The 48,210-nt window shown below is 59.2% G+C and carries 29 protein-coding genes; 18 read left to right on the top strand and 11 right to left on the bottom strand.

Features of this window, described 5'->3' with window-relative positions; genetic code table 11:
* Positions 1-103 precede the first annotated feature (103 nt).
* Positions 104-1,972 (bottom strand): pentapeptide repeat-containing protein, encoded by a 1,869-nt coding sequence (locus IRZ31_RS02715; RefSeq protein WP_297149268.1) that lies wholly within the window; start codon positions 1,970-1,972, stop codon positions 104-106.
* A gap of 157 nt (positions 1,973-2,129) precedes the next feature.
* Positions 2,130-3,068 carry an IclR family transcriptional regulator gene (locus IRZ31_RS02710; RefSeq protein WP_297149266.1) on the bottom strand — a complete coding sequence of 313 codons (939 nt, stop codon included), beginning with the start codon at positions 3,066-3,068 and terminating at the stop codon, positions 2,130-2,132.
* Between the two features lie 494 nt (positions 3,069-3,562).
* Here IRZ31_RS02710 and IRZ31_RS02705 point away from each other — a divergent pair, with 494 nt between their 5' ends.
* The 3 genes from IRZ31_RS02705 to IRZ31_RS02695 all read left to right on the top strand — a co-directional run bounded on the left by IRZ31_RS02705 (position 3,563) and on the right by IRZ31_RS02695 (position 6,646).
* Positions 3,563-4,654: an amidohydrolase family protein gene (locus tag IRZ31_RS02705; RefSeq protein ID WP_297149264.1), complete on the top strand. Its 1,092-nt coding sequence runs from the start codon at positions 3,563-3,565 to the stop codon at positions 4,652-4,654.
* 151 nt (positions 4,655-4,805) lie between these two features.
* Complete coding sequence (locus tag IRZ31_RS02700) at positions 4,806-5,615, top strand: iron-sulfur cluster assembly protein (protein ID WP_297149262.1); 810 nt, start codon at positions 4,806-4,808, stop codon at positions 5,613-5,615.
* Positions 5,612-6,646 (top strand): NAD(P)-dependent alcohol dehydrogenase, encoded by a 1,035-nt coding sequence (locus tag IRZ31_RS02695; RefSeq protein WP_297149261.1) that lies wholly within the window; start codon positions 5,612-5,614, stop codon positions 6,644-6,646. Before IRZ31_RS02700 ends, IRZ31_RS02695 begins: the two co-directional genes overlap by 4 nt.
* Before the next feature lie 237 nt (positions 6,647-6,883).
* Here the strand turns inward: IRZ31_RS02695 and IRZ31_RS02690 are convergent, their stop codons facing one another.
* A complete protein-coding gene (locus IRZ31_RS02690) occupies positions 6,884-8,446 on the bottom strand; it encodes an APC family permease (RefSeq protein ID WP_297149259.1) in 1,563 nt (520 codons plus the stop codon).
* Between the two features lie 149 nt (positions 8,447-8,595).
* Positions 8,596-10,104 (bottom strand): APC family permease, encoded by a 1,509-nt coding sequence (locus tag IRZ31_RS02685; RefSeq protein ID WP_297149257.1) that lies wholly within the window; start codon positions 10,102-10,104, stop codon positions 8,596-8,598.
* A gap of 409 nt (positions 10,105-10,513) precedes the next feature.
* Between IRZ31_RS02685 and IRZ31_RS02680 the strand changes: the two genes are divergently transcribed.
* On the top strand, positions 10,514-10,915 hold the full coding sequence (locus IRZ31_RS02680; protein ID WP_297149255.1) for a hypothetical protein: 402 nt from the start codon (positions 10,514-10,516) through the stop codon (positions 10,913-10,915).
* 155 nt (positions 10,916-11,070) lie between these two features.
* On the opposite strand, the gene IRZ31_RS02675 is transcribed toward IRZ31_RS02680, so the two are convergent.
* A complete protein-coding gene (locus IRZ31_RS02675) occupies positions 11,071-13,281 on the bottom strand; it encodes a S9 family peptidase (protein ID WP_297149253.1) in 2,211 nt (736 codons plus the stop codon).
* A gap of 578 nt (positions 13,282-13,859) precedes the next feature.
* Entirely contained in the window at positions 13,860-14,066 is a 207-nt protein-coding gene (locus IRZ31_RS02670; protein WP_112426870.1) for a DUF3311 domain-containing protein, read from the bottom strand.
* A 418-nt stretch (positions 14,067-14,484) separates the two neighbouring features.
* Here IRZ31_RS02670 and IRZ31_RS02665 point away from each other — a divergent pair, with 418 nt between their 5' ends.
* The 3 genes from IRZ31_RS02665 to IRZ31_RS02655 all read left to right on the top strand — a co-directional run bounded on the left by IRZ31_RS02665 (position 14,485) and on the right by IRZ31_RS02655 (position 18,120).
* The gene (locus IRZ31_RS02665; protein ID WP_297149249.1) at positions 14,485-16,080 is read left to right on the top strand and encodes a sodium:solute symporter family protein; all 1,596 of its coding nucleotides are present in this window, start codon (positions 14,485-14,487) and stop codon (positions 16,078-16,080) included.
* 262 nt (positions 16,081-16,342) lie between these two features.
* Positions 16,343-16,975: a hypothetical protein gene (locus tag IRZ31_RS02660; RefSeq protein ID WP_297149248.1), complete on the top strand. Its 633-nt coding sequence runs from the start codon at positions 16,343-16,345 to the stop codon at positions 16,973-16,975.
* A gap of 5 nt (positions 16,976-16,980) precedes the next feature.
* The gene (locus IRZ31_RS02655) at positions 16,981-18,120 is read left to right on the top strand and encodes a pentapeptide repeat-containing protein (protein WP_297149246.1); all 1,140 of its coding nucleotides are present in this window, start codon (positions 16,981-16,983) and stop codon (positions 18,118-18,120) included.
* A 141-nt stretch (positions 18,121-18,261) separates the two neighbouring features.
* Here IRZ31_RS02655 and IRZ31_RS02650 read toward each other — a convergent pair whose 3' ends face one another.
* From IRZ31_RS02650 to IRZ31_RS02635, 4 genes are all read right to left on the bottom strand, one after another.
* Positions 18,262-23,385 (bottom strand): ATP-binding protein, encoded by a 5,124-nt coding sequence (locus IRZ31_RS02650; RefSeq protein ID WP_297149244.1) that lies wholly within the window; start codon positions 23,383-23,385, stop codon positions 18,262-18,264.
* A 25-nt stretch (positions 23,386-23,410) separates the two neighbouring features.
* Entirely contained in the window at positions 23,411-25,114 is a 1,704-nt protein-coding gene (locus tag IRZ31_RS02645) for a hypothetical protein (RefSeq protein ID WP_297149242.1), read from the bottom strand.
* Positions 25,115-25,135: 21 nt separating this feature from the next.
* Positions 25,136-29,110 (bottom strand): serine/threonine protein kinase, encoded by a 3,975-nt coding sequence (locus IRZ31_RS02640; protein ID WP_297149241.1) that lies wholly within the window; start codon positions 29,108-29,110, stop codon positions 25,136-25,138.
* A gap of 249 nt (positions 29,111-29,359) precedes the next feature.
* Entirely contained in the window at positions 29,360-30,220 is an 861-nt protein-coding gene (locus IRZ31_RS02635) for a hypothetical protein (RefSeq protein ID WP_297149239.1), read from the bottom strand.
* Between the two features lie 198 nt (positions 30,221-30,418).
* Here IRZ31_RS02635 and IRZ31_RS02630 point away from each other — a divergent pair, with 198 nt between their 5' ends.
* From IRZ31_RS02630 to IRZ31_RS02600, 7 genes are all read left to right on the top strand, one after another.
* Entirely contained in the window at positions 30,419-31,492 is a 1,074-nt protein-coding gene (locus IRZ31_RS02630; RefSeq protein ID WP_297149237.1) for a LacI family DNA-binding transcriptional regulator, read from the top strand.
* A 363-nt stretch (positions 31,493-31,855) separates the two neighbouring features.
* Positions 31,856-32,902: a 5-dehydro-2-deoxygluconokinase gene (gene iolC, locus IRZ31_RS02625; protein ID WP_297149235.1), complete on the top strand. Its 1,047-nt coding sequence runs from the start codon at positions 31,856-31,858 to the stop codon at positions 32,900-32,902.
* A gap of 181 nt (positions 32,903-33,083) precedes the next feature.
* Positions 33,084-34,970: a 3D-(3,5/4)-trihydroxycyclohexane-1,2-dione acylhydrolase (decyclizing) gene (iolD, locus tag IRZ31_RS02620; RefSeq protein WP_297149233.1), complete on the top strand. Its 1,887-nt coding sequence runs from the start codon at positions 33,084-33,086 to the stop codon at positions 34,968-34,970.
* Positions 34,971-35,124: 154 nt separating this feature from the next.
* Entirely contained in the window at positions 35,125-36,075 is a 951-nt protein-coding gene (locus IRZ31_RS02615) for a TIM barrel protein (RefSeq protein WP_297149231.1), read from the top strand.
* A 119-nt stretch (positions 36,076-36,194) separates the two neighbouring features.
* A complete protein-coding gene (iolG, locus tag IRZ31_RS02610; RefSeq protein WP_297149229.1) occupies positions 36,195-37,214 on the top strand; it encodes an inositol 2-dehydrogenase in 1,020 nt (339 codons plus the stop codon).
* Positions 37,215-37,309: 95 nt separating this feature from the next.
* Positions 37,310-38,326 (top strand): tagatose 1,6-diphosphate aldolase, encoded by a 1,017-nt coding sequence (locus IRZ31_RS02605; protein ID WP_297149227.1) that lies wholly within the window; start codon positions 37,310-37,312, stop codon positions 38,324-38,326.
* A 769-nt stretch (positions 38,327-39,095) separates the two neighbouring features.
* Positions 39,096-39,905 (top strand): DUF929 family protein, encoded by an 810-nt coding sequence (locus IRZ31_RS02600; RefSeq protein WP_297149225.1) that lies wholly within the window; start codon positions 39,096-39,098, stop codon positions 39,903-39,905.
* A 104-nt stretch (positions 39,906-40,009) separates the two neighbouring features.
* Here the strand turns inward: IRZ31_RS02600 and IRZ31_RS02595 are convergent, their stop codons facing one another.
* Positions 40,010-42,355: a xanthine dehydrogenase family protein molybdopterin-binding subunit gene (locus IRZ31_RS02595; RefSeq protein ID WP_297149224.1), complete on the bottom strand. Its 2,346-nt coding sequence runs from the start codon at positions 42,353-42,355 to the stop codon at positions 40,010-40,012.
* A gap of 335 nt (positions 42,356-42,690) precedes the next feature.
* Between IRZ31_RS02595 and IRZ31_RS02590 the strand changes: the two genes are divergently transcribed.
* The 4 genes from IRZ31_RS02590 to IRZ31_RS02575 all read left to right on the top strand — a co-directional run bounded on the left by IRZ31_RS02590 (position 42,691) and on the right by IRZ31_RS02575 (position 48,026).
* Complete coding sequence (locus IRZ31_RS02590; protein ID WP_297149222.1) at positions 42,691-44,421, top strand: cellulose binding domain-containing protein; 1,731 nt, start codon at positions 42,691-42,693, stop codon at positions 44,419-44,421.
* 338 nt (positions 44,422-44,759) lie between these two features.
* Positions 44,760-45,962, top strand: a complete 1,203-nt coding sequence (locus IRZ31_RS02585) for a LacI family DNA-binding transcriptional regulator (protein WP_297149221.1) — start codon at positions 44,760-44,762, stop codon at positions 45,960-45,962.
* 240 nt (positions 45,963-46,202) lie between these two features.
* Positions 46,203-46,382, top strand: a complete 180-nt coding sequence (locus IRZ31_RS02580) for a hypothetical protein (protein WP_297149220.1) — start codon at positions 46,203-46,205, stop codon at positions 46,380-46,382.
* A gap of 30 nt (positions 46,383-46,412) precedes the next feature.
* Positions 46,413-48,026 carry a glycoside hydrolase family 16 protein gene (locus IRZ31_RS02575; protein ID WP_297149218.1) on the top strand — a complete coding sequence of 538 codons (1,614 nt, stop codon included), beginning with the start codon at positions 46,413-46,415 and terminating at the stop codon, positions 48,024-48,026.
* Positions 48,027-48,210 lie beyond the last annotated feature (184 nt).

Here is a 48,210-nt window from a genome sequence, read left to right as displayed (position 1 = left end):
CGGAGGCGCACCGCTCTCCCTGCAGCGCTGCAGGGCGCTGCAGAGCGAAAGGAGCTTGGTTTGTTTGGGGAAGTGCCAGGGAAAGCCCAGGGAAAGCCCTGTTTTACGAAGAGGCCTGCTCTCCAGGGGCTGGTGACTTCTGCTTGATCGCGCGCAGCTCCTGGGTATCGACTATGTGATCAGTCACCTGGGGATCGAGCAGGCTTTCGGTGCTGGTGCGCTCCGACTGAGGCAGAGGATCAACCAGGCGCTCGATGAAAGGTAGAGTATCCAGAGTAGGAACAGAGAAAGGTGTTTCCGGGACCTGCGGGAAGTCCGTGGAGGAGGCAGATGCGGAAGACTCCTCCTGCGCCTCGCTGCCGCCGGTGGACTGGGTCTCGTAGGCGGTATCCGGTACGCGGAAAGTGAACGGGGAGGCGTTGGCCGTCGGTCCCTCGGCTTCTTGATTGTTTTCTCCCTCAGCTGCGCCTCTCTCTTCCTGAGAGAAGGAGCTGAAGCGCTCAACGGCCTCCTTCCAGGCACGTTCCCAGGTAGAAGCTGTCCAGGGGAGAGTAGCAGAAGCGGGAAACTCCTCTTGCTGCTCAAGGCTCTCGGATGCGTAGAACGAGGCTTCTGTGCTCTCTGCTGCCGTCACCCCATGCTCTTCATCAGCGGTGCTTGGCGGGGGGAAGCCCTGGGGTTCAGCCTCAGCACTGCTGGTGAAATTCAGAGATGCGCCGCCAGACGAGGTTTCAAGGGCCTTCAACCAGGCAGGGATCTCAGGCTGCTGGCCGGCTGGTCGCTCTTCCATCATATAGGCCAGGCTCTCAGGAGAAAAATAGTCCTCGCTGCCCTCCATTTGCTGGCCTGTCTCATCGGCTTCGACGTCTGGCACAACAGCCGGGGTCGACGGCTCTTCCTGCTCCTCGTTGCCTGACAAAGAAGCTGCTGCCGAAGCTGATTCAGGCGCTGTGCTGGCTGTGAACAAGGGCGAAGAGGTCGATGAACTCGGCGATTCCTGGTTGGCCGGCAAACCAGTCGTGGGCGGGATGACAGCACTGGCAAAGGAAGAGGCGGCCTCTTCCACACGAGAGGAGGCACCAACGGGGCCGGAGCGCGGGCTACTGGTGCTGGTTGTGTTAGCTGGAAGGGCAGTCTCCGCTGCTGCAGGACCATCGTGGCTCCGCGGGCGTGAGGCACTGCTGCCCGTGCTAGGAGCCGGGCGCTCGGGGATAATACGCGTTGGACGGACCGCTGGCATTCGCGGCGAGGTTTCTTCTACTTCGAGCTCGCTGTGGGGCTGTGAACCACGAATGGCCGAGCGCAGCTGCTCCTCTGTCAAGCTATAGACATTATCCAGACGGGCCCCTGTCAGATTGGTTTGGTGCAGATCTGCGACCAGCAAGGTGGCCTCGCTCAAGTTAGCCTCGCGCAGATCAGCATACGAAAGATTGGCCCCGGTCAAATTAGCTCTCGTGAGATCGGCGCCAGCCAGGCACGCGCGCGAGAGATCGGCCATCGAAAGATTGGCTCCAACCAGACGGGCCCCACGGAGGTCGGCACGTCCCAGATAACGGTGGGAGAGGTCGCGCTGCGAAAGGTCGGCCTTATATAGATTTGCTGGCCGCCAATGGGCGGGCATTGCAGCCCCCTCCTCGGCAGCTTTCGAGAGGATGGGGGTCTCATCTACCCGCGGCAGGCGCGCTAGCTCTAGCTCCACCCCAAACTGGCTGATTGCCTGATTAAGGCGTTCCTCGTATGCCTTGCGCAACTGCTCAACCTGATTGGCCAGGCTCTGTTTCTGGGCGGCCATCTCGCGCTGCTGCTTCTGCTCCCAGACCTGGCGACGAGCCTCCTCTGCCCGCTCCCAAGCGGCTTGCTGCTTGCGGACGCTTTCGATGAACAGGCGCTGAACACGCAAGCCGAGGAAGATCCCCAGGCCCCCTGCCAGCACGAAGATAATAACGCCCCCAATAATCAACGTTTCGACCATAGCACTAGACTCCTGGCTTGATCTCTCTTCTCCGCACTATTGTGAATGGTAGCAGCTCCAGTGTCCCTTATTATAAACAACTACGCACGTCCCGGTCTATTTTTGACTGTCGAACAGGACTTTTGCGAGGGATGGGCGATAGTCAAAGGTCAACCGGTCACGACACTGGTCCTCCCCAGCGTTCAGGATGCCTGCTAGCATCGCTCGCATGCCTGCTGAGGCGTAGCTCGGCGCTGGCCTGGCGAGCGGCGCGCAGGACCTGGGCGGTGAGCCATTCCCCGCGACGGGAGAGTAGATCACTGCGAAACGAAATAGCGATGGCTGCCATCACTCGGCCCTGGGCATCTCTGACAGGCGCTGCCAGGCAGGCAGTGTCAGCGTGTAGCTCCTCGCGATCAATACTGTAACCTTGATGGGCGATGGTGTGAAGCTCCTCGCAGAGAAGAGTGCGCTCCACGATTGTCTGCTGAGTCAGGCGAATCAGAGTATGACGAGCCAGGTAGTCTTCGACGAAGGCTGGCGAGCTATAGGCCAGGAGGACTTTTCCCAGGGCGTGGGCATGAGCGTGGCCGCGATAGCCGATGTAGATACCCGGAATGCGTTCGGCATGAGCTGGCTCGACGATGGCCTGTAGTTCCACCTCACCGTAGCGCCAGCCAGCTAGATAGGCTGGCTCCTGGCTGCGCTCGCTCAGGCTGTGAAGGATGGGGCGCAGCCGCTGCGACAGCGAAGGCTGATGAGCTGAGGCGCGCGCTACGGCTCGCCAGCTCTCCTGCGGGTCCGTGGCTGGCCAGTCGTGGGTGAGGGTGCGCAGGTAGGCGTCATTCAAATACGGGATCTGTGGCCCGAGCACGTAGTGGCCACTGGGGAGGCGCTCGACGTAGCCTGCGGTCAGCAGCGTATTCAGGCTGTGATAGCAGGTGCTGATATTGAGCTGAAGCAGTTTGCTCACTGCCCGGACAGTCAGTCCACCAGGAGTACGGGCGATCAGTTCAAGGATTGCAAGCACGCGCTGCGCCGAGCGTAGGATATCGTGCTTAGACTCGGAAGGTGACGATGCCTGGGTTTGAGGGTGGGCGTGAGAGCGCTTGGCCATGACTCTATTGCTCCTTTGCACGACTGGGCATGCGGGCCACGGTCGGCTTGCTTGCCTGTAGTGGCTACGATCCTTCCTTATAAAGCAGGGCCTTCCTTACCTGGGATTATACTGAGCCGCGTCTTGGTGTCAAGCAGGTTGAGGCAGCATTTCAAATAATGAAATCGCGATCTACACACTGATATCGTTTTATGCTATGCTGGCAATGTAAGCAAGGTGGCTGGAACCGGTTCGACCTCAGCCCTGACCGAAGTCAGTTGCTGGGTCGGATCAGCCTGCGCAGGCATGGCCCCAAGTTGTACCGCCCAGCAAGTAAGCAAAGAGGATTTGCCTGTCCTGAAGGAGCAGGGAGCGTAGTGCGTTTTGGCTCCCGCGCTTGCTCGTAATCTACTGAAGGCCGAGGCTGGCTCTGGAGCTGGCCTTGGCGAAGCGAGCTGCGGAGGAGTCACTACCCGGGTCACTGTTGACCTGCTGGATACAAAGGAGGCCAGCCAATGTTTCGCACCTCAACGGGCGAAGAAATCTTCATCATTGACGCCCATACTCACCTCTGGGATGCCAGTCCCGCCAACCAGCGCAACCAGTACGGGCGCGGCTGGATCGACTGCTTCTATGATTATCACCGCAACCTTTCCCCAGCTGAGTATGTCTGGCCGCTCAGCGACTTCGAGCACTATAGCCCGGAGCGCATGGCCCAGGATGAATTTGTCAAGGGCTATGTTGATATGGCCATTCTCCAGCCCACCTATCTCACCGAGTTCTTCATCCACGGCTTTAATACCATCGAGCAAAACAGCGTCATGAAGCAGCGCTATCCTGAGCGCTTTATCCTCAATGGCGCCTGGGATGCGCGCGATGGTGAAGCTGGCCTGGAGTATCTGCGTCGTCAGAAGGACGAATGGGACATCAAGGGCGTCAAGCTCTACACCGCGGAGTGGCGCGGCGCCTCCAAGGGCTACAAGCTCTCCAGCCCCGAAGCCTATCGTTATCTGGAAGAGTGCGCCAAGCTGGGGATCAGCAATATCCATGTGCATAAAGGCCCGACCATTTACCCACTTAACCGCGATGCCTTCGATGTGGCCGATGTCGACGATGCTGCCTCTCATTTCCCCGAACTGAATTTCATCGTTGAGCACGTTGGCCTGCCACGTCTGGAAGACTTCTGCTGGATCGCCGTCCAGGAGAAAAACGTCTATGCCGGTCTGGCTGTGGCCCTGCCTTTCATTTATCCGCGTCCGCGCTACTTTGCTGAGATCATGGCCAATCTCCTCTTCTGGGTCGGGCCGGACAAGATTCTCTTCGGCAGCGACTACGCCATTTGGGAACCCCGCTGGCTAGTGGAGCGCTTCATGGCCTTCGAGTTGCCCCAGGATCTCAAGGACGAATTCAAGGTTGATTTGACACTCGATGTGAAGCGCAAGATTATGGGCTTAAATGCAGCACGCCTCTATGGTATTGATCCCGAGGAACAACTGCAAAAGCTGCGCAACGATGAGCTAGCTCAACAGGCGGCCAGTGTAGAAGGTATGAGCAGGCCCCAAGCGGGCGAGGCCGGCAGCTCTGCACGGGCTGAGACAGGAGCCTGAGCGATGCTGAGCGGTGGCCGGACAGCTCAGACGGCGGGCAGAGCCCGGCTTGATTGCCAGGAGCTATCGCTACCAGTGCAGCTGCTGTTCTGGCTGCCGCTCTCCGAATGTATGGGCTCTATCGATGGCAAGAACAGGAGGAGAACGAACTATGCCCATCCAAGGAGCCGTGGGCGCTCCCCTCGTAAGGCCAGAGCAGGTCTGGGCGGCCATCGCCGATGTCCTTGATCCCGAGCTAGATACGCCCCTGGTGCGCCTGGGTTTCGTCGACCGTATTGAAATCAGCGGAACGAAGGTTGACATCTTTTTGAAGCTACCGACCTTCTGGTGCGCGCCCAACTTTGCCTATCTGATGGCCTCGGACCTGGCTGAGAGAGCGCGAAGCGTACCAGGGGTGAGCAGCGTTCAGGTGCATCTACTCGACCACTGTGAAGGAGAAGCCATCTCGGCGGCGGTCAATCGTGGCCTCAGCTTTGCTGCAGCTTTTCCCGATGAGGTCACGACGGACAGCGACTTGCAGGAATTGCGTCGCACCTTCCTGCGCAAGGGTTTTCTGATGCGTCAGGATCTCCTACTGCGTCGTTTGCTGCGAGCCGGCCTAAGTGAGGAAGTGCTGAGGACGCGGCGTCTGGAAGATCTCTCTTGGGATGAGGAGGCTGATGTGGCCTGCGTGTGTCTACCCGGGGCCACCTTGCAGTTACCGACGCTGGGCAGGTCTGCCCGAGCCTATGTGGAGCGGGGGCAGACTCTGGGAGTATTGCGGGTGGGCGGCCCCCTCTTTGTCAACGAGCAAGGGGAGCCTATACCTGCCGGTGAGCTTCAGGGCTTTCTGCGTCGCCTGCGCTCTGTGCGTCTGAGCCTGCTCTTCAATACGGCCATGTGCAGCGCTCTCTTTCGCACTCGTTACCAGCACGCTAGCGCAGAGACAGCGCATAACGAAGAAGGAGAGAATCCCCTATGAAAGCCGTTCGTCTCCATGCCTATAATCAATCACCAGTGGTTGAAGAGGTACCTGAGCCAACTATCAGTGGCCCCTTCGACGTCATTGTACGCATTGGGGGGGCCGGCCTCTGTCGCACTGATCTGCACATTATTGAAGGACAATGGGTCGAGAAATCGGGCGTAACGCTGCCTTATACGCTAGGGCACGAAAACGCCGGCTGGGTGCATGCCGTGGGTTCAGCGGTCAGCACCGTCGCCGTTGGCGACACGGTCATTGTGCATCCGCTCATTACCTGTGGCTTCTGCCGGGCTTGCCGTGCCGGGAACGACATGCACTGCGCCAACTCAGCCTTCCCAGGGATTTCAACAGATGGGGGTATGGCCACCTTCCTCAAGACCACGGCGCGCGCAGTGGTCAAGCTTGATCCCTCGCTGGCGCCCAAAGATATTGCCGCCCTGGCTGATGCCGGTCTGACGGCCTACCACGCCGTCAAGAAGGCCGTACCGATCCTTTATCCTGGCACCAAGGCTGTGGTTATCGGAGCTGGAGGGTTGGGCCATATTGGTGTGCAGTGTCTCAGAGCCCTAACCCCTGCCGAGGTGATCGTTGTCGACAAGTCGGCGGAGGCCCTGGAACTGGCGCGCGGCTGGGGAGCGGATCACACGGTGCTGGCCGATGGAGGTGAAGTAACCAGAGTGCGCGAAATCACCGAGGGTCAGGGTGCCGAGGTAATCCTGGATTTCGTGGGCGAGGGTGGTGCTCTGGAGAGCGGAATTGCTATGCTGCGCCGTGCCGGCTACTACTATGTCATCGGCTATGGGGGCCGTCTGGTCGTGCCGACCATTGATATTATCTCGACCGAGATCAACTTTATCGGCAACCTGGTCGGTACCTACAACGATCTGGTCGAGCTAATGGCCCTGACAGCGCAGGGGAAGGTCCGGCTGCATACGGCGGTCTATCCGCTGGAGGCGGCTCTCGACGCCATTCACGATCTGGAGAGTGGGCGCCTGCACGGGCGGGGCATTCTGGTGCCGGAGGGGGCCTGAGAGGGCGCTGACGGCTCTTCTGAGCACAGAATAGAAGATCGGGGACCGGTCACTAGCCCCTACCACACCGCTGGTGGGTCAGCGCTTGACTGGTCCCCTGTCCTCTGCAGTGCCGTCGCCCTCAAAAGAGAGGAGAGCGGCCAGGGAGCCGCCCGCCACTGACATGGCGGCTGCTGGCGACCGCTCCCCTCTTCCTGACAAAGCGAGGTCAGAGCCTGTCCTCTGCCGCGTGAGCTATTAGTTGGTGCTGGAGGCGGCCTCGTCGGTCACTAGTTCGCCGGAGACACTTCCAAGGGTCGAGCGTTGCTGCTCAAAGCGGCCCCACAGATAGAAGACCACAGCCACCAGCAAGACAATCGCGATCGGCAGCAGCTGAGTCAACTCATAGGTCAAGCGACTGATCTGGTAGCCGCTGACCGTTTCGTCCGTAGGGACCAAGGTAAAATAGGCTGTCACCAGCACTGACGCTAGAGCCAGCAAGGTTACGATCCAGGGACCAACCATGCCCCCGGGCACCCGATAAGGGCGCTTCACCTCTGGATACTTGTAACGCAGGACAATGTAGGAGATGAAGATGAACGCATAGGAGAGAGCCGTTGTCGAAATTGTGAAGCCCAGTACCAATGAGAACAGCGTTGACAGCTCGCCGGAACCGAAAGCTGTCACCAGAATCGCTGCCACCATCGCCACTGTTGCCACCGTGCCCGAAAGCAAGTTCGTGGCCAGAGGGGTACCGAAGCGAGCGCTGAAGCGTCCCAGGACCAGCGGAGCGGCCCCGTCGAGAGCCGTCACCGCATAGGTGCGATCGGCTCCCATCAGCCAGGTGCCGCCGGCGCTGGCTAAAGTCAGAATCAGGGCCAGGGCGATCAACCAGCCGAGGGCCGTCGCCACTGGAGCGGGCAAAACGCTCGCCACCACCTGGTAGGCATCGAGGAAGCCCCCAACGTTGGAGAGCTGATTTTTCGGCAGCGCTAACAGGATCACCAGAATCGGGATTGCATAGGCCAATACCCCAATCACGCCGGCGCGAAGCAGTGAGCGAGGGACATCGCGCTGAGGCTCAAACATCTCCTCACCGGCTCCGTTCTGCAGCTCAAAGCCGGCCCAATTGAAGACCAGCACCGGAATAATGCTGCTGAAAATGAGCCCCAGATTCGTCGTCGGCAGCAGGTCTGTCCAGCTCATGTGAGCGCCGCTCGCCTTGCCCCCGAAAAAGAAAGCCAAAGCCAGAATCACAAACAGCCCCAGCAGGGAGAGCTTCAAAATAATCCCGATCGTCGAGAACCACTTCCCGATGCGCAGAGAGACGATTGCACTCCAGGTCGTGAACCAGATAAAGATCAGAGCGATCAATATCTCAACGATTGCATCGCTAACTTTGCTCCCACCGAAGAGCAAATCGCTGTTCCCGAACCAGAACGTCTTCAAAGCAGCGATAGTGGTCACAGCCAGGGTACCGCCGACCCAGAGTGGATTAGAGACCCAGTAGAAGATCGAAGCAATGGCTGCAAAGAAGCGCCCGCCGGCCAGCTTGCACCAGACATAGATGCCACCCTCCTCCGGGAAAGTGCTACCCAGCTCCGCCGTCAGCAGACCATACGGAATCAGAAACGTAAGAGCTGTAATCAGCAACCAGGGGAAAACCTGGCCTCCCTGGGAGGAGACGGCCCCCAGCGTATCGATATTGATCATGGCTGTCAAGGTAAAACAGACCATGAAGAAGAGCGACAGCTCCTTGCGCAGCTTACGCTTCTCTCTCTGGGCTGCCTCGCTCAACATGAGCGGTTGCTGCTCTAACATCGCAAGCCTCCTTAAGATTGATCTTGTTCGGTATCATCAGCCGAACCTGGACAGATAGTCAAAGAAAGCAGGGAGGGCAAGCTGTCCGCTCACTGCGAGATGGGCGCTTGCTTCCCTATGAGCCGCCTGTCTGCCTTCTCTTTCGCGGATTATAAGCCGGCCTGTCCCCGCCAGCGCTCCCAGCTTGCCTCGCCGCGTGCCACCATACTGCCCAGCAATCCCAGGGTAAGACAGGCGAGGGTTGTGCCACCGACTGCCAGCCACCAGGCCGTGGGGGTCAGCAGATCAGGAATCCAGGAATTCAGCAACGTATCCACACTGGCCAGCAGGCAGGAGAGGGTCCCCAACAAGGCGAGTACCCAGAACAGAGGTAAAGGGAGAATACGATACTTGTGGAAGAGCGCTGGCTGACGCCGTGCGACCACGAGCACGTCGATAAAGAGAAAAGGGATCGAGGTGAGCCAGACCAGAGTCAGCGCGGCCAGGGAGACCGTGAAAATGATAGTCGACAGGTCGGCAGGCTGACCAATGGGGAAAAGGTAGGGAAGGGCGAAATAGCTGAGGGCGGTAAAAACCAGAGCCACCGCCGACTGGAAGTAAATGGCGTTGGCTGGAGCGCGTGCGCGATTCAGCTTGGCCAGACTCGTCGGCAGATGCCCATCGATGGCTGCAACCAGTAACAAGCGCGCAAAGGTGTAATTGTAAATCAAAGGGGCGATCACGAAGAAGCAGAGCAGGCAGACTGCCGTCACATTGCCTGCGATTCTTCCCAGAGCCTGATCAACCAGGCTAATGAAGACAACAGGATCAGAGGCTCCCTGCGGGCCGCGAACCACAAGTACTGCAAGAGTGGTCACAAGGTAGCTGGCAACAACAAGCAGGCTGCCCCAACGCAAATGGGAGCGAATCACTTGCCTGCGTTGCTCGGGGCGGATTTCACCGGCCATCGCCAGAGGGACCTCAGTGCCCAGGTAAGATTGGATGAGAAAGCCGAAGAGCACAAAGTTGGCTGGTCCTGGTTGCCAGTCGTCCAGATGATTAAAACTGGTGGCTGGTGCGTGACCTGTGATGAGCCAGGCGAAAGTCGCCACGGTGATCAAGAGCACTGCCAGCAGGAGCAAGCTCACTGTGACATTCAGTACTCCTTGCAACACACGCAGTGGCTGCACGGTCAGGACAGTGCCCAGGAGAATGAGAAAGGCTAGTACCACTCCCTGTTGCCAGGGGGCGGTCAGCCAGCCATCGTGCAAACCTTGGAGATAAGTGATGGCTGTGCCGAAGCCGCTGACGAGGGCTAGAATGCCTGGGAGCCAGGCACAGAAGGCAGCAAAGAAACCCCAGAAAGTTCCCAGGGTGCGATAGGTCCAGTTGTAGAGAGCGCCCTCGTGGGGAAACAACAGGCCCAGCTGCGCCGTACTCAAGACACAGGGAAGAAAGAAGGCTACTCCGCAGATCAGCCAGTAGAGGAAGGAGACTACGCCGGCAGCAGCCGCTGTGGCACTGTTCGTTAAGTAGAAGATAGCTGCAAAGAAGATAGCCGTCATGTCCAACTTGCTGAGGACAGGAGGCATCACCCGTTCCACGTAGTGCTCGGAAGGTAATGCGCTTCCTGATGGTGGGTGTGTTGCTAGCTGGGCAGCAGAACTTTCCACTTCCATAAGGTCCCTTCCTTTCTTTTATCGTTGCCTCCTGGCAGGGAGAGACTAAAGCAGAGCTTTTAATAGAAGTCTACCTTTATATACCAAAATGTCAATGCTTTAGGGTATCTTATCCCATGCGCTCAAGATAGATTGCATAGGGATGGTAAAGTTCAGAACTACAGGAAGCCAGGAGGCTCCTCGTTGCTTGGCCGGCAATTCCGGGACTGTGAGCAGCTCTAGCTCTAGAGATCAGAGCGGCATTGCTGGGCTACCTGCCAGCAAGTATCTAGAGAAAAAGAGGGCCACTAGAAACCCAGAGCGTTGCTCACGCGTCTACTCTAGTGAACTTAGTTTCAGTTTCATAGGGCAAGAAAGCACTTGTAGAGAAGGACACTCCACCAAGGAAGTTTCTGTTCTAACGCGAGGTATGTCTATATTTCTGTTTATCCTGCTCAGCCTGCTCGTGTATATTGCAGCATTGGTGGCCCTTGTCAGGGCCACAGGGCGCTTACGCTACTATCGTTTCGATGAGGCCGGCTTTCTGGGTATGGCGGCCCTCGATATCGTCGCGGGTATTCTCCTTTTCTCGGCGGTCGCCACGCCGCTGGTGTTGCTGACTGGCAGTACTGTTGAGAGTGTCGAGGGCCGTGTGCTGGCCTTTCTTCTCCTGCTAGGCATTATCCTCGTGTCTGGCGCAGCGGCCTGGCGGAGCCTAGGCTGGAGTCCAAGCTCTCAGACTCTCTCGCGCCTGCTGGGGGGAATCTACTGCCTGCTCTTGGCGCTCGCGGCTCTTGTCTGCATGGTCCTCATCTTCTTGCCGGGTCGCTAGGCCTGTGTGACGCCCTTGAACGGCACTCATCCAGGATGCTGCTGGACAAATCTGCAGGTGCGCGAGGGGAAGAGTCTGGCTCCCCCTCGCGCTGCCGCTCCGCCGCCGAGAAGGGCCGGATCTTTGTCTCTCTGCGAGCATTAGCGCTCTGCAATCTATCCTTCCTGCAGCAGAAAACGCTGAAACCACTCCAACGTACGGCGCAATCGATCACAGCGCTGAACCGGTGTGCCAACCGTTGGCCAATCCATTGTATGGCTGGTTCCCGGATAGCGCACCAGCTCGACAATCTGGCGGCGTTTGCGCAAGGCGGTAAACAGCTGCAGCGACTCGCTGAATGGACAGCGCAGGTCATCGCCGGCGTGCAGGAGCAGCAGAGGCGTCGTGATGCGGTCTATGAAAGCCAGTGGTGAGCGTTCAAGGAGGCGCTCCTCGCCAGCGCCGCCCATCGCCAGGTCAAACCAGAGGGCCTGGTCCGAGAGCAAGCGACAGAGCGGTAAGTAGGTCACCGGGTTGCGGCTGACCGCGGCCTTAAAGCGCGTCGTTTGAGTAATGGCCCAGGCAGTCATATAGCCACCGTAGCTCAGGCCAGTGATGCCCAGGCGCTTCTCATCAATAGGAGTGGTGCTGATCACATAATCCAGACCGGCCAGCAGATCGCCCAGATCCTTGCCTCCCCAATCATTGAGAATGCGGCGGCGAAAAGCCTCGCCGTACCCGTCGCTGCCGCGCGGATTGGCGGCCAAAACGGCGAAGCCCTGGCCGGTTAGTACCTGGAACTCGTGGACATAGGCGTCGCCCCAGGCGCAGCTTGGACCACCGTGGACGGCCAGAATCAGCGGAGCCCGCTGGCCAGCAGCCAGCGGTGGCAGATAGAGCCAGCCCTCGATTGTCAGCCCATCAGTGGCCTGCCAGGTCAGGCGTCGCGGGCGAATCAGCTGATGGCTGCGTAGAAAGCGCTCATTGACACCCGTCAGACGCTGCGGCTGCGAACCATCGCCTCCCAAGGACCAGATATCGCCTGGTGTAAACCAGTCAGCCCGCACGACAGCGATTAACGAGCCATCGCCGGCCAGATGAGGACTCAGGTAGCGCCCGGGGCCGCTGGTCAAAGGCGTTATGTGCTGCGTCTCGTGATCGACACGGTAGAGGTGGGCTTGGCCGCGTTCGTGGATTGTCACCAGGAGCTGTCGGCTGTCGGGATACCACTGTGGGCGGATGAGCCACTCGTTGGCGGGACGTAGTTCATCAGTAATGGTGACCTGGCACGTGTAGTCGGCCTGCTCTGGAAAGACAGGGCGTGGCGCCTCGCTACCGTCGGCGGCCACGATCCAGGGGGTGATATTGCAGGTCTCGGTCTGATCGGGGGCATAATAGTAGGCGAGATAGCGACCATCGGGTGACCAAGAAGGCATCTGAGCCAGCCCTTCCTCTGGGGTCAGGCGGCGGAGCTGTCCCGTTGCCAGTGTCAGGACCCAGAGGGCCATGCTGGTACTGAGGTCAGGCTGCGGGCGGCGATTGGCGCAGAAAGCGACTTCGCTACCATCGGGTGACCAGCATGACTGCACCAAATGCACTGGCTCAGCGGTCAGGCGTACCACTTCTCCCTCCAGGGGGACAAGCCAAAGCTGTACCCGGCGCCCATGCCAGTGCCCTATACCGTCCCACTGCTCGTCAAGCCGTGTGTAGACGAGAGCTGGCTCCTCCCCTGGGTCGGTCTGCTGGTCATCAGCTGGTTTCCAGGGGCTATGCACAAGCAGAGCCTGACCATCGGGACGCCAGCTATACTCGCTGACTCCGTTGGGCAGGTGGGTCAACTGCCGTGCCTCCCCTCCATGAAGCGAGAGCAGAAAGAGCTGGGGCTGGCCGCCGTGGCGAGTGCTCAGGAAGGCCAAGTAATCACCTTGTGGCGACCAGCGAGGGGCAAAATCCTGGTAGTCGCCGACAGTGAGCTGGCGCGCCCCACCGGCGGCCTCTTTGCGGCTCGGAACCAGCCAGATGGCACTTTGACTACTCTGAGTACTACGATCGTTTCGCTGGAGGGTGAAAGCAATCAGGGAGCGGTCGGGCGAAAGCTGTGGGTCCGAAGCAATCTGCAGATCCAGCAGATCCTCTACCGTCACAGAGGCCAGTCTCATAGGCGCTGGAACTGCAGCTGAGACTGGTGCTCCAGCGGCAGTAGCTGCCTCGACGGACCCAGCGCCCTGGCCCTGGATGGTTGCCGGGTCTGAGACCTCTGGTTGCATGACCGTGCTACTGGCTTCCTCCTGATCTGGCTCTGCCTGATGGGGAACTTCAGAGGACGCGGTGACCTGTGCTGGCACCGGACGCGGCTCCGTTTTATTTTCATCTTGCTCTTCTAACATTGCTCGCTCCAATACTTGTTCAAGAGAAGCATCATCTTCATACTACTGAACCAGGGAAAAAAGGTGGCCAGCAGCGAGATGGTAGTCCTGCCTGCCATCGAGCTGGTGATAGCAATTACGCCCTCGATAAGCGAGGAGAAAGGGCAATCTTACCTGAAGGGAGAGGCCGCGTATCAAACACTGGCATGCAGAAAAGAAAAAGTAGTGATTGCCTAATCCGACGGTAGTGGGAGAACAAGGCACTCTTGAGCGTCGACGATAATCAAGACTTATTGTTGGCAGACTGTCAGGCCGTGTCATAGGAAAGTGATACCACATCGAGGACTGCCACGCAAGCGTCGCAGTCGGCGCTCAGGAGGGTGCTGGCGGCTGCCAGCAGGATCAACGACTGGCATGCAAACGAGGTCGCCGCTGAGGACAGGAACCCGGCGGGAATAATTGTCGAGGAGGTAGACGAGCAAGCCAGATAGAAAAGATCCCCTAACCAGGAGGCCGTCGAAGGTGCACAGCCCCCCAGCTCCTGCCCGAATCGAAGCGAGCCAGCCCACTGCAAGAAGGAAGACCCTCTCTGCTGGCAGTTACTCGGTCAGCAGCGCCACCAGGCCCACGATGGTAGCCGTGACAATAATCCAGAGCATCTGGAACCAATAGAAGAAAGGCACGCCGAACAGCGTTGGCTCTACCTGGTTATAGAGAGCCGGACAGACGGTAGTGAGGAAAGGAATAAGCAAAAGCGCAAAGGGCCAGAGGCGCCCTCGCCTTGGGAGCGATTCTTCGGGTAGCATCGTCGTCTCACTCTCTCCTGGTCATGATCGTCTTGCCTTGTGGGAACAGGGGCTACCACTTTCCCCGAGGCTAGACCACTCAGATTCAGTATAGGCTCACGGGAGAGGCTCAGGCGGCTTTATCTTGTCAGAATTAGGAAAAAAAGGCTATGATCCCGTGCCGTACTTTGATGTAGTGCTATACTGACACTTATCGAAGAGCATACAACATGATAAAAACGAACCAGGCAGAGAGAGGATGGAACAGACTGAATTACTTGGATGCAGGGCACACAAGAAACAGTTAAGGAAATGAAGCACTGCAGTTGAGTAGCTCTTCGCGCAGGAAAATAGTAGGAGCGGATCAGGCTCATTTGGCATACACAGCGCTGTGGTGTAGCGTTTTCCTGAAAGAGTCGTGCCATAGGAGAAGAGACGTATGATTCAATGGGGAATGCTGGCAGTCTTCATAGGCGTTTTCATTGTAATGACCATCATGGGCTTACTGGCCTCGCGTTGGCGGCCTGGTGATCTGAACAGGCTCCAGGAGTGGGCACTGGCGGGCAGGCGCTTTGGGCCGGTGGTGTCCTGGTTCCTCATTGGAGGTGATCTCTACACTGCCTACACGTTCATGGCGGTGCCGGCCCTGGTTTATGCTCAAGGTGCGCAGGGCTTCTTTGCCTCGCCTTATCTGACCCTGGCCTTTGTCTTTGCGCTGATCATGATACCCCGCTTCTGGGTCATTGCGCGCCATCGTGGCTACGTTACCCAGGCCGACTTTGTACGTGAGCGTTTCGGTAGCAGTGCGCTGGCGCTGGTAGTGGCGGTCACCGGCATCATGGCCACCATGCCCTATATCGCCATTCAGATCTACGGTATCCAGGTCTGCATTGCTCAGATGGGGATCAATGTCGAGCTGGCCCTCTTCATCGCCTTCCTTATTCTGGCTCTCTACACCTATGTCAGTGGTTTGCGGGGACCGGCCCTCATCGCTATCTTTAAAGACCTTTCCATCTGGCTGGTGGCCATCGTGAGCTTTGTAATCATCTCTATCCGCCTGGGAGGCTTGTCTCACATCTTCGCGACTGTCCCTGCTGACAAGCTAACTCTCTCTCCTGCGCAGTACAGCACCTTTTCAACGCTTATTCTTGGCTCGGCGATGGCGCTCTTTCTCTATCCGCACGCCTTTACTGCAATGTTGAGTGCCAATAGCCGTCGGACGTTGAAGCGGACCCTGCCGTTTCTGCTAGCCTACACCTTTCTGCAGTCGCTCATCGGCTTATTTGGCTTTATGGCGATCGCTGCCGGCATCAAGCCCTCTCCTCTCTACAGGACCAATAGTGCCCTGCCTGCGCTTTTCGCCAGCATGTTGCCGCCGTGGCTGGCCGGTTTCGCCTTTGCTGCTATCTCCATTGGGGCCCTGGTTCCCGCTGGGGTCATGTCGATTGCGGCGGCCAATCTCTTTACCCGCAACATTTATCGTGAATATTTCCATCCTAACTGTACAGAGCGTGAGGAATCGGCGGTAGCCAAGACAGCCTCCCTGGTCATTAAGTTTGGAGCTTTGCTGTTCATCCTCTTCTTCCCGACAGATTTCGCCATTAATCTGCAGCTTTTCGCTAACGCCTGGATCATTCAGATCCTGCCTGCGGTGCTGCTGGGCCTCTATACGCGCTGGTTCCATCATCTAGCTCTCATCTGCGGCTGGGCTGGGGGCATGATCCTTAGCACCTGGATGGTCCTCACGCAGAACTTTAGCACAGTCTATCCGCTGACTGTGGGTGGCCTCTCGTTCCATGTCTACGCTGCCTTTGCCGGGCTTGTGCTGAATCTGGTCCTGTGTTGTGCTCTCACGCCCCTCTTTGACCTGCTCGGTTTGCCGCGTGGGCAGGATAAAACTAGTCCGGCTGATTATGCAATCCGCCCAGTGACCGGTTTCTCAGAGGAACGGCTCCTGCAGCAGGCGCGTCAGCTCCATCAAACTACTCCTGCCGGGGCGTTCCCTCTAGAGGATAAGCGTGTAGCCAATCGCTAGGCCCGTTTTACTGGCTGGCTCGCAGGTGAACGGGAATGCAACGTGATGCAACGTAAGGAAAGCAGGCGCCAGGTCAGAAAAGGTGCATCTCGCGTCGGCAGAAGGGAGCCGCTTGTACGCAGGCATCGCTTTCCCTTTCTTCTTCTCTTTCGGATGGTCTGGTTCTGCTATGGGGGCGCCATCCAGGCTCGTGCGTCCTTTGGCAAGGATGTCTTGATCTGGGGTGTGACGGTTATGGCTGGTTTCTCTGGGGAGCAGGCTTATGTCAGAGCAGGAAGGCGTGACGGATCACTTGGTCACTGTTATTCAGCTGATCCAGCTCGCGCGCGGCAGCGGCACACTGACGGCCTGGCGGGGCACTGGCGACCTCTTCGAGGAGGGCGTGATCACCTTTGTGAAGGGGCAGGTCACTCAGGCCAGTGCAGGTCGCCGTAAGGATCACGCCGCACTCAATTGGCTGAGTACCTGGGGCAGGTGTCGCTATAGTTTTATTCCCGCGGGGCTTGATGAGGCAACAAAGGAGTTGCTAGCCTGGCTAGCTGCTGGCATTACGCAGCCACCGCGCCCGGCGGCGCCTGCATCCCCGCAAGGGCCGCCTTCTGCCGCGGCTCGTGGCTCTCAGTCGGGGCTGAGTGCTGGGGGGCATAGGCAAGATGCTCGTTCCTCCGATGCTTCCTACTACGCGGTGCCTTATGCTGTGCTGCCCTTCCAGCAAGCCCTGCTTCTGATCGAGCAGTATCATCTCTCGCGTGCTCATCGCCAGCTCTTTTTGCTCATTGATGGCCGGCGCCGGGTACTCGATCTGGCTCAGCTGATGGGGAAGGAGCCGCAGGTGGTGAGCCAGCTGCTGAGCGATCTGGAGCAACGCGGCATCATTCAGCGGAAAGGATTGTAGGTTATATGCTTGAAATTGAGCCGCAGTTAGGGGGACTCGGACGAGAGGAGGCCCTGCTGGAGATCGTCCAGGCTTACCGGCAGGAGCGCGTTCCTATGCTTGACGGAGCCGATCTGAGTCGGCTTGATTTACAGAAGGTGGACCTCAGTGGAGGCAACCTGCGTGGGGCGAATCTCTCGGAGGCCAATTTAAGCGGGGCCTATCTCTGTGGGGCCTATCTGCGTAAGGCTGATCTCAGTCATGCAAATCTCAGTCGGGCTAACCTGAGTAAGGCCTTTTTGATCGGTGTCAATCTGATCGGGGCCAATCTGCTGGGGGCCTCGCTGCGAGAGGCCGATCTACGCTCAACCGATCTGGGAGGGGTGGATCTGCGCGGTGCCGATCTCCACGGGGCGATGCTGGTGGAGGCTGGCCTTATTGGGGTTGATCTCCGGCGCTGTGATTTAAGTCAGGCTCGCCTGAGTCTGGCCAATCTGAGCCGTGCTAATCTCTCTGGGGCTGATCTGAGCGGAGCCGATCTGAGTGGCGCAGTGCTCGATGAGGCTGATCTGAGCCGCGCTGATCTGAGCGGGGCCAATCTGGTCGGTGCTCATCTGCGCGAGGCCAACCTGAGTGGGGCCAATCTGAGTGGGGCGCGCCTCAATCTGGCCGTCCTAAGCAAGGCCAACCTGAACGGAGTCTATGCCTGTGGGGCCTCGCTCTATGGTGCCAACCTGGTCGATGCCGCTCTCCATGAGGCCAATCTTCGGGGGGCGAGTCTGAACCGTGCCTACCTGTTCCAGGCTGTGCTCAGGAACGCCGATCTGAGCAAGGTTGACTGCGCCAGAGCCAATCTCTCGCGCGCCGATCTGAGTGGCTGCGATCTTAGCCGGGCCTCTCTGGTCGAGGCTCTGCTCAAAGGGGCGGATCTCTCCGAGGCCTATCTTTACGCTACCGATTGTCGCGCTGCTAATTTGCAGCAGGCGCGTCTGACCGGGGCAGTGCTGACTAACAGTCTCTTTATGGGGGCTGATCTGCAGCAGGTCCAGGCGGAGCCTGAACAGTTCAGCGGTCTTGATCGCGGCGCGCTGGAGGAGATTATGATCGATGCCTATACTGGTTGGCGTCTGGGAATCGGCTCCAATGTGGTGCGTCGGCCCTTGTGAGCAACGTCATTGATGGATAGATCTGCTGCATTGCAGCAGGCGGGTTCTGCTGGCAGCTGGGGAGGCAGTTCTTATGAGGCTGCTTCTCTACTGTCAGCGGACCCGCCTGTCTGTTCCTCTCTCGCTTTGTCCTGGATTTTGCTAGGAACCGGCACCCATGCGCACGATCAGCGCCTGACGCATCTCGGGTGTCTGGACATAGGCGGAGCCGACGCTTAGCTGCTCGATGCGTTCTGCCGCCTGGCTGCCCCGACCAGTTTGGATGAAGCCCGCTGCCTTGCGCGACTCGGGGGAGTTCATGCGAAAGAAGATGCGCGTGCCTGCATTATAGAGAACCTCAGAGTGAAAGTCGCTCAGGCTCTGGCTGGCGACAATAACAACGATGCCGAACTTACGCCCTTCTTTCATGAGCTTAGGCAGCGTCCGATCCTTTGCCAGGCGGTGAGCCTCGTCGAGGACGATGGCCAGACGCAGGCGCTCGGTAGGCCCCCACTGGAACATGTCTTTGTAGATTTTGTATAGCACAAAAGACCCGGCGCTCAGTTGCAGCACTTCGGCGTAGAGCGTGTGCAGGTCAATCACAAGTCCATTGCCAATGAGAGAGCGCAAGTTAATGGAAGAACTTCCAGGACGGAAGAGGTCCATGTCGAGCAAGGGCCGACAACGGGCAGTAACATTGCTGATATGGCGCTGCTGCTCTTGCTGTCCGATGCGTCGGAAGACCTCCTGGAGAGAGGGATAGGTCAGCTCGCCTTGTTCCTCTTCGCTCAGGTCGTCTTCGAAGCCGTGGGCGCGGTAAGCATCGCGGATGGCCGTGTAGACGGCATCGCGCTGCATATCTCCCAGGTTAGCAACCTGGGCGAAGATTTCCGAAATGGCCATAGTATTCTTGCGCCAGTCAGAACCCGAGATGCTGCATTCGAAGGGGCTGAATGGCAGGCCCTTGGCCGCGTCGAGGACGTTGGGGTGAACGCGCTGGTAGAAGTTCCCTTGTGGGTCGGCGAACTGACCGTGAAAGTCCAGCACAAGGGCCGGCACTCCCTGCTGGCTTAGCTCGCTCAGTAGATGCTCGATTGTCCAGGATTTCCCTTGCCCAGGGATGCCCAGGATAAAGAGATGTGGGCTGCCCTGAATGGCTGGCTGCCAGTAAACTGGGCCACTGGCGGCCTGTCCTAGCAGAACACGAACAGGCGTGGAGCCTGTGTCTGGAGGCTTCACCTGGCCCTCTTCATGGCCAGCCCGAATGAGCAAAGTGCCCTCGGCCTCTGTCTGCCTAATGCGTTCTAGCTGCTGCTCAAGCCCGGGCCGAATGCCTGTCGTCAAAGGGGTGTGTGGAGTTGACGGCTCTTGTGGAGCGGCGTCGATGGTGGAAGCAGAGGGCATGAACTCTGTCCCTTCCTCGGAGGCAGACAGCTCTTCCTGGCCGTCAAGGGCGGAGACCTGCAAGAGTTCGGGCAGATTGTGGAAGTCGCTGGCGGTCAGCAGGCGAATGCGCGCGCCCTCGACGAGCAGGGGCTTTCGAGGCTCGCTCTTCAGACTGACAATGTAGCCTTCGTAGCTGGGGCGGAAGTCCAGCTCTTCTTTTTCGAAGCGAGCCAGGTTGTCCAAAAAGGTGGCCTCGGCTTCAGGGTCGAACAGCTGGTAACGGCGAGCACGCTCGAAATGGAAGCGCAGTACATTGGCCAGATAGGCACGCTGCAGTGCCCCATCGAGCTGCTGGCGATCAAAGAAACGCTGTTGCATGGTGTTGGCGGTAGCCTGCAGCTGCAAGGCCATATCGGTGGCCAGGCGCTCAAGGGGTACGGTGCCGCGACGCCACTTGACCTCGATAAAGGTGGCTTCCACGATATTGCGCTTGAGAGCAACGAGCACGAGATCGCAGCGGCGCTCGCCCTCTCTCATTTGCCCAGAGCCGCTTGGCGAGAAGATGCGTGGATAGAGATCGACAGGCAGCAAGACCGCCTGCTTGAGGCGGTTCTGGCGTTGGAGCCAGGCCGTGACCACGCCAAGGCCCACAGCGGCGGCGGCGCTGGTTGGGGACTCTAGGGCCTCCAAGGCCAGGCGTCCCGAGATAATTTTCAAGTAATGCAGCAAGTGACTGACACTCTCTTCAATGCGTGAGAAGCCCAGCTCTTCCATAGCCTGAGCAAGCATCGAGCTGATTTCCTCGTGCCAGGAGGTAGTCACCATCATGCGATGGCCCAGTCCCTCGGTGAACTCGGGCGAATAGTCCAGCACATACTTGCGTGCCATCTCTGCCAGCCCGGGCAGGTGAGGCGAGTCGTAGTAGTCCAGGGTGAAGAAGCGGTCCAGCGTAATAACCCAGTTCGTGCGCTGGTGCAGCTTGTCCAGCAGAGCACGGCGGTCGGCGGTGAGGGCGACCTGCAAGGCCAGTTGTGTCTCCTCTTTGCCAGAGAGCAGATAGCCACCCGCTTTCAGGAGGGCTGTATGCAGATTGACCAGAGTCTCGCTGTAGCGCGGCCCCTGGGGATGGGGAAGGGGCTTGCTACCAAAGGTGTTGATCTGATAGCGCCAGAGCAGGCTGTCATTTTCCTGGCTGAACTGAGAGATAAAACGGGCTAGCAGGCCGTAGAGTGAGAAGCTGCTTAGCTCGCTGCTCAAGGAATGGGTCCCCTGTGTTGGAACAGCGATGACGCGCGGGCGCATCAGATCGCTGATGATGGCCAGATGAGCCTCGGGTGGCTCTTGTTCTTCCTCGTACAGCGAGCGGATCGAGCGGGCAGTGGTCGAAAGGGCTGGTAGAAAGTGGTCAATCTGATAGCCCGAGTTCTGGAAGAAACGATTCCCATGCTGCCGCAGAGCCTGGGCCAGGGCCTGCAAGGTACCGCCCTGCCAGCTTTCGCTGTACGAGGTAATCTGGAGCAAGGGCAGCGTGCTATCCGGCAGCTCTGTCTCTCCATTCTCATCTGGCGAAGCAATCAGGCCCTGAAGGGCCTCGCCCAGGAGTGCCCCGCGATCCGGGTTCATCAGCGTCAGGACCAGCGGATTGGCATAGGGATGCAGAGCCTGGAAGAGTTTGAGATGCTCGCTAAGAGGCTCTGGGCGGATATCTCCAGGGCCGACCTGTTCTGGGCTGGCCTTGAGTAGCGTAGCGACGTCGCTGTAACGCCGATGCGGATCAGGTACGTCCGCGGGGAGAGCCACCCCATGGAAAAAGAGCAGATTTTGAAAGAAAACGAAGGTGGTCGCTGTAGCAATGTGATAGGAGAAAGGTGGTACATTAGCCGGAACAAGTAAACGCAGCGCATGCAGATCGATTTTTTGCTTGCGCTGGCTCTTTTGTTGCTCTAGCAGTTGCTCCTCCCAGGAAGCCAGTAGCCGGGTATAGCCGGCTAACCAAGCGACGCGCATAGGATGGGTGGGCAGAATAATCAGCGCCTCTTCGATTTGCTGCTGCTGATTGAAAAAGCGGATGAGCAGGCTGTCAACGGAAAGGGCCTGCTTGAGTTCGCTGGGGTCGGCCCCCCTCTCGCGAAGGTGCTGGAGCAAATCATGATAAGCCTGGGCATAGCGGACAGCGGCATCGGCCAGCTCTGGGCTGCTGCTCCAGTCGGCTACTTCTATGACGTCGCGCGGTTCGGATTGGCGCAGGCGTCGGAAGAACAGATCTCGCTGGCGCCAGAAATGTTGCCAGCGCTCACTTTCACCGGAAGAGAGGGGAAACGGCTGAATGGCAGCCTCATCGACGGGGCGTAGATCATCAACTTCCAGGAGAAAGCAGCCGCCCTGAGTCGGCTCCTTCAGAACACGCCGCTCCAGTTGTAACAGGGTCTCGCTCAGGGTCAGCGTGAGCCGCTGCTTGCCGTTGACCAGGACACTAAAGTAAGCGCACTCGTGGAATTGCCATTGGGGTGAGCTTTCCTCTAAGATCGTTTCGCGGACCTCGCTACCTACGCTGAGACGCCCGAACGGGAGCGTGGGGACCGTCCGGCGCTTTTCGGACTTTGCCGTCTCTGGTGGAAGATTGGCCGAATCAAGAGTCAAGTAGAACGACTCGCTATCTTTGTAGAAGAGTTCCTTCTCTTCTTCATTATTGGAGGACTTCACTAGCTCATTGCCATCAGGTCCCAGCGGAGCAATGCGCACGCGGACCGCGAAGTCGGGCGGCTCCTCGTTATCAAGCCCTAATTTCTCCAGCTTGATAGTGACCTTACGACGCCCGGGCGTGAAGTCCTGCTCCCAAAGGCTTTCGCGGAAACCCGGCTCGCTTTCCTCGGGTACGATGGCTACTCGCCAGCCACCCAGGTTCCGCGGCTTGTCAGGCTTACATTTCCAGCGCACTACTACATCGCCATTGCTACCATAGTAGGCGTAAAGAGCACCACCGGGGCCATCGGGCTGAGCCAGGTGGCAGAAGTGTTCAACTTCGCCGTTGGAGTTAGCGAAAGGTTCGATCTCAAAGTCGCGCAGGTCGCTCTCTTCATAATGGATGAATTCCCAGCGATCAAGCGTCAGGTCCTCCTCCACCAGCGCACGAGACCAGCTTTGGACATCGCTGAGGGCTTTGCTCTTCAAGAAGCGCAGCAGCCTTGTGGCGGTGGCGCTCTCAACTTTCAGCTCCTGCACGCGCTCAACCAGGGTGGAATCGAACTTCTTAGGGCGCGCCAGGAGCGTCGTCAGGCGTCGATTGCTCTCCAGAAAATCGGTAAAATTGGGGCGAGCGTCGCTGATGAGGCCGACGCGCCAGAGTTCCAGGCCGATCTGGTTTGCTGTGCCATCCAGCACCTGGGCGTAGACGGCGGCCACGAAGTCCAGGCGCCGCTCGTAGCTCAAGCCGGGCCAGCGCCGCAGGTGGCTAAAGACTGTCTGAACCTGGGCCGCAGCCTCGGGAGAGCGCTGTTGAAGGCGGTGCTGTAGCTCGCGCAGAGCTGTCTCATAGAGCTGACGCCCATCGATTGGGGAGAAGGCATTGGCCAGCGAGCTGACAGCCGCGTCCACGCTGCCGGCGGGAATAAAGAGGCAGAAACGCCCGCTCTTACGGTTGCGCAGCTCGATAGCACGATCGGGAGTGATGAAAAGCGAGTCATCGGTAGCGTGCTCTCGCTCCGTGGTCAGAATATGAAACAGCGTTCCCTGCTCTGTCTGCTTGCTTTCGCGCAAGCGCTGACAAAGAGGCCGGGCATCGTCCAGCTCCAGAAAATCGATGCGTGCGCAGTGGCCGGCGCCGGTCCCCTTGATTTCTTTCAGCAGTGCCTGAGCAAGTAGCTCGATCTTCAGCTCGCCCTGTGGAGAAGAGAGTACCATGATAGACCCTTTCCAGGCTCAACGCTTAGTAGTGGCTGAGTAGCATAGATGTAGCGGCATACGGTGGGTGCAGGCGTTGCACCGTAAAGTCGTCAGAGAGGTCGCGGAAGATGCCCATCTGGCGCAGGCGGCGCAGCATGGCCCGCAGATTTTCCTGAGCTGCGGCGATGTACTCGGCGCCCACAAAGGGAGCCGGCGGACGGTCAACCAGCAGGCCAAAGCGCTCGTCGAGGAAGCGCAGGAAATCCTGCAGGCGGATAGGCATGAGTCCTTGATCGCTCTGGCCTCCATCTTCACTGCCGCTCAGGCGGGCGGCGGCCAGCTGCACCAGGACCGCTAGCAGATCGTTGGTCGGTGCGTAGTGCCAGGATGAGCGATACTTGAGCTGCCCTCTGAGCAGACCTTCATCGCGTGTTAGCCCTCCTGTGCTCCAGTACCACTTCGCAAACTGTTGAGTAGCATCGCGCTGGCTCTCCTTCAACAAGGTCACCAGACCATCCAGATCGCTTTCGGTGCTGGCAAGCAGCTCATCCAGAGGTTTGGTAGCCAGCGGATTTTCCGGGTCCTCTGGATCGCGATTCGCCTCATAGATCTTATCGATATCGTTACGGGCCTGGGCCTCAATATCGTTCTGTATACCGCCCTGTTCTCGCAACGCCAGGAGCCCTTGCAGGTAGAGCGGGCCGGTGGTCTTGTCTCCAAGTACACGCTCTATAATCACCCGGCGGCGAGGATTCCGTTGGAGCTGCTCGACATAGCTGTGCAGCTGGCGCAGGAGCAGATTAGCCGACAGAAAGCTCTGATAGGCTTCGATATCGCGGCGCACGCAAGCGTGAGCCATCTCTTGACTGGGGCCGCGTTGGCCAGTGAAATCCACATAGAGCGCTGGAGGGGAAGGCTCCAGTGGCTGGCGCATCGCCGGGGGTAAGCTCTCGGGTTGCTCGACCAGGGTATTCACCGCGTAGACGACCTTTAAGGTATAGATAAACAGCTCAAAGTTGATCAGGATCAGAAGATGGTGAATAAAAGCTGGCAGAGGCATGGTCTTCTGGTAGGCCAACATGTACTGCACAAGATCAGCCGCTAGCTGGTGAATGAGTCCAGGGCAGGCTCCCAGATCCGCATTTTTTTCCCGGCTCAAGCCTGGCCGCACGCTCTCAAAGCCGTCGAGAAAGGCCAGCGAGAGACGAGTGAGCGTATCCACCTCAGTGACCCCGTCATATTCCCCACCTAGCTCGCCGGCCTTGCCAAGCTTGACGCCGCGACCGAAAATCTCTTTGAAGAACTCACGCAGCTTCTGATTGCTTCCCATGTAACTGCGTAGGGCCTGGTAGAGAAACAGATCGGCGCTGCGCAGACGACTCGCTTCCTTGGGAAAGCCGGGCTTATGTGAGAGCAGACTGTAGGTCACAATGGAAGTGATCTGCTCGTCTTCATGCTTGCGTCCGATTTGTCCGGTCGTGATTAATGCCGTGCGTACCAGCCGCTCTAGCAAACGTTGCTCCTGGGGGCCAGAGAAACCCTCAACAGCCGGATGCTGGCTCAGCTTATTGATATAGACGTCGATCGCCCGGGGATCGTTGGGAATGCGAGCGCGTCCCCGGCCTTCTGCCAGAATACTGAAGAAGAGGAGGGGCAGAAGCAGATCGATATCGAAGTCATTCATCTCAATGGGCAGGATCTGGGGAAAACGCACCCCGCGCAGTTCCTTCGGCAACTTAACCTTCACGAGTGCCCTCCTTCCAGCGGATCAAGCAATGGCTGTCCTGATCACCTTACCATCGCGCTGAGTCAAACGATGGAGACGCCGACCATTTTCGATCAAGATCAGATCGCGTGTCTCCATCAGCAGCACTGCGTGCTTGAAATGGCGCAGATCCTCCAGCAACGGCTGCAGCTCCGGTCCCTCTGGTTGCAGACCATCTGCCAGGCGCAGCAGCAGCTCAAACAAATCGAGGGAGATCTCCAGGCGAGGTGTTCCCGAGCGATGGCGCAGCACCAGAAACTCAGGCAAGGTCTCGACCACCTCATTATCGCTGGTTCCGACTGGCTCCAGAATGAACTCTTCCAGCGGGAGCTGCTTCAGAATAATCAGCTGCTGCTCCTCAGAAGCGCGAACCACCACGCTCAGATGGCCATCCGGCAAATCGGCGTTGATTCTATCTGAACGCAAGATCCCCCGCGCCAGCTTGCGGCGTGTCTCCTCCAGCTGCTCCTGCTCCCCTTTCAGCAGCTGGAGATACAGCAGTGCATAGCGATAGGGGAGCAGATCGAGCCAACGCACGGCGGGCAGATATGGCTGCCCATCCTCATCCAGGCGTGGGCCATAGAAATAGAGGCGCCGTTTCCAGGCTGCCAGCCAATCACGCTCCTCTCTGAAACGCTGGCGCGGCAAATCTTTCGCATCAGCCATCAACTCGGCGCGCAGCAACGCATCCTGTGGTCCCTGATGGAAATGTAGGAAGCGGTCGAGATGAGGTTGAGGAAAACGTGCGGGATCGAGCACGCGCAGATCGCGCAGCAGCTCATCGTCGATCTCTGCCGGAGCAAAAGCGCTCTGCCAACAGGAACGCTCAATCAAAGACGCCCCGCCATCCTCGTTCTGACGCGCCGCATGCACCTCGTGGCAGCTCAAGTTACCGGTGATCAAGTAGGCCAGGGCGGAGCGCAAATCACGCATGGTGATATGGCGTTGATGGCGTAGATGAGTCAATAGCAACAGGTATTCCAGACGCTGCTGTGTACGGTTCTTACGCAACATCTGAGCATTTTGGTAGATTGGACAGATGGCCTCGGCGCAACAGTTGCGGCAGACAGCCCAATGCTCCTTGGCCACCAGGCTATCCAGTACGCGCCGGAAGAGAGAGCGCTCTTGCTCGCCAGGAAGGCTGACAAAAGCGCGTCGCTTCAAATCAACCAGCCAGACATCCTGCTCGCGCAACGACTGACTGCGGCGCGCCTGCTGCAGCTGCGTTTTCAACCAGGCAAAGCGCTCACCATAGCGCTCGAAGTAGTCGGCCAGGCGCCCGTCATTGATTGCCACCAAGACCGTCAGAGCTGCCTGCGGTCGCTCTGGACCCTCCAGTCCCGCCAGCTTCTGTGTAAGCTGCTCATCGGCACTTAGTCCACGATGGGCCTCAGAAGCATCGTAGCAGCTGCGGAAAACATGGTCATTGTAGATCAGTTCCCAGCCGCTTTGATCGGAGCGCTCCTGAACCAGCCTTGCACCTTGCTTGACAAGCTGCTGACGCACCTGTTCTAGAAAAGCCGTCTTGCCATCGCCAGGGTTGCCCGAAAGGAAAAGCGCCAGCGGACGCTGTTCCAGTACAAGCGGCAGCAACTCACGATCAAGCGCTGTCGGTACATAAGTCCGGCGCACAAAATCGCTATCCAGGCCGCGGTTATCGGCGTTGCCGCTGGCACTTCGGCGATAGAGACCGCGCACTTGCTCCACCCAAGGATTGACCTGCTCCTCTTGCTTCTGGCCGCCTTCCAAGGCTGGTGTTGTCTCTTCCACCGCTACCATTGCAGCCAATCTGGCCTGTTCCAACTCTGCCAAAAACTGGCGAGCGCTGGCCGGGCGCCGTGTCGGATCTGGATCAAGAGCGCGCAGTAAGACACTAGCCAGACGCCGCACCTGCTCATCCGAGATGGGCAGCTCCTCTACGGCACGCAGGATGCGTCGCCCACTCTCATCGTAGGCGAACGGAAGCTGGCCGATCAGGACCTTGAAAAGGACCACCGCCGCTGCGTAGCGGTCACTGTCGGCTGGCGGACTGGCCGCAGTCAGCGCCTCGGGCGGCAGGTAGAGCGGAGTACCGGCCAGGCTACGCTCCTCTCCCTGACGAATCGCAAAGCCGAAATCGATCAGGACCGGATGGTGATCGACCTCGTGCAGAATAATGTTAGCGGGCTTGATATCGCGGTGCAGGATGCCTCGCTCCTCTAAAGTATCTAGCGCCCGTAGCAGGTCCTGAGCAAAGAGCCACCAGCGTTCCAGCGGCCAGGGAAACTCCTCTTCGAGCTGCTGCAGCGTCGGCCCAGGGATATACTCCATAGCGATGTGAGCATCTTCCTCCGGCTTGTAAATCTGCCTGATGGTCGGAAAATACTTGCTCTTTATATTGTCCAAAGCTTTGTACTCTTGAATTGCATGATCATAGACCTCAGCCGGCTGCAGGAACTGCTTCAGCACCAGTGGACCCAGCCCTGGGAAGTCCTGATAGCTCACCAGATAAGTGCGAGCCATCGACCCCTGGCCGAGCAGGCGCTGGACGACAAAGGTACCATTCAAGAGCGTCTGAGGAGACTCATTGACCTGCCTCTGTTGTACCTGGCGCACGATTTCCTCCAGGCAGTGCGCCACCTCCTCAGCGCTGGGAGGCTGCTCCTCCTGAGAGGGTACCAGCACCGAGCGGAAAAGCTCCGTCAGAGCCATCGACTGCTCGGGGGCCAGGAAGGTAGCCCAGCGGGGAGCATCGGGTAGACGCGGCTTTTCGTCGATTGTCGGGCGAATTGATGCGATGGGGGTACCGGAAAGGCGCTCAAGCATCACCAGCGCCAGGCTGAAGGTATCCGTCTGCGGCGTCGCAAACTCGTAGCCGATGAGCACATCCTCGGCAGCGTAAGGATCATCGACCGCAGTCTTATCCAGCTTTGCTGCAATAGACATACCGCCGACACGTGCCGCATAAAAATCGCTGAACAGCACACGAGGAGCTTGACCCTTCGTAAACTGCACGATGAGTGCAGCAGGAGTCAACGCGCGATGGAGAACACCCTGGGCATGAATCTGGGCCAGTCCTCTAAAGGCCTTGGCGGCGATCTGCAGCTCCTGCAAAAATTCCTCGCGCGTCTCTGGCAGGGGAAGGGCGCTTAATGTGCGGCCTTCGGGTGGGACGATTGGCACCACCATAAACCGATCTGCCCAAGGGAAAGGCGTCTCGGCCTGTGAGACCAGGCCCGTGGACTGCAATTTCTCCAACGCCTTATAAGTGCGCGTATAGAATTCCTTGGCCTCCTGTTGCTCCAGTGGATCGTGATCAAGCTCATAGAGCATAACGATACGAGGTCGATTGGTCCCCGAGATCTTTTCCACCGCGCGACAGCGATAGAGCTTCGGGCGTACCTGCTCCGCCTCCTCGATCTGGAGCGTATCGCCGATGTGGCGTGGTATTGGCGGGCGTATGCGCAAGCCTGTCAGCCAGTGTTTCAGCTCCGCATGGAGTTGGCCAACCGAAGGATTACCCTCCTGCTCGTCCCTCTCCAGCAAACGCTCGCACACCTCGTCCAGCCTGAAAAGTCCCTTGGAAGCCCGTGCATCATGGATCATCGCTTGAACGGTGGGAGAAGAGAGCAGCACAATTCCATGAACGAAGTGCTCGCCTCCCTTCAATGCAGCGAACCTCTCCTTCGCAGAGCCGGCTACAATCTTGGCCACGTAATCGACCTTGGCCAGCGGGCTCCGCTCTGACGAGCCGTCGGCCCGAGTCCAGAACTCCTCATTGCCGCGCAAAGGACCCTGCCAGGACTTCTCATCGATCACAAAGATCCAGCGCTGGCCTATTACTAGAAAATCAATTTCGAAGGATTTCCCATTCTTCGCTGGAAAGACCTTATTACAGATCACCAGCCACGAGGCGGGCAACCCCTCGCGCAAGACCGCAGCTGCCCGCTGCTCTCCCTCGCTAGCGAAGGCGGTAGTTGTACTGATCAACTCGGCCACAGAAGCGCCTCCTTACTACCTGATCAAAGAGAGGCAAGAAACAAGACTGTGGAAACACTCCTCACGAACTCAGCCCCTTGTTGCAGTTGAACATCGTTGGTATATTGATGCAAAACGGATGTTGGATTATATCATGCTCTTCTATTGTTGGGCAAGCCTCCATGCTTGGCATCGACCAGCGCAGGCAGCAGCCAGAGAGGATAGAACGATCCTTCTGGCTGCTGCACAGCAGGAGCGAAGTGGGACAAACTAGTGGCGCGGAGCGATGCCGCAGAATCCACTTGCGCCCCAGCCGACCGCCACCCCATGATCCGCTCCATGAGCCTGTAGATACGCATAGAGAATGTGCGCAGGTTGCGTATCCCTCCAGGCCGGTTCCTGGTGCGCAAAAGGGGTGCGAGCTGTGCGCTCACCGCCTGCACCGTCACCCTCAACTGTGTCCACTACCAGACGACGTGCACCACTCTCAAGGAGCTGTCCTCCAAAGGTCTCGACATCAGTAAAACGCAGGCAAGGACTAATTGTAATCTGCGTCTTTACCCCCAGATGACTGGCCTGGCGTACCACCTGCCAGCGGCCTTCCAGCGCGGGCCCGCCCCCAAGGCGACGCAGGTAGGCCATGTCGTTCGTCTCAATAGTCACTGAGAGCCAGGCGTAGGGGATCTGCAGCAGCAGATCGAGGTCACGCCCCACCAATGGCGAGCGCGTCTGCACCACCAGCAGATCAAGGTCGGGATAGCAGGCAAAGACCTCCAGGCAGCGGCGCGTGACCTGAAAGCGCCGTTCCAAGGGCTGATACGGGTCGGTGGTTGTACTCATAAAAACACGCAGGCGGCGACGTCGCTCGGGAGACATGCGCCGCAGCGTCTGCTCCAGCACAGCAGGGGCGTTCTCCTTTACCTGTACCGCCAGGCCCCAGGAAGCGCCCAGGCCGGCGGTCATCCAGTTGGGTAAGAAGCGGGCGTAGCAGTACTGGCCGCAGGCTGTCTGGCCGTAGGCACAGCCCGTATAAGCCGACAGGGCATGGGTGAATGGATAAGGAGGCGCGACCAAAAATCCCCCGCGCTGCGGCGTGAGAATGCTGCTGGCCTCCGTCGAAGAGACATGCATGGCTTCTCCCTCATCTTGAGTCCAAACTCGCTCTTTCAGCATAGCACACTATCGGAGAACAACTTCTGCTGTCAGCGAAGCAAAGCGGTAAATCCCCTTGACACAAACCCGCGCCATCCACTATACTGCTAATGCACACGTGTGCAAGCAGCGGTACCAGAACGGCTGACATCCGAAAGCAGGAGGAACAGAAGCAGGGTGAGTAGCCCATCTCCCACGAGTCGAATTGCTGGCACGAGACGCTCGCATGAGATTTCCATTGCCGATATCGCGCGCGTGGCCGGCGTCTCCCACACCACCGTTTCGCGTGCCTTGCGCGATAGCCCCCTGATCAGCCAAGAAACGCGGAAGCGCATCCAGCAGTTGGCGCTGGAGATGGGCTATACGCCCAATGCTATCGCCCAGAGCCTGCAAACACGGCGCACCAGCACAATTGGTCTGGCGGTAACCTCGATTGCTGATCCCTTCCTAAGCGAGGTCGTGCGTGGAGTCGAGGAGATCGCGCGCTCAGCCGGCCTGAGCGTCTTTTTGAGCGCCACGCATAACGATCCTGAGCAGGAGATTGCGGTGATCGAGACTTTCCATCGTCGGCGTGTTGACGGCATTCTGGTGGCTTCTTCGCGCATCACGGGGGAGTATAAGCAGCGGCTTGACCAGATTCGGGTACCGACGGTCCTCATTAACAGCCAGGCTGAGTCGCAGTACGAGCTGCTCCACTCGGTAGCGGTGGATGACCTGCTCGGGGCACGGCTAGCAGTTGAGCATCTGCTCGCTCTTGGCCATCGCGCGATTGGCTATGTGGGCACGAGTAGCCGCCCACGCTCCTGTCGCCAGCGACTGGAGGGTTATCAGGCCGCTCTGGCTAGCGCCGGCCTGGCCCCCCGCGAGGAATGGGTGACAATCATGGCTGCGGAGGAGGCTTCTCCCCAGGAAGACGTACTTTGTGGGCGCCGCGCTCTCCTGTCTCAGTTGAGTGCTGGGGTAACTGCCATCTTCTGCCAGAATGATATGATGGCCATCGGCATCCTGATGGCCTGCCACCGTCGTGGTATTGCTGTGCCTCATGAGCTAAGCGTGGTAGGCTTTGATGATATTGAGATGGCCAGCTGCATTATTCCTCCACTAACCACGGTACGTCAACCGCGTATCGAGCTTGGACGCCTGGCGATGCAGGTTTTGCTCGATCTGCTACATGAACAGGAAGGGCGCAATCATGTCCTTGCCCCGATGCTGGTGGTGCGCGAAAGCACCGCTCCACCGCCGGCCTTGTAGCCTGCGGTGAGCGAGAGGATGAAAGGCCGGCGGACAGACAGACAAACAAACAGACAAACAGACAAACAGGCAGGACGACCGTCTGGCGGACCCGCATCCATCCCCAGCCAGGGCCAGATCAGATGGACAGAGGGAATGCTGAGAGAATAGTCGATCACCTGGCCTTACAAGCGCTTGTCCGCAGGACAGATCAAGCAAGCGCCTTGTGATCAGAGGTGGTGGCGGTGGGTATGGAGTGGAGGCAAGCCAAAATGCAATCGTGTGCTGTGGGGTTCAGTCAGGCTCTCCTTGTTGGGGATCAATCAATAAGTGTGAGCATGTCTGTTCGGTCAGAGAAGGTCAGATCACACAGGAGGCTCGTCGATGGAGCTAGAACGGCGGCAGAGAGCCTATGACCTCGTTGCCATAGGGCGCTCCTCTCTTGACCTGTACTCCAATGATATCGGAGCGCCGTTTGAGGAAATTAAAAGTTTCGCTGCCTACGTTGGGGGGTGCCCTACTAACATCTGTGTCGGGGCCCGACGGTTGGGGTTGCGCTCGGCACTGCTGACCGCCGTTGGCGATGATCAGGTAGGAAATTTTATTCTCCGTTTCCTGGCTCGCGAGGGGGTAGAGACGCGTTACGTGGCGCGCAAGCCAGGCTATCGGAGCAGCGCCGTGGTGCTGGGAATCCAACCACCAGATCGTTTCCCGCTCACCTACTACCGCGACCACTGTGCTGACATTGAACTGACGATCGACGACGTCCTGGCAACGCCGCTGGGGGAAGGCCGTGTTTTGCTGATCACTGGCACCGGTCTGAGCAGGGAGCCAAGTCGCAGCGCCACCCTCTATGCCGCCGAGCTGGCTCGCGAGCAGGGAACGATGGTGGTCCTGGATATCGATTATCGTCCCGACCAGTGGCATGATCAGCGCGCCTTCGGCGTGGCGCTTCGCTCGGCGCTGCCGCTGGTCGATCTGGTAATCGGAACCGAGGATGAGATCAAAGCAGCGATGCTGCGCGATGCCGGGCAGGTGCAGGTAGCGCACTCTCAGATCTCAGATGCCCGCGTGAGTGGTGACGTCGAAGAGGCGATCCGCGAGATGTTGCGTCGGGGTCCGCGGACCCTGGTGGAAAAGCGGGGCGCCCGTGGCTCGCGAATCCACCAGGTATCATCCGAGAACGCGAACGGTGCTCCATCCTGCCTGGAGGTGCCTGGCTTCCCGGTGACTGTCCACAATATTCTGGGCGCCGGCGACGCCTTTGCCGCTGGTCTGCTCTATGGCTTGTTACAGGGCTGGGATTGGTATCGGGCTGCGCGCCTGGGAAACGCCTGCGGGGCGATCCTGGTGACGCGGCATGGCTGCGCCGATTTTATGCCGACCTACGCTGAGGTGATGGCCTTCATCGAGGAACACGGTGGCCTCTAGGTGAGATAGCTGAACTGTAATGAATTGGAGAGAGGCGGATGGGCAGAGCTGAGAGAGGACGGAAGTGGAACCAGGGGCGGAAAGAGGAGGACGATGGTTCCTGCCTGATCCTGCTGCCCTGTTCGCTCTCCCGTGAGCGCGTTCGTTGACTGTGAGCGAGCCAACTGCCCGGAGGAGAACGATGAGTGAGCATACTGGCCGACGCATGACAATGGCGCAAGCGCTGGTTGCTTTTCTGCGCAATCAGTATGTAGAGCGTGATGGCGTAGAGCAGCCTTTTTTCGCGGGCTGCTTTGGGATCTTTGGTCATGGCAATGTGGCGGGCATTGGCCAGGCCCTCCAGGAGATGCCTGATTTTCGTTATTATCAGGCCCGCAACGAGCAGGCAATGGTCCATACGGCCATCGCCTATGCAAAAGTCAAGAACCGTCTGCAAACCTTTGCCTGCACCTCCTCGATTGGACCGGGAGCTACGAATATGGTCACAGGCGCGGCTACGGCTACCATTAACCGGCTTCCAGTTCTGTTGTTGCCCGGCGATTTCTTTGCTCGGCGCAATGTGGCTCCGGTGCTGCAGCAGTTGGAGTCAGAGCATACTCAGGATATCTCAGTCAATGATTGCTTTAAGCCAGTGAGCCGCTACTGGGACCGTATTACGCGCCCGGAGCAGCTCCTGACGGCTCTGCCAGAGGCGATGCGCGTGCTGACAAGTCCGACGGAGACGGGAGCGGTAACCTTAGCTTTGCCCCAGGATGTGCAGACGGAAGCCTATACTTACCCGGAGGCTTTTTTCCGTAAGCGGATCTGGCATATACCTCGTCCGCGGCCAGACCGGCGGCAGGTGGAGGAGGCCGCTGCCTGGATACGGGCCAGCCAGCGCCCCCTGATTATCGCGGGTGGCGGCGTGATCTACGCTGAAGCCTGGCCCCTGCTAGAGCGTCTGGTAGCTGAGACGGGCATTCCTGTAGCCGAGACGATGGCCGGGAAGGGCAGCCTGCGCTTTGATCATCCTCTCAATCTGGGGGCGATCGGCGCAACAGGTACGTTCGCAGCGAATCGCCTGGCCCGCGAGGCCGACCTGATTATCGGGATTGGGACGCGCTATAGCGACTTTACGACTGCTTCGAAGACTGCCTTCCGTCATCCAGCGGTGCGTTTTGTCAATATCAATGTATCGGAGTTTGATGCGGCGAAGCACTCGGCCCTCTCGCTGGTGGGCGATGCCCGGGCGACGCTGGAGGAGCTGCTGCCGCTGCTGGCAGGCTATCAAGTGGCGCCCGAGTATCGACAGTGTGCCGAAGACCTGCATCGCGAGTGGGAGGCTGAGGTTTCGCGCCTCTATGGCATGCGTCATGGGCCGCTTCCCTCGCAGGGCGAGCTGATTGGGGCTGTCAATGAGTGTGGCTCTCCCGATGGAATCGTGGTCTGCGCCGCCGGAAGCTTGCCGGGCGATTTGCATAAGCTCTGGCGCTCACGCCATCCAAAACAGTTCCACCTGGAATATGGCTATAGCTGCATGGGCTACGAGATCGCGGGTGGCCTGGGGGCAAAGATGGCCGCCCCTGAACGGGAGGTCTATGTCCTGGTCGGCGATGGCTCCTATCTGATGATGAATGGTGAGATCGTGACCTCGGTCCAGGAAGGCTATAAGCTGGTGATCGTGCTCTTCGATAACCAGGGCTTCAAGAGTATTGGCTCGCTAAGCCGCTCACTCGGCCAGGGAGGCTTTGGGACGCGCTATGCCTATCCTCGCAATGGAAGCCTGCCCGGCGATGAGGCCCGCTCCGAGGTGGTGCCACTGCCTGTTGATCTGGCGGAGAACGCTCGCAGCCTGGGCGCTTATGTGATCCGCTGCCGCGATACCGCCGATGTGGTGACCGCCCTGGAAACTGCTCGCACACTGGATCGCACAACGGTGATTTATGTACCGTGCGATCGCTATGAGTGTGTACCTTCTTATGAAAGCTGGTGGGATGTGGCCGTGGCTGAGGTAAGCTCTAGTCCCCAGGTTCAGGCTGCTCGCCGTGAGTGGGAGATGATGCGCGCTGAAGAGCGATACTTCTTATAGTCATAGGATACGGGATACCCGGCTGATCTGCTGATTCCGCACCTTCTGCACTGGGAAGGCAAGGCGCCGAAGGAGGCGCGGTGCGACATCGAGGCGTGGGCTGTGAGGCAGATATCTGATCTATGGCTGATCCTTAGCTACAAGGTGGGTAGAAATGACGATGGACAAGATTGGCGTAGCCAATGCTCCCTGCTCCTGGGGGACGCTGGAATTCGATGGGACACAGGCGCAAGGACTGGCTATCCCTTGGGGGCAGATGCTGGATGAGCTGCGAGCCGCTGGCTATGAGGGGACAGAGTTAGGAGACTGGGGCTACCTGCCCACGGCGGCAGATCAGCTGGCCGCGGAACTGCATAAACGCGAGTTGACACTCGTGGCGGCCTTTGTCCCCGTGATGCTCAAGGAGACGAATGCGCTGCGGGCTGGCCTGAGTCAGGCCCTGCGCATTGCCAACTTGCTCGCCGCAGTCTCCCAGATCATTGGAGCTACATGGAGTCCTCTGCTGCTCCTGGCCGATGAGAATGGGCGTGATCCCCTCCGGACGTCCTGCGCTGGGCGCATCTCTCCCAGCCAGGGATTAGGCGCTCGCGAGTGGCGCATCTTCGCACGCAACAGCGAGACCATCGCGCGCATGGTCTACGAGACCACGGGACTACGCACAGCCTTCCATCATCATTGCGCCGGTTACGTGGAAACACCAGAAGAGATTGCTCGCTTCCTGGAGTTGACTGATCCGAATATCATCGGCCTGGCTTTTGATACTGGCCACTACCTCTACGGCAGCGGCAGCAACGAGCCGGGACTAATCGAGGAGGCCCTCCGTCGCTTTGATTCACGGATCTGGCATGTCCATTTTAAAGACTGCTCGCCAGCAGTGGCCCAGGAGGCTCGTGCCCAGAGGTGGGACTACTTCACGGCACTGCGCCACGGCGTCTTTTGTGAGTTAGGACAGGGGGCGGTTCCGTTCCCTGCGGTGGTAACCTGGCTTCAGCTGCATGGCTATCATGGATGGATCGTCGTCGAGCAGGATGTGCTGCCCGGTATGGGCTGCCCCTACCTCAGTGCTTTGCGCAATCGCCAGTACTTGCGCGAGCTTGGTCTCTAGCCCGGCTGGTACCATCCTCCAAGGTAGAGAAGCAGCAAAATGCCAATGTTCAGAAACGCCTGCTGGCTTGCTAGCCGAAACCAGCCATGAGCAGCCAGACAATAGGAGAGGATACCGGGATGACTGGTAAACAGCTAACCGTTGGCTTGATCGGCGCGGGACGGATCGGACGTCTCCATGCTCATCACCTGACAACACGACTTCCACGCGCCCGCTTGTTGGCCGTGGCCGACGCCTGCGCCGAGGCCGCCGAGTCCTGCGCCCGCGAGTGCTGCATACCTCGCTTCTGCTCAGATTATCGAGAGATCCTGGCAGACCCGCAGATCGAAGCTGTCCTGATTTGCTCGCCGACAAGTACCCATGCTCAGCTCATCGAGGAAGCTGCTCGCTCCGGGAAGCATATCTTCTGCGAGAAACCGCTGGCCCTTGACCTGGAAACGATCGATCGGGCACTGGCTACCGTCGAGCAAGCAGGGGTCAAGCTACAGACAGGTTTTAATCGCCGCTTTGATGTTCATTTCCGCCGCGTCAGGCAGGCTGTTGAGCAAGGTGAGATCGGTTTGCCGTTGATGCTCCACATTACAAGCCGTGATCCCGCTCCGCCTCCAGCGGCCTATCTCCGAGTCTCCGGAGGGCTATTCCTCGATATGACAATCCACGATTTCGATATGGCCCGCTTCCTGCTTGCTAGTGAAGTCGAAGAAGTCTTTGCCCTGGCTCATGACCTGAACGAGCCAGACATCGCCCTGGCCGGGGACGTGGCCCACGCCGCTGTGATGCTGCGCTTCGCCAATGAAGCAATTGCTACGATCAGCAATAGCCGCCGCGCTAGCTACGGTTATGATCAGCGTGTCGAGCTGTTCGGCAGTGAGGGCAGCATCGCCGTCGATAATGCCTATCCCAATACAGCGGTGATCAGCGACCGCCACGGCGTGCGGCGCGATCTTCCCCTGCATTTCTTCATGGAGCGCTACGCTGAAAGCTTTGCTGCCGAGCTGCAAGCCTTTGTCGAGGCCGTCCTTGACGACAGGCCCGTGCCTGTCAGTGGCCATGATGGCCGTGCCCCGGTAGCCATTGCTCTGGCAGCTCAGCGCTCTTTACGGGAACATCGCCCAGTCTCCCTACATGAAGTAGCCTGAACAACAGACGCCTGCCAATCCAAGGCTGCAAGAGGATGAAGGAGCGGCCTTCGGTAGAAAGAAGAGGAGAGAGCACTGTGTATGGAAGAGAAGAGATGAGCATCAACTCCAGGAAGAATAAGCTGAGCCTGCTCCAGGCCTGTGCCGATGAGCATGGCATCATTACAGCCCTGGCCGTTGATCATCGGACAAATCTGGCTCAGGCTCTGGCCACGGCCCAGGGCCTGCAAGGGCTGGCCAGCGCCTCTGACCTGCGTACCTTCAAGCGCCTGGTCACGCAGATTCTGACTCCCTACGCGAGCGCTGTCCTGCTTGATCCCGAGTATGGTCTGGATGCCCTGGCAGTGCGCCATCCCAGCACGGGCGTGATGCTCGCATACGAGCGCTCTGGCTATAACGCCAATGGCCGCTATGAACCTCCCGAGGTGATCCCCAGCTATAGTGTACGGCGCCTGGTAGAGGCTGGAGCTCAGGCCGTGAAGGTCTTGCTGTACTATAATCCCTTCGATAGCCCACACATCAATCGCGTCAAGCAGGCCTATGTCGAACGCATAGGAGCCGAGTGCCAGGCCCTGGAAGTGCCTTTCTTCCTGGAGCCGCTTGTCTATGCCGGTAAGGAGCTGGCTGGGGAGGACGCCGAGCTGAATTTTGCCTATGCCAAGCCGACCTACGTCGCCCTCACTGTAGCCGAGTTTGGGCAGCCGCGCTACGGCGTCGATATTCTGAAAGTAGAGTGGCCCATCGTACCAACCTACACCGCCGGCCTGCAGAGCTGCGAGGCACCAACGCCAGCCTACTCGCGCGAAGAGGCCATTGAACAGCTACGCGCCGTGGGAATGGCTGCTTCGAAACCCCTTGTCTATCTGAGCGGAGGCTACAGCTCTGCCACTGTTTGCGAGCTGCTGGAGCTGACCGCTGAGGCCGGCGTACCTTTCTGTGGCGTGGTCTGTGGCCGCGCCTTCTGGCAGGGAGGGATCGCTCTCTATGCCAGAGAGGGCGCTGCTGCCCTGGAGCGCTGGCTAGCACAAGAGGGCGTTGCCGCTCTGCAAGCGATCGCCTGTGTTCTGCGTCGCTGCGCTACACCCTGGTGGGAGCTGCTGGCGCCCAGCTAGCGCCATCTCCCTCCCTCCCGAGGCCAACCTCTCGGTTCAATCAGAAACAGACTGAACGCGCATTGAGAATAAGGCAGATTGGACAGGACCAGACGGACGCAAATTATTGCCTGGAGCCTTGAACCCGGGCTAACGAACCTCCAGCACTCTACGCACTTTAGGCAAGACCCTCCTATTAACAGGGTGTTGACGGAAGAAATCAAAAGGGAGAGGTGGCCGTTCCTTGTGTATCTTGCTGGTCAATCCCCATCCTGGCTTCCGCACTGATTCTCTAGATCTCGCCTGAAAAAGCGTTGCACATTCACGCTATTTACTATCAGCGGCAACCGGCTGGCAGAAGCAGCACCACGGCAGACCTTCATGCTATAATGGGAATATCGCCAATCATCTCGCTGGCGCCACCCACTCAGGCGAAAGCGAGCGTTGTTCAAGGAAGGACAGTCTACAATCTGTATTCAGGGAAGAGAGAACTATGTCTTCATCCACATCCAGGAAGCAAGCAAATCCTCCCGCCTCAGAGGCGCGCTCGCAAAGGCACGCGTCCCAATCCTCTACCAACTCCCTCAGCAAGCGTCTGCAAACTGAGAGCAGGCCGAGAGGAGCAGCTCCCAGACAGACGCAGCGGGCAGGCCGACGACGAGGTGTCTCGGCCTGGCGCGCCTACCGCTGGTGGCTGGTAGGTCTCACTCTCGTTGTGATTGGGGCTATCGTTGGCCTCTTCCTCCTCCTCGGCCACCAGAGCGCGGCAAATCCCACCAGCAGCCGCTCTGTGACAGACCCGCAGGTCTTGAGCAATCTGGCTCTCATCAGCGACAGCCAGTTCTCCAAAGTAGGCACTGGTAACCTGTCGAGTCCCCTGCGCGTCATCGCTGATCGCCCAATGCTGCGCGGGCCTACTGGCAAACCTGAGTTCTTCTACTGGGGCGCCGAATTCTGCCCCTACTGCGCCGCGGAGCGCTGGCCGGTTGTTGTGGCCCTCAGCCGCTTTGGCACCTTCAGCAAGTTGCCAGAGACAACCTCCTCTGACACGGATGCCTACCCAAATACCGCAACGTTTACCTTTCATGGCAGCGTCTACCAGAGCAACTACCTCGATTTCGCCCCGGTTGAGCTAGAGGACCGCGAGGGTCACCCTTTGGAAGGACCAACGGTGGAGGAACAGCAGATCATTGGCTCGCTCAATCCCGATGGCAGTATCCCGTTCCTGGACATTGCCAACCTCTACCTTGTGCGCGGCCAGAGCTTTGACCCGGGCATCCTCAGTGGGCTGTCTCAGCGCGACATTGCCTTGCAACTGACTGATCCCGGCACCCCCGTAGCCAAGAATATTCTGGGCGTCGCTAACTATTTGACCGCCGCTATCTGTGTAGCGACAGCGGACCAGCCGGCGAGTGTCTGTAAAACTTCCTATATCCAGTTTATCGAAAAGCAGTTGCCACGCTCACCTTATGCTCCCACCTCCACGCCATCTGCCAGCCTGCCCTCGGCTCTCCCGACAACAGCTCTAGGGCTGATCGCGCTGCTGCCCACGGTCCGCTGGCCCCAGCGCGATGTGAGACGCCGTACAAGTCAATACTAAGCGCAGAAAAAGTACCGAGAAAAGACAAAACCAGCCGTGGCCCGTGAGGGAATAATCCCCCTCCACGGCTGGCTGTCTTTTTCTTCCTCTGCTCTCACCGCTGGCTAGGAGCCTGCTGACGAGGTGCGATTGCGTCCCTCCTGCCAGGCCCGTAGGATGCGCTCCGGGGTCATAGGCAGCTCCGTCAAGCGTACTCCAAGTGCGTCACGCAGGGCGTTGCCAATGGCGGCGGCCACCGGAACAACTGGCGGCTCGCCGGCCCCACGCGCTCCGAAGGGGCCAAGCTCGCACGGTACCTCGACGATCAGCGGCGTAATCGAAGGCACATCCTGGCTATGGGGCAGGGCGTAGTCCAGCAAAGTCCCTGTGAGCAGTTGGCCCTCCTCTCCATAGACCAGCCTTTCCTGCAAGGCCCAGCCAATACCCTGGGCCACGCCCCCATAGATCTGGCCCTCTACCTCTCCGCGATTCAAAGCGCGTCCCACATCCTGAGCAGCAACATAGTCCAGGACCCGTACCTCGCCTGTCTCTGGATCGACTGCCACCTTCGCCAGGTGTACAGCGAACATTGGGCCGGACGTAGCGTTTGCCGATCGACCACGGCCAAAGACAGGGGCATAGCGAGCGCCGAAATTGGTCGAATTGGCAGCCACCTGCTGGAAGGTCACATACTTATCGGGAACGCCACGCACGGTAACCCGCCCATCGCGCAGTTCGAGATCCTCACGGGCCGCCTCCAGCAACTCCGAGGCGATCGCCAAAATTTGCTCGCGGGCATCCTGCGCCGCCGCCAGAACAGCAGAGCCGAGGGCGTAGGTTGTCTTGCTGCCTGCTGTCAGGCCGCTGTAGGGCATTGTGTCGGTACCTTCGTGAACCACCGTGACCGCACGCGCCGGCAGGCCCAGGATCTCCGCTGCAATCAGGGCCAGGGAGCTGTCGGAACCTGACATATCTACACTGCCAACGATCACCGTCACGCTGCCATCCCCCTCCAGGCGGCAGAGAGCCGCCGCTGGCTCGGTAGCTCCCGGCCAGCCACCAGCGGCCAGGCCGATGCCAACGCGCCAGCCGCTTAGCTCCGCTGGTAACTCACCCCGAACCCGCTCGCGCTCGCTCCAGAGTGGATGGCTTCCGACTGCCTCCAGACACTCCACCAGGCCGATACGGGGCCAGCGACCCCCCAGAACACGCGCGTCCCCCTCACGCAGGGCATGGCGCAGACGGAATGCTAGCGGATCAAGCCCGAGACGGCGACATAGCTCGTCGACCGTCGACTCCAGAGCAAAATATGCCTGTGGTCCGGTCGGTGCCCGGTAAGCGGCGCTGCCTGGCTTGTTGGTCTGTACCAAATAGCAATGGATAGCAAGGTGAGGACAACGGTAGAGATTGCTGAAATGGAAACCGCTCAGCCCTGCCAGCGGGTAAGGATAGGCGCCCGAATCGAGGATCAGCCGCACCTGGATGGCCGTCAGGGTTCCATCGCGCCGTGCCCCCAATTGCACCGTGATCGCGGTCTGCGGCGCTGGATTACCGGCCAGCAACTCCTCCTGCCGTGTGTAGACCAGGCGCACCGGTCGATGCAGCTGCAGAGCCGCCGCTGCCACCAGCGGCTCAAGCAGAACCTCCTTTCCCCCAAACCCTCCGCCGACCGGCACTGGTTCTACATGGATCTGCCGCTCGGCTAGACCCAGCGCCAGAGCCACCGCCCGACGGGCATTGAGCAGTCCCTGGGTACTGGAGTAAATGGTCAGCTGCTGGGTGTGTGCATCAGGAACAACCAGGACCGTCTGCGGTTCTAAGTAGGATTGGTGCACGGGCGAGGTCCTGTAGTGTTCCTCCACAATGACCTCCGCCTCTTGCAAACCCTCCTCGATCTTCCCCATACGCAGCGGCGGCAAGGCGGCAGCGTTGGGCGATAGCCCATCCTCCTCCAGCGAAGCACCTGGTGGCAGAAAGAGCGCATGACTCTGCCGCAACGTCTCGCGAAAATCGCGCTGCAGACAGGCTCGTGGGGCATCCGGGCGACAGGCGGCCTCGGGATCAAGCACAGCCGGCAGTGGCTCATAATCGACCTCAACGGCAGCAGCTCCATCCTCGGCCAGGGCCTCCGTCTCTGCCACAACCAGCGCCACAGGGTGACCGCACCAACAAACCTCGGTGCTTGCCAGCGGCTCCAGTGAGCGTACACTACCGTCCGAGGGCCGCAAGCCGAGATTGGCTGCGGTGAAGACAGCAACGACCCCCGGCAAAGCCAGGGCCGCCCCGGAATCGATACGCCGGATGAAGGCATGGGCATACGGACTGGTTACCAGACGAGCATGCAGCACCCCCGCCGGCAAATGATCGCCCGCATAGCGAGCACGCCCGCTGACTTTGGCCTCGCCGTCCTGGCGGGGGAGCGCCGTACCAATCAAGACAGAAGACGCCTGCCTCTGTGCTTCATGCAACATCGATGCAAACCTCCTTTCGCCTCCTGCAGAAAGAGGAGAACCAGGCTTCTCTCACTCCAGCCAGGCGCCAGCTCGCCCGTCGGTAGACCAGGCAGAGCGGCACCGCTTTTCATTGAATGCCAGCGTCGCTGCCCCCGTCAAGTCCTCACTCCCAACGCTGCCAGGGCAGGGAGGCCAAACACAATGGCCAGCATGGCCGCTTGTCCCGCCCCGGCTGTCAAAACAGTGACTGCCAGATGTCCGCTACCTGCTCTGGCCTTACGGCGCAAGCAGCCCTATGCTCTCCCTTAGCAAGGAATGCCAAAGGGGACCTCCCCGCTTAGAAAGGACGCAGTATGTTCAGCAACAGCAGCAAGAAGCCAGCCTACCGCTACCTCTCCTCGCTGCTTGGCTGTGCGACCATCACCGTGATTGCCGCCATCAGCAGCCTCCTGCTCATCGGTAGCCCGCGCCATGCCGCACAGGCAGCTTCCGGCTTTGTCACCCGCTGCGGCATCCACTTCTGCCTCAACGGCCAGCTCTTCTACTACGCCGGAGCCAATAGCTACGACATCTTCACCTTTGGCGATGGCAGCAGCAGCAGTACCCAGGATGACATCGAGAACAAATATATGGACAAGGCTGCCATCGATGCCTACTTTAGCAACGCCCAGAGCGATGGCATTACGGTCGTGCGTACCTGGATGTTTGACCACGAGACCTGGCATGGCTTCGAACCTTCGAAGGGCGTCTACAACGTCGCTGAGTTCGATGAATTTGATTACATCATTCAATCGGCCAAGGCGCACAACATCCGCCTCATCCCGGTCTTTGAAAATTACTGGGAGGCGTACGGCGGCATCGATACGCGCCTGCAATGGGAAGGTCTGCCCACCGGCCAGTCCAACCGCTGGCGCTTCTTCAATCAGCAGCAATGCCCGGGTTGCTTCACCCAATACAAGAACTACGTTTCTTACGCCCTCAACCACGTCAATCACTACTCAGGCGTTGCCTACAAAGATGAGCCGACGATCTTCGCCTGGGAGCTGATGAACGAGCCACGCTACGAGAACGCCACTCCCGATGAGAGCACAACCGGCACCACCCTGCGGGCCTGGGTCGACACGATGGGCGCTTTCATCAAGAGCATCGACCCGAACCATATGCTGGGGACAGGCCTCGAAGGCCAAGGGACAGCCTACGGCTACGGCGGCAACTCCGGCAATCCTTTTGTCTACATCCATCAATCTCCATATATTGATTTCACTTCCGCCCACTTCTACCCGACCGAGAGTTGGGCGAACCTGAGCATGAGCCAGGCCCAGCAGGTCATTAACAAGTGGGTCAGTGACTCGCACAACGTTGTCGGCAAGCCCTTTATCCTTGGCGAGTTCAACAGCCGCTCGGATGTCGGCAACCGGACAGGCTGGTGGACCATGTTCTACAGCACCCTGGAGCAGGACGATGCCGACGGAGACAACTTCTGGATGTACGTTGCGCGTAATCCTGACAGTATCTATGGCGTGACGCACGGCGCACCCGAGCTGGCCATCTTCATGCAGCACTCGCAGCACCAGCAACAGAAGTCCGGCGGCAGCCCGGGCACGGGAACTACCCCGACGCCGGGCGTGACAGTCACACCCACGGCTACCACAGCTGCCAGTCCGACCCCGACACCCAGGCCGACGGTCACCCCAACTCCTACGCCATCACCGACTCCCGGAGTCACTCCGACGCCGACCCCGACACCTTCCAGCGGACTGAGCTGTCGTGTGCAGTATGTCATTACCGCTCAGTGGCCCGGTGGCTTTGGCGCCAGCATCTCCATTACCAACACCGGCAGCACGGCCATCAATGGCTGGACGCTCAAGTTCACCTTCCCGAACGGGCAAACGGTCACCCAGGGTTGGAATGGCAGCTTCAGTCAGCAGGGCAGCACCGTCACCATCACCAATCTGTCCTATAATGCCACCATTCCCGCGGGGACGACACTGGGCAGCGCACCCGGCTTTAATGGCACCTGGAACGGTACCAACTCACCTCCCACGAGCTTCACCCTGAACGGAGTGACCTGCAGCACCCAGTAATACCCCCTGGGCCAGCCCTGCCACCACCAGCCACCAGGCAGGAGCCTGGCCCATCCCCCTCAGCTTCCTGCTGGGAGGGAGCAGGTCCTTGCTGCCGCCGCTCAGTGTGAGTGCAGAGGAAGCAGGCTCGGGAGGTGTCCGTCCATCGTCAGGGACACCTCCTTTTTGCGCCTGGCTTTCCTGGCCTCATCCTCCTCTTGCGAATCTCGAAAATGTTGCGAAAAAAAAGTCCTGGAAGGCTTGACGGAAACCGGTTTCAATGTTATAGTTTCGCCAGAAACCGGTTCCAGAAGCTGGCAGCAGTCGGCGCCAGCCGGCACCACCCGCACAGGAACCAGATGCACCAAGCCTTAGACGTGGGAGAGACGACAATGGATGAGAAGCTCACCATCCAGGATATCGCCCGCCTTGCCGGCGTCTCGAAGTCGAGCGTCTCGCGCGTCCTCAATAATTATCCGGCCATTAGCCAGGAGCTGCGCGAGCGCGTGATGCGGGTGGTGCGCGAATATAACTTTGTGCCGAATGTGACTGCGAGAGGACTGGCCGGCGGCAAAACTCGCCTGGTCGGGGTGTTGACCCCGCCGCTGACCTGGCCGGCGATTCCAGAGATGCTGCGTGGGGTGGCAGAGTATATCGAGCGTACCTCCTACGAGATGGTCCTCTATAGCATCAATTTTGAAAATCCTACCCACACCGACGTCGTCGATCGCATTCTGTCTCTACGCATGGTCTCGGGCCTGCTGGCCATTCTGCCCTGCGATCTGACCCCTCATCTGCTCAAGCACTTTGAGCGTGGGTTGCCGATGGTCATGATCAACGACCAGGAGCCGCCAGAGCATTTCCCTTGCCCGTGGGTGGGAGTGGATAATCGCACTGGTGGCTATCAGGCAACTCGCCACCTGCTCGACCTGGGCTATCGGCGCATTGCCCATGTCATGGGGCCAAAGCGCTACTACTGCGCCCAGGAGCGATTTGAAGGCTATTGTCAGGCACTGCGCGAGGTCGGGTTGGAGCCTGACCCCGAGCTGTTGCTGCAGGGCGAGTTTGATCCCGCCAGTGGTCGCCGCTGTGCCCGCGAGTTGTTTGCCCGCGAGCGAACGCGCTGGCCCGAGGCGATCTTTGTGGCCAATGATCAGATGGCCTACGGCTTTCTGGAGGTGGCCGAGGAGCAGGGCATCCAGATTCCCCAGGATGTCGCTCTGGTCGGCTTCGACGATAACCTGGTCTCGTCCCATGTCCGCCCCCCACTGACGACGGTGCGCCAACCGTTCTCTCAGATGGGGGCGAAGGCGATCGAGCTGCTCTTGAAGATGGTCGATCCCGATCATGTATTGCCGCGCACGCGAGCCGCTGAGGACGGGGCGCATATTGAGGCCGGGGCAAGGATGGCCCCCGCCGCTGGGCCGCTGGCCGCAGCCGCCGCTGGCTCTGACCATCAGCTGCACGTACGCGAAACCTCTGCTCCCTATCGCTTGGACGGGGCCATTCATATACAACTCGATACCAGCCTGGTGGTACGAGCGTCAAGTGTGCCTGCCTGACGCCGGCTCGCTCCTCCGCGTTGGACCGCACGAAGCGAGCGCTTCATCCAGATAACGCTTGCTTGCTTGCTCTGCCAGAGGATAGGATGAGCCTTAGTGTCGCATGGATGCGTCTCTCTATCGGAGAACAGTATGTACTGTCGTATTGTCGTACTGTTGTCCTGCTTTCTAAGCTGGCCAGCTGCCCGGCTCAACCCCGCTGCTGGCCATCCAGCGTACTGCCTGGAAGGATGAAAGGAGGTGGAAGGCTGGCCAGTGCGCTGTGGCTGCTGGTCGCTCTCGCCGGCGCAGTCCTGCTGCCGGCACTGCAGCACTGCTGTTGGCTGCGTCCGCTTGCTGGTCGCCCATCAGAGCGCCTACGGCGGCGCTGGCTCTTCTCTGGCCAATGGGGTGCTGCCAGCTCAGCTGCAAGGCAGCTGATGACTTTTCCGCAGGAGAAAGGAGTATTGGATGCGGATACCTCAGCGTAGAGTTCACAGGGATGTTGATGAGCCTGCCCATTCCGGCACCGCTTTCCGTCGCCTGCCCTTCAGGTGGCTCCTCTTCGCCGTCTGTGCCCTGGTGGTCTGCCTCTCAACCGGGCTGTTTCTGGTGGCCCGCACGGCTCCCCAGGCCCATGCTGCTACCTGGACCCAGGTGTGGGGCGATGAGTTCACCGGCTCGGCAGGCTCTCCGCTGAATACGTCGCAGTGGATCTACGATATTGGCACTGGCTATGGTACCGGGGAGATCGAGACGACGACCAATAGCACGGCCAATGTCTCTCTGGATGGCAATGGCCATCTGGCCATCACGCCCCTGCGCGATGCCAATGGCAATTGGACCTCGGGCCGCATTGAGACGGTCAATGACAGCTTTGCGGCTCCTCCCGGCGGCGAGCTGGAGGTGACGGCCTCCCTGCAGCAACCCAATGTCTCCGGCAATGCTGCCCTGGGCTACTGGCCGGCTTTCTGGATGCTCGGCACTCCCTACCGCACCGACCATAACTGGCCCAACGATGGCGAGGTCGACATTATGGAGGATATCAACGGCCTCAGCTCGGTCTTCGGGACCATGCATTGCGGCACCTATCCCGGCGGCCCCTGCAATGAGCCAAATGGCATCGGCAGCGGTCAGAAGCCGTGCCCCGGCTGTCAAACAGGCTTCCATACCTATACGGTTATCATCGATCGCAGTGTCTCGCCGGAGCAGATCCGCTGGTACCTGGATGGCAATAACTACTTTACGGTGAGCGCCAACCAGGTGGACCCCACAACCTGGGCCAACGCTGTTGATCACGCTTTCTACATCATCTTCGATCTGGCCATCGGCGGAGGCTTCCCCGCGGCCTTTGGTGGCGGCCCAACCTCAGCCACTCAGCCCGGCGTGCCCATGCTGGTCGATTACGTGCGCGTCTATACCGCCAATGGCTCGGCTGCGACGCCGACGGCGACTCCCACCCCTAGCCCAACGCCAACGTCCAGCGGCGGCAGCGGCAGCGGCTTCACGCAGGGGGTCAATGCCATTAGCAGCAATCAGGTGCAGTTCTGGTTCCAGCCGAGCGGCTGGACGGCGGGCTACGTGATCCTGCACTACACGATCCCGGGCCAGGCTCAGCAGAATGTGCAGATGAGCTACAACAGCAGCGCCGGCCAGTGGCAGTATACGGTGAGTGGCGTCAGCTCAGGACAGACCATCACCTATTCGTTTACCTACCAGAAGAATGGCCTGCAGTACGATACGGGCACCTATACCTATACGGTAGGCTCCTCGGCGGCGACCCCCACGCCGACACCGACGCCCTCGGGCGGTAGTGGCTTCAGCCAGGGAGTCAACAGCGTCAGTTCTACTCAGGCTCTCTTCTGGTTCCAGCCGAGCGGCTGGACGGCGGGCTACGTGATCCTGCACTACACGATCCCGGGCCAGGCTCAGCAGAACGTGCAGATGAGCTACAACAGCAGCGCCGGCCAGTGGCAGTATACGGCTGGCGGGATGAGTTCGGGGCAGACGATTACCTACTCGTTTACCTACCAGAAAAACGGGTTGCAGTATGATACGTCAACCTATACCTGGACCCATCCCTGAAGGCTATGGCGCCTTCTGCGCCTTCGCTCTTGATTGAGGTGAGCTGATCCCTCGCCTCTTCCTTCTCGACGCTTCCGCCAGGCTGCCGCCAGCAGACCGACGGACAGCGCCGAGAAGGACTGGCGGCAGCCTCAGATCCGGCTGATCTGGGGACTGGTGCCGGAAGCGATCAGATGAGTTCAGG

The sequence above is a fragment of the Thermogemmatispora sp. genome (assembly GCF_019683635.1).
Lineage (GTDB): Bacteria > Chloroflexota > Ktedonobacteria > Ktedonobacterales > Ktedonobacteraceae > Thermogemmatispora.
Note: the sequence above shows the minus strand (reverse complement) of the source record. Positions and strands in the feature narration are given on the sequence as shown.

Excerpts from the sequence above, each read along its gene's own strand:
- IRZ31_RS02670 (WP_112426870.1), bottom strand. The coding sequence starts at position 14,066 with ATGCTACCCGAAGAATCGCTCCCAAGGCGAGGGCGCCTCTGGCCCTTT.
- IRZ31_RS02590 (WP_297149222.1), top strand. The coding sequence starts at position 42,691 with ATGTTCAGCAACAGCAGCAAGAAGCCAGCCTACCGCTACCTCTCCTCG.
- iolG (WP_297149229.1), top strand. The coding sequence starts at position 36,195 with ATGACTGGTAAACAGCTAACCGTTGGCTTGATCGGCGCGGGACGGATC.
- IRZ31_RS02685 (WP_297149257.1), bottom strand. The coding sequence starts at position 10,104 with ATGGAAGTGGAAAGTTCTGCTGCCCAGCTAGCAACACACCCACCATCA.
- IRZ31_RS02700 (WP_297149262.1), top strand. The coding sequence starts at position 4,806 with ATGCCCATCCAAGGAGCCGTGGGCGCTCCCCTCGTAAGGCCAGAGCAG.
- IRZ31_RS02650 (WP_297149244.1), bottom strand. The coding sequence starts at position 23,385 with ATGGTACTCTCTTCTCCACAGGGCGAGCTGAAGATCGAGCTACTTGCT.
- IRZ31_RS02615 (WP_297149231.1), top strand. The coding sequence starts at position 35,125 with ATGACGATGGACAAGATTGGCGTAGCCAATGCTCCCTGCTCCTGGGGG.
- IRZ31_RS02680 (WP_297149255.1), top strand. The coding sequence starts at position 10,514 with ATGTCTATATTTCTGTTTATCCTGCTCAGCCTGCTCGTGTATATTGCA.
- IRZ31_RS02585 (WP_297149221.1), top strand. The coding sequence starts at position 44,760 with ATGCACCAAGCCTTAGACGTGGGAGAGACGACAATGGATGAGAAGCTC.
- iolD (WP_297149233.1), top strand. The coding sequence starts at position 33,084 with ATGAGTGAGCATACTGGCCGACGCATGACAATGGCGCAAGCGCTGGTT.
- IRZ31_RS02655 (WP_297149246.1), top strand. The coding sequence starts at position 16,981 with ATGCTTGAAATTGAGCCGCAGTTAGGGGGACTCGGACGAGAGGAGGCC.
- IRZ31_RS02675 (WP_297149253.1), bottom strand. The coding sequence starts at position 13,281 with ATGTTAGAAGAGCAAGATGAAAATAAAACGGAGCCGCGTCCGGTGCCA.
- IRZ31_RS02665 (WP_297149249.1), top strand. The coding sequence starts at position 14,485 with ATGATTCAATGGGGAATGCTGGCAGTCTTCATAGGCGTTTTCATTGTA.
- IRZ31_RS02710 (WP_297149266.1), bottom strand. The coding sequence starts at position 3,068 with ATGGCCAAGCGCTCTCACGCCCACCCTCAAACCCAGGCATCGTCACCT.
- IRZ31_RS02695 (WP_297149261.1), top strand. The coding sequence starts at position 5,612 with ATGAAAGCCGTTCGTCTCCATGCCTATAATCAATCACCAGTGGTTGAA.
- IRZ31_RS02595 (WP_297149224.1), bottom strand. The coding sequence starts at position 42,355 with ATGTTGCATGAAGCACAGAGGCAGGCGTCTTCTGTCTTGATTGGTACG.
- IRZ31_RS02660 (WP_297149248.1), top strand. The coding sequence starts at position 16,343 with ATGTCAGAGCAGGAAGGCGTGACGGATCACTTGGTCACTGTTATTCAG.
- IRZ31_RS02635 (WP_297149239.1), bottom strand. The coding sequence starts at position 30,220 with ATGCATGTCTCTTCGACGGAGGCCAGCAGCATTCTCACGCCGCAGCGC.
- IRZ31_RS02705 (WP_297149264.1), top strand. The coding sequence starts at position 3,563 with ATGTTTCGCACCTCAACGGGCGAAGAAATCTTCATCATTGACGCCCAT.
- IRZ31_RS02715 (WP_297149268.1), bottom strand. The coding sequence starts at position 1,972 with ATGGTCGAAACGTTGATTATTGGGGGCGTTATTATCTTCGTGCTGGCA.
- IRZ31_RS02690 (WP_297149259.1), bottom strand. The coding sequence starts at position 8,446 with ATGTTAGAGCAGCAACCGCTCATGTTGAGCGAGGCAGCCCAGAGAGAG.
- IRZ31_RS02605 (WP_297149227.1), top strand. The coding sequence starts at position 37,310 with ATGAGCATCAACTCCAGGAAGAATAAGCTGAGCCTGCTCCAGGCCTGT.
- IRZ31_RS02575 (WP_297149218.1), top strand. The coding sequence starts at position 46,413 with ATGCGGATACCTCAGCGTAGAGTTCACAGGGATGTTGATGAGCCTGCC.
- iolC (WP_297149235.1), top strand. The coding sequence starts at position 31,856 with ATGGAGCTAGAACGGCGGCAGAGAGCCTATGACCTCGTTGCCATAGGG.